The sequence below is a fragment of the Staphylococcus schweitzeri genome, from assembly GCF_002902405.1.
Lineage (GTDB): Bacteria > Bacillota > Bacilli > Staphylococcales > Staphylococcaceae > Staphylococcus > Staphylococcus schweitzeri.
On the sequence record NZ_PPQS01000004.1, the window covers coordinates 1 to 57671 of the forward strand.

Sequence of the window (57671 nt, forward strand, 5' to 3'; positions counted from 1 at the left end):
TCAACTACTGCCAATATAACTTTTTAGAGCATAGAACATTGATTTATGTCTCAGCCTCTTGCATAATTAAAAAAATTTTTTGCTACAACGTATGATTAAATAATAGATTTCACATAAATGTAAGTGTGTATATACACGGGGATTGGGGTGTAGTTATCAATGAAACGCTTAAGTACGACTTTGAAAGTACGATTGATTAGTAATTTTTTACAGCTGATTATTACGACGGCATTCATACCATTCATAGCATTGTATTTAACAGATATGTTAAGTCAATCAATTGTCGGCATATACCTTGTTGGTTTAGTAGTTCTAAAATTTCCGTTGTCCATTATATCTGGTTACCTTATTGAGATATTTCCGAAAAAGTTGCTAGTGCTCATTTATCAGGCGACGATGGTTATTATGCTTGTGTTAATGGGCATATTTGAATCTCATCAGTTGTGGCAAATCATTGGCTTTTGTGTTTCATATGCCATATTTACTATCGTTTGGGGATTACAATTTCCAGTTATGGACACATTAATTATGGATGCAATTACCGAAGACGTGGAACATTTCATTTACAAGATTAGCTACTGGATTACGAACTTATCGGTGGCTATTGGGGCGTTGCTAGGTGGTTTGATGTATGGCCATAGTATGTTACTGCTTTTCTTAATAGCAGCTTGTATATTTTTATTTGTACTGATTATTCTATATATTTGGTTACCTCAAGACCAAAATCAAGTAAGGCAAAGTGATGACAATAGATATGCAAGTAGTTATCGAAAATTACAAATTATGAATATATTTCGTAGTTATAAATTAGTTTTAAAAGACTGTAATTACATGTTATTGATTTCGGGGTTCAGTATCATCATGATGGGTGAATTTTCAATATCTTCATACATTGCTATTAGACTAAAGGATCAGTTTGAAACAATAAGCATAGGTTCATATGATATTACAGGAGCTAAGATGTTAGCAATCTTGCTAATGATTAATACGGTCTGCGTCATTTTACTCACGTATTTTATCTCGAAAGTTGTATTGAAAATGGATTTTAAAATAGCTTTAATAATTGGTCTGCTAATTTATATTGTCGGCTATAGTAGTCTAACTTATCTTAATCAGTTTGGCTTATTAGTAGTCTTTATGATCGTTGCAACTGTTGGTGAAATTATTTATTCACCTATAGTTTCAGAACAACGTTTTAAAATTATTCCTAGAGCTAAAAGAGGAACATATAGTGCTGTTAACGCATTAGGTATTCATATTTCTGAAACACTAGCAAGATTAGGGATTGTGTTGGGTACTTTCTTAACATCATTACAAATGGGATTGTATATGTTCATTGTGTTAACAATTGGTGCTAGCATGCTTGTTGCTGGTGTATTCGGGGGACAAAAACAATCGAATACAGATTGAATTTACTTTAATATTTATTTTATGTATTTGTTTATACTGAAAACCTATTAATTAGGTCGTTATTAAAATAGAGATAAATTTATTAAGAATTTGTTAAAATTTAGCGATAACAATTGTTTTATGCGAGTTGTTTGTTTAATATAAACTTGCTTCATGGATATTTTGTAACAATAGTACTGACATTAACGAATGATATGAACAAATGGTAGTTATTGAGTAAATAAAGCAAGGTGCTATTTATCGTAATGTATGTAATTTACATTTAAAACGTTTGGTGATTGATATTGATATGAGCGATGTATTTTAAGGGTAAAGATATATCGCTACTGATATCTGATGTCACAAATGATGTTTCGTAATCATCATCTTCTAACGAGATAAGTAATACTACCATTCGTTAATATAGCATCGTTCAATTTCAGTATGGATTGGGTATTATGATATGAAAGAAGGACTTTATATGATTATGGGTAACATGAAATTTCAACAAGAATATTTTAGAATATACAGCAACCATACAGAATCAACGACACACCGTAATACGTATTGGGTTAAACTCGCAACAAATGTTGATACTCAGCAAATGATGTGTGCACTATCGAAAGTTGTGCAACAACATCCATCTTTAAGACAATGTATTAATACTAACGTGAATAATGACTATACAATGACGCTTCATGAATTTCTACCTTTTATTGAAATACAACAAGTTCCGTTTTCTTCTACAAATTATGATTTAGATTCTTATTTCAAGAAAAAATTAAATAGATTCCATTATAATGGCATGCCGTTATTTAAATTTAAATTGTTTCAGTTTACCGATGCAACTTTTATATTATTAGATTTTCATGTGACAATCTTTGATGATAGTCAGCTTGATATTTTTCTGGATAATATGAGTAACGTATATCGTGACCTCAATACTTTAAATAATACGAAACATATATCACATTTAAATGATAAGCAAACAGACAAGTGCACACCCAATCAAGATGAATCTTATATACAATCAGACTGCTTTCGGCTAGAGAATAATAGTGATACTTATAAAGATAGTTATTTTCCAATTAAGTTTACCTATGAGAAACCAATGTACAAGCAATATGTCATCGATGATATGTCATCAGTAGATCTTAAATCATTGGCTGTGAGTGTATATTTAGCAAATCATATTATAAGTCAGCAATATGAAGTGACCATGGGTATGCACCTACCATCGAGATTTCCTAGCGAATATTTATTAACGTTACATGGTAGTATAGTGCCCTTAACTTTAAAAATTGATAATCAAGAAACATGCCATCATCTTATATCTGAATTTGATAATATTGTTTTTAAAAATGCCAACACATTACAATCCGCAAAGACATCACTTTTGTTAGAGACTATTTTTCACTGTTATTATCAAACAGTGACGTATCGTAATGATGTCGTTGTGGATATTCATCAAATTCACGACACACATACAAGTTTAGCTGATATTGAAATTTTCCCTAATGAGTATGGTTATAAAATTATTTATAACAGTGAGGCGTATGATTTGTTATCAATAGAAACGCTTAGTAACTTAGTTCAAAATATTTATGTTCAAATAAGTAGAAATAAGGAAATGGTAATTGGTGACCTCAATTTGATGACTAAGAATGACATGAAAATATATGATTCAATCAATTTAGACATACCAGTTATAGACGATAATCAAACAGTTGTTGATTTATTTGAACGTCAAGTTGAAGCAACACCGGATCATATTGCTGTTAAATTTGAAGGAGAAGTAATTACTTATCAAAATTTAAACGCACGTACCAATGATTTAGCGAGACGCTTAAGGTTGCATTATAATGTTAAACCTAATGATAGAATAGCTATCATTGCTAATCGGAGCATTGAAATGATTGTCGCGATGTTAGGAGTTTTAAAAGCGGGTGGGGCATATGTGCCCATAGATCCTAATTATCCAAATAAACGCCAAACGTATATTTTAAATGATGCAATGCCAAAAGTTGTTATAACGTATCAAGTATCACATAAAAATAGTAAACAAAACATTCCTCACATAGAATTAGAACAGGTCAATTGGCAAGATGCTGATAATCTTCCGAGATGTAATACGATTGAGAATCATGCTTATGTCATTTACACTTCTGGCACTACAGGTAAGCCTAAGGGGACATTGATTCCGCATCGTGGTATTGTTCGTTTAGTTCATCAAAATCATTATGTACCATTAAATGAAGAAACGACGGTGCTTCTGTCAGGTACGGTTGCCTTTGATGCTGCAACGTTTGAAATATATGGTGCATTGTTAAATGGTGGTACTATCATCATTACTTCTAAAGAGCAATTGTTGAATCCATCGGTATTGGGTCGGCTGATTAAAGAAAATGATGTTAATACAATGTGGTTAACATCTTCGTTATATAACCAAATTGTTAGTGAACATATAGAAATCTTGGAACCGTTAAGTTACTTATTAATCGGTGGCGAAGTTTTAAATGCTAAGTGGGTAAATTTGTTAAATCAAAGGTTGAAACATCCCCAAATTATTAATGGGTATGGTCCTACAGAAAATACGACATTTACGACAACTTATGCTATACCGAGTGAAGTTCCAAGACGTATACCAATAGGTAAACCTATTCTCGGGACGCATGTCTACGTTATGCAAGGTCAGAGATGTTGTGGGGTAGGTGTTCCTGGAGAACTATGTATAGAAGGTCTTGGTTTAGCAACAGGGTATTTAAATCAGCCGAAAATGACTGCAGATAAATTTATCGTGAATGCCAAGAATCATCAATTGATGTATAAAAGTGGTGACATTGTACGTTTATTACCAGATGGGAATATCGATTATTTATACCGAATGGATAAGCAAGTTAAGATTCGTGGATTTAGAATTGAGTTATCTGAAATCGAACGCGCACTCGAGCATATACAAGGTATAAATAAAGCGGTGGTTATTGTTCAAACATATGACCAAGAAGACTATATTGTGGCCTATTATGAGGGTATGCATATATTATCTAATAATAAAATTAAGGCACAATTACGTAGAACGCTGCCAGAGTATATGATACCTGTTAATTTCCTGCGTATTGAACAAATTCCAATTACGATTAATGGAAAGATAGATAAAAAATCTTTACCTAGTATGGACTTCGTTGATATGGGTACTTATGTACCTCCAAGTACTGATATCGAGCATATACTGTGCCAAATTTTCGAAGATATTTTAAATGTGCAACAAGTTGGAATACATGATAACTTTTTTGAATTAGGTGGACATTCACTAAAAGCAACATTAGTAGTAAATCGTATAGAGGAATATACTGGTAAACGGTTGAAAATTAGTGATTTATTACAAAAACCAACTGTATTTGAATTAGCACAAGCTATTTCGACAATTCAAGAACAAAGATATGAATCGATTCCTATAGCGATGAATAAAGAGGATTACGTGTTGAGTTCTACGCAACAACGCATGTATTTATTATGGCAAGCAAATCCAAAAGATACTGTGTATAACGTACCGTTTTTATGGCGTTTGTCATCGGATCTTAATGTGGCACAATTACGGCATGCAATCCATCAATTAATAGCACGACATGAGGTTTTACGAACGCAATATATAGTTGTAGATGATGAAGTTAGACAGCGAATTAAAACAGATGTTGAAGTTGACTTTGAAGAAGTTAATACCTACTTTAAAGATGAACAGCAAATCATGCGTCAGTATATAGAACCTTTTAATTTAGAAAAGCCAAGTCAAATTCGAGTTAGATATATTCGAAGTCCGTTGCATTCATATTTATTTATTGATACACATCACATTATCAATGATGGGATGAGTAATATTCAGCTAGTAAATGATCTTAATGCGTTTTACCAGAATAAAGGTTTGTCACCACTTACATTGCAGTATAAAGACTATAGTGAGTGGATGGCTCGACGTGATATGGGGCGACATAGACAATATTGGATATCGCAATTTGAAGACGGTGTACCTATTTTAAGTATGCCGACTGATTATGTAAGACCTAATGTTAAAACAACAAACGGTGCGATGACATCATTTTCATTGAGTAATACTACAAGACGTCAGTTGCAACAATACGTAGAAGAGCATCAAGTTACTGATTTTATGTTCTTTATGAGTGTAGTAATGGTACTGTTAGGTAAATACGCGCGAAAAGAAGACATTACAGTTGGTAGTGTGATGAGTGCACGTATGCATAGTGATACAGAGCGTATGTTAGGCATGTTTGCTAACACTTTAGTGTATCGAGGCCAACCAGTGAAAGAGAAAATGTGGGCACAGTTTTTACAAGAAATTAAAGAGCTTAGTTTAGCAGCGTATGAACATCAAGAATATCCATTTGACTGTCTTGTTGCTGATTTAGATCAAGCACATGATGCTTCACGAAATCCATTATTTGATGTGATGTTAGTTTTACAAAATAATGAAACGAATCATTCACATTTTGGGCATAGTAAGTTAACGTATATACCGCCGAAATCAGTGACATCGAAATTCGATTTAGCCTTTATTCTTGAAGAAGATTGTGATAATTATACTATCAATATTGAGTACAACAGCGATTTATATCGTTCGCAAACGATACAGAATATGGGCCAACAGTTTATCGCTATGATTGAATATATTTTAGCGCATAATGAGCCATTACAAATTAAAGATATACCAAATGATAATACAGATTTATTAAATTGGGTTAATACGCATGTTAACAATAGAACACTTGATGTCCCAGGAAATAAATCTATAATAGAATATTTTGATGAAATTGTAGCACAACGTAGCAATCATGCAGCACTAGTAATGAATGATTTGACGATGTCATATGAAACTTTGCAGCATTATGTTAATAAAATTGCACGAATACTTACTTCAAAAGGTATTGTTAGAGGACAACGCATAGCATTGTTAGCTGAACGTAGCTTTGAAATGATTGCAGCCATGCTAGCAACAGTGAAGTTGGGTGTGACATATGTACCGATTGATATTGATTGTCCGAAAAAGCGGCGTGAGATAATTTTAGAGGATGCTCAAATTGTAGCAATCATGATCTATGATGTGGATATTGAGACGACATTACCAGTCATTGATTTAGAAAATGTTAAATGTCATTATAAACCGAGTGAAAATGATTATGGTGATAGAGTGAGTTGTGGTCAAGATTATGAGACTTATACCAAAGGAAACGATAACCATGGCCGTGTAGAATGGGCTAATCAATATGGTTGTATATCCGACGAAGCACTTCATAATCAATATGATCATGAGTCTGATGAAATACTAGACAATCAATGCGAAAAAATGTCTGATATTCAAGGTTGTGAAATAGCAGATAATCTTCGTTGTGGCGAAATGATGTTGGATAACGAGATGTACGCAATCTATACATCTGGAACGACGGGTGTTCCTAAAGGTGTTGTTGTAAATCAACGTAATTTATTGAATTTAGTATATGCATGGTCACATGAATTGCAATTACAAGATACAGAAGTATTCTTGCAACATGCAAATATAGTATTTGATGCATCGGTCATGGAAATTTACAGTTGTCTGCTAAATGGCCACACACTTGTAATACCTAATAAAGCACAACGTGTTGATCCAGAACAATTACAGCAACTTATTACTAAGCATCACATTACGGTTGCATCGATTCCTTTACAAATGTGTAGTATGATGAAAGACTTTTATATTGAAAAATTAATTACTGGTGGTGCAACGAGTACACCATCATTTGTAAACTATATTGAGCATCATTGTGGCACTTATTACAATGCATATGGACCGTCTGAATCAACAGTCATTACGTCGTATTGGTCACATCAATGTGCTGATAAAGTGCCTAAAACGATTCCAATTGGTAAACCATTATCAAATATTCAAGTTTATATAATGTCAGATGGGTTGCTATGTGGTGTTGGTATGCCTGGTGAATTGTGTATCGCAGGAGACAGTTTGGCGCTAGGGTATATTAATTGCCCAGAGTTAACTGATGATAAATGGCAAGATAATCCATTTGGTAAAGGAAAGCTATATCATAGTGGTGATTTAGCAAGATATACACCAGACGGACAGATTGAATTTTTAGGAAGAATAGATAAACAAGTGAAAGTAAATGGTTATCGTATTGAATTAGATGAAATTGAAAATGCGATGCTTGCTATTCATGGTGTATCTGATTGTGTTGTAACAGTAAAGCACTTTGATACACATGATATATTAAATGCATATTATGTGGGCCAACCACATATTGAGCAACATGTGAAGTATCATTTATTGGAACATTTACCTAAGTATATGGTTCCAAAAACTGTCACTCATATTAATCATATGCCTTTAACAGCGAATGATAAAGTAGATAAGTCACAATTGCCTGAACCATACGTTTTACAACAGAATGGCAAGAGGGAAAGTGAAGCTGCTAATGAAATTGAACAAACGTTTATAAATGTTTTTGAAACAGTGTTAAAGCAGACTCATATTGGTGTAGATGATGACTTTTTTGAACTAGGTGGTAATTCATTGGAAGCCATGCTCGTTGTTTCTCGTTTGAAAGCATTAGGATATCATATATCAATGCAAACTTTGTATCAGTATAAAACAGTAAAACGTATTGTTAAATATATGTACCAATGTCAACAATTAGAAGTAACGTTACCAAAGAATTATCCGGAATTACAACAAATGGTTGAATCCCATTATAGTATGGGTGTTTTTGAATATGGTATAGAGCGAGGTACACTTGGAAATGTGTTGTTGACAGGTGCTACAGGATTTTTAGGTGCTTACATAATTGAAGCGCTTCAAGGATATAATAATCGTATTTATTGTTTTATACGTGCTTATAATAATGATGATGCATGGAATAAATTGCTGACGAATTTGAACTATTATTTTTCAGAAGAAACAGTTGAGAAATTGTTATCTAATATAGAAGTTATTGTAGGTGACCTTGAACATATGAACGAGGTAGCATTGACGGGAACAATAGATACCATTATTCATGCAGGAGCCCGTACGAATCACTTTGGTGATGATACAGAATTTGAAAAAGTTAATGTTCAAGGTACAATTGACATCATCCGTGTGGCACGGCAACATCAAGCGAAGTTAATTTATATATCAACGATAAGTGTGGGAACTTATTTTGATATGGATACTGAAGAAACAACATTTTCAGAAGCGGATGTTTATAAAGGACAATTACTGACATCGCCTTATACACGAAGTAAATTTTACAGTGAGTTAAAAGTATTAGAGGCTGTAAAAGATGGTCTCAATGGACGAATTATACGTGTTGGTAATTTGACGAGTCCTTATAAGGGGCGATGGCACATGAGAAATATAAAAACAAATCGTTTTTCAATTGTAATGAATGACTTGTTACAACTGGATTGTTTAGGTGACGGATTAGCTGAAACACCTGTTGATTTATCATTTGTGGATATGACGGCAAGGCAAATTGTTGCATTAGCAAAATTAAACATGCCACCAATTATATATCATGTTTTATCACCACATAAAATGACGATGAAATCTCTACTAGAAAATGTTAAGCGCAAAGAGATAAATATCGTCAGTGACAGGTATTTTGATCAAATGTTACACAAACAACAAATGTACGAAACAATCGGTCTAACGAGTGTTGATTATGGACAGCAACTTGCGACGATTGATGCTGAAAAGACATTAAGCATAATGAAAGACATCGGTGAACAGTGGCCAACAATGACTAGCGAATGGCTTTATCATTGGGCACAATATATCCAAACAATATTCAATAAGTAAGTAGGGAAAGTTATGACAGTATTTGTAATGCAATTACAGAGTAACTTGAAAAGTATTGAAGAATTAATATCACAAAGTCGTTGGTCATATAAAAAACCACGAACAGTCAACTATAGATACAATCAAGATAAACTCATGCACAGATTGGGAGATATTTTACTGCAATACGGAATTCAACATGATACAGGTTTGTTACCGCATGAATGGCATTATCACATTTCTTCAAGAGGGAAAGCAGAAATCGTTCAACATCATAGCGATGGTCCATCTATTTATGTGAGCTTGTCATATAGTTATCCTTATATTGTGTGCGTCGTAGATACACAACCGGTTGGAATTGATATCGAAAAAATTTCGGATCGCTTAGACTGGCGTACATTAGTAACGTGTTTTTCTACAAATGAAGCACACCAAATATGTAGTTTAAATGATTTTTACCAAATTTGGACGCAAAAAGAAAGTTTCACTAAGTTAATTGGTGAAGGATTAATCAAAGGATTGGATGTTTATGATATGACCCAGTCACACTTTTACCAAGCACGTGAAGTGAAATTTAAACAATTTATGTTTGATCGTTTTATGTTACAAGTATGCTTTATAGGACAAGCTCCTTGGGGTTATAAAAAATTATCTATTTTTCAATTATTGAGTAGTTAAAAATACGTCTAACAGTATTCCTTAGCAATAAGCTTGAAGCTTAATACGCCGAATGGTTTGCTGTTAGACGTTTTTAGGTATATTTTGAAAAATAAATATTAAAACTACCGAATGGAAGTTGAAATAGGTATAGCGAAGGCATTTAATACGAATTATTGTATAAATAAAGAACAGCAGTAAAATCATTTTCAATGAGAAACTATCTTACTGCTGTTTTGTTAAGGGATATATATTCCAGCATCTAATTACTTACATATTAATTCAATCTATAACGATAAACAAAATGTTGTCGTACTAGTTCAATGGTCATCATCCACACAACATGACCAAATAATTCAGATGCATGTTCTTGGAATGGTTGATCCCATGGAGCTGGTACAGTATGCATAATCGGCATAATGATGATATGGAAAAGAATCCATATAGCAATACCAAAGACAGCACCTTGCCCCATTGCTAAGTAAGCATATTTTTTAACTAAAATACAATAAATAATCGCTATAACGATAGAAAAACTAAAATGAACAATAAAGCTCACCCAAGGTAACTCCATATTTGAAAATGTATATGTTTGATGAGTAAAGTCGCTGCTAAATCCTAACTGTTGCAATAACTCTTGAGGTGGATTAGTTGCATTTCGTTCTGGTGTACGAGGTGGAAACATGACCTCCCAGCCTAACTTTACAATTCCAGATAACAAACCACCAATAATTCCGGCATAAATAAACAAGCCAATGTGTCGTTTCGTCAACTTAAGGACCCCTCTCTTTTTATCTATTTTCATTATAGTACTTTGTGAAAAAACTCACAATGAAATTTTGAAATTTAAAATATTTCTATCAACTATTTAGAAAATGACAAATAGAGTAGCAAATTTAACTTTGCAAGGAAGTATTATAAACATAAACATGCTTATAGAAATCAATGATGTAGTTCTCTAATATTGTTGGTATATTGATCAACAATAAAATCACTTAATCAATGAAAAATTTGACATCGATTAAGTGATTGAAGATGAAAATTTAACATATAGTTGTACCAACAAAGTTGTCATGATAAATTTTTTCAATAATATTTGGTTTTCTACCAGATGCAATAATAACTTTAGGACATCCATTTTCAATAGCATTTTTAGCATCAAGTACTTTGGGAATCATGCCACCGTATATATCACCGCAATGAATATATTGTTCAATGTTACTAATTGGCAATTTAGATAGTATAGAATCTTGAATAATCACGCCTGCAATATTACTGAGGACATAAATCGGCACTTCTAACGACGATGCGATGAAATAGGCAAGTGTATCTGCATTGATGTTATAAAATGCATTATTATGGTAGCTGTAGCCAATTGAGTTAATAATAGGGACGTATTGAGTGCTCAAGTAATTTATGGTTTCTTTATTTAAGGTTGTAGGAATGCCCACATATCCATATTGTTGGTTATATGATGTTATTTCAAATAATTGTGCGTCGAGCCCACTTAAACCAATTGCTGAACAACCGTGTCGGTTAAATGTTGCAACTAATGCGGTGTTAACTTCTGCAATTAAAGTTCGCTTTGTAATATCCATTGTTAATTTATCGGTTACTCTTAAACCATTAATAAAATGTGGTTCAATATTATGACTTGATAATGCTTCATTAATAAACGGACCACCGCCATGCACGATAATTGGGTGAATGTTTTGCGATTTTAAGTGTTTAATATTGTTAATAATTGATGGATGCATGTCACTAAGTGTACTGCCACCAATTTTAATGACAATAAAATTCATCATATGATTACACCACCCTACGTACGGTATGACGCATTGATGCGTACATAATCATAGGATAAGTCACATCCGTAAGCTGTGGCTGATGCATCACCTAAACCGAGCTGGACATCTATGATGACATTTTCTTTAGTTAATGTATTTGACATGGCTTGTTCATCAAATGATACAGCCATACCTTTATCAACTACTGGAATATGGTTAAGTTGGACGTAAGTTTGATGTGGTTCAATATTACATCCGCTATAACCAATAGCTGTAATGATTCGTCCGAAATTAGCATCTTCGCCAAAAATAGCTGATTTGACAAGGCTTGAGCTTACGATTGTTTTACCAATTCTTCTAGCGTCTGATATAGATATTGCGCCTGAGACATTCACTGTTATTAACTTTGTTGCACCTTCGCCATCTCTGGCAATAGCTTTAGCTAAAAATGTGCAGACAAAGTGGAATGCATCAACAAAAGTTTGCCATTGTGGATGATTAGAATTTAATGTTTGATGTTTAACTTGGTGATTTGCCATGACTAACACCATATCATTTGTACTAGTATCTCCATCTACTGTAATCATATTAAATGAATGATCTGTCGTTGATTTTAATAATTGGCGAAGTGTATCTGTTTCAATCGTGGCATCTGTAGTAATAAATGCGAGCATGGTAGCCATGTTTGGATGAATCATGCCAGAGCCTTTAGCGGTTCCGCCAATTGTTATCGTTTGATTATCAATTTTAAGTGACACAGCGATGTGCTTTGTACATGTATCCGTAGTTAAAATTGCCTCATTAAAAGCTTCAGACTTAGCATAGGCGGTATCTTTAATATGTTCTGTCCCATACTTAATTTTATCCATAGGTAAATATTCACCAATAACACCCGTTGAAGCAACAGCAACATACTCAGACGGTATGTGAAGTTGTTGTGCAGCCCATTTTTGTGTTTGTCTTGCATCATCTATGCCTTGTTTACCTGTACAAGAATTTGCATTAGCTGAGTTAACAATAAGGGCTTGAATTTTGCCATTGGACTTCTGAAGTGTTGATTCGGTAATAACAAGGGGTGCAGCTTTGAATTGATTTAAAGTAAAAACAGCAGCTGCACTAGCCAATGAAGTGGAATAAATCCAACCGAAATCTTTTTTATTAGCACGTAAACCGATATGCATACCACCAGCAGTGAATCCTTTGGGTGTACTGATATCCCCATGCTTAATTATTGAAAAATTATGTTCTTGTAATGTCGTTTCTTGTTGTTTCATCGTAACACCCCTTATGGATATACTGGTGATTGTTTTAGACCAGTAGTAATATCAAGACCATATAATTGATTTAAGTTTTGAATGGCTTGTCCACTTGCCCCTTTAACAAGGTTATCAATCACTGAAATTAATATTGCTGTTTGTGTCGATTCGTCTACATAAATACCGATATCACAGTAATTACTACCGAGTACCTCTTTGGTTGTTGGGAAACTACCGATATCTCTAATTCTGACAAATGGTTGATCAGTATAATAAGAAGTCATTAATTTATGTAATGATTCAGTCGTATATTTAGAAGTTAATTTGACATAAATCGTTGATAAAATGCCACGTGTCATAGGTACAAGATGTGGTGTGAATATAACTGAGACATCTTGACCAGCAATTGTCGATAAATATTGTTCAATTTCAGGTTTGTGCTTATGGTTTCCGATTGAATAAGCGCTTAGATTTTCGTTCATTTCTGAAAAATGAACACGTTGAGATAATGAACGACCAGCACCAGATACACCAGTTTTAGCATCGATAATAATAGATGACAGATCTACAATTTTTTCACTAATCAGTGGATGTAATGCCAGTAAGGTTGCTGTAGGGAAGCAACCTGGATTAGAAATCAGTTTTGTTCCATTATTATCAAATGATTGCCATTCTGAAATGCTATAGATAGCATGATCTAAGTCATCTTGAGATGCAGCTGATTCTTTGTAATATGTTTCATATACTTCACGATTTTTAATTCTAAACGCACCGGATAAATCGATAACATGAATACCTTTTTTGATTAAAGGGGGGATACATGTTTTACTCACAGGTGCGGGTGTAGCAAAGAAAATCACATCACAACTATTGTCTTCAACTGTAAGTGCTTCGAAATGTTGCATGATATGTTGTAAATGTGGAAACGTTAATTTTAACGGTTCATCTACTTTTGAATGTGAATAGATATGTGCAATGTATACTTGGGGGTGTGTCTGCAATAATCGAATTAATTCAATTGCTCCATAGCCGCTACCTCCAACAATACCTACTTTAATCATCATGAATCCCTCCTAAATCATATATGTATATGCTTATTTTTAATTTAAAAAAACATCTTGAAAGACTGAAATGATATGATTGATTTCATCTTCATTTATTACTAGAGGTGGTGATAAACGTATGATGGTACGATGCGTTTCCTTGCATAAAATGCCACGATTTATTAGTTTTTGAACAAATGGTGCAGCATCTGTGTTGAGTTCAATGCCTATAAATAAACCACGACCTCTAATTTCTTTAATATTTGGGTTATCAAGTTGCTGTAGTTGAGCTAATAATAACAATCCTAAGCGTTCTGAGCGCTCAATCAGTGCTTCGTTTTTAAGTACATCAAGTGCAGCTGTTGATACTGCAATGGCCAATGGATTTCCACCGAATGTCGAACCATGTGTCCCAGGTGTTAATACACGCATAACATCATTATTTGCGAGCACAGCAGATACAGGGTATATTCCTCCACCGAGAGCTTTTCCTAAAATATAAATATCTGGAATAACTTGTTCCCATTCCATAGCAAACCATTTGCCAGTTCTACCAAGACCAACTTGTATCTCATCTGCAATAAGTAATATTTGCTGTTTGTCACATAATTGTCGTACAGCTTGAATATAACCTCTAGGCGGAATATTAACGCCACCTTCACCTTGAATGGGCTCTAAAATAATTGCGGCAGTATTCGATGTTATGGCTTGTTCTAATTGTTCAATGTTTCCAAAATCTACTGTAGTTATACCTTGAAGTAGGGGGTGAAATCCTACTTTGTATGAGTCATGGTTTGATAGTGATAATGATCCCAATGTACGACCATGGAAATTATTGTTCATAGCTATGATTTCAACTTGACCATCAGGAATTTTTTTAACATCAGAACCCCATTTTCTAGCGATTTTAATAGCTGCCTCTACAGCTTCTGTACCAGAATTAAGGGGAAGCACTTTGTCTTTCTTAGCAAGGTTACAAATTTTTTCTTCCCATTTACCGAGATTGTCACTATAAAGAACTCGTGAAATAATAGACAATTTTGAAGCCTGTTCAGTCATAGCTTTAACAATTTGTGGATGACAATGTCCTTGGTTTGCCACTGAAAATCCGGAGATACAATCTATATATTGTTTACCATTTGTATCCCAAACTTTAGTGCCTTTTCCTCTAGTAATAACAATTTTAAGAGGTGCATAATTATTAGAACTATATTGATCAGTTAATTTGATGATAGAATTCATGACTCTCCCCTCCCTTATATTTATACATTTTAAAGAATTAATATTAATATATTACAGTTGTTCAATATAAGTGTCAAATGTAAATTTAATAATATATGCATAATATTTTGGGAATTTGGAAACAGGGTATAGGTAGTGCTATTTATTTTGTGGTTCTGGAAAATATTTAAATGTAAGCATGATAGCAATTTGCAAGCTTTGTGGTGTGAGGAACGTGAGGAACGTTAATAACAACCGAAATGGTTTACGAAATAGTTCGATGAAAAAGTAAAGTGTTAGATGAATGACTAGTTTCAACAGCACTATACTTATATTTATATGAGAAGTAATATAGCTAGACTTAATTTATTGTTGGAATCTTAGGAATAATTTTAAGGCATTGTGATATTTAATATTTTCAATCGAATCGTCACAAGTGTTAAAGAAGATTTCTGACGATTATGTAAAAGATAGTCATTTGATGAAATCTGGATTGAAGAATGAATCAGATAGTAAAAATGCATTTACACGTTTTTTTGAATACATCTATATGAATTATAGTCCGAAATATATGGCTGAACTTTTATATAAACTCACTTTAGAAGGTGTATTCTCAGTAGCAAAAATCGAATTTTAAAAAATGGTTAAATCGTTATGGAGAATGAAGTAAGGGGATAAAATGAAACACACTATATATAGGTTTGAATGAAAAAAGCCACAAGCACAGATTTAAAATATGCTTGTGGCATTATATTATGTTTGCGGTAAATTACGGTGTCTAATTTTATAAATTATATAACCGATAATGAATCCAATTACACTAAGAACAACCCAGCCCATGCCAATATCTGATAATGGCAAATATTTTTGTCCGAAGTTAATCAAAGCTTGAGCAAAAGATGTGCTTGAAATGAATTCTGGACTAGCTTTTAGTCCATCAATTAATGCGGCGATTGCTGTAAAAATAATCGTCCATTGGTAAATAATCTTTGAATGATGGAATTTGCTACTAAATAATGTTAAGAAGATTAAGGCGATTGCCAATGGATATAAGAACATTAATACAGGAACTGAGTACATAATAATTTTAGTTAATCCAACGTTTGCAAACAAGAATGAGATAAAGCTTACAACTGTTGCAATCGCTAAATAATTCAGTTTCGGGAATAAATGCTCAAATGTTTCTGAAAATGCTGTAATTAAACCGATGGCTGTTTTTAAGCACGCGACCATAACGATTAAAGACAACAAGACAATGCCATAGTTACCTAAGTAATATTGTGTAATTTGCGCTAAAGCGATACCGCCATTTTCACTTAGTTTAAAGTGACCAATACTTAATGTACCCATAATTGCTAATAGAGTATAAATGATACCCATCATAATGACACTGATAGTACCAGATTTTATTGTTTCTTTAGCGATATCGGTTGGATTTTCGATGCCTAATTTTTTAATTGTAGCGACAATAATAATCCCAAATGCTAACGATGCTAATGCATCTAATGTGTTATATCCATCTAAAAAGCCATTAAATAAAGCATTAGATTGGTATTGCTTACTAATAGGTGCATCCGAAATGCCACCTAATGGATGGATAAATGCAAATAATAAAATGATTGCTAATAATACTAAGAATACTGGATTTAAAAATTTACCTATATACTCTAAAATTCTTGAAGGTTTTCTCGCAAAAAACCATGCAATCACAAAGAAGATAAAGCTAAAAATAAATAAATATAAAGTAATCTGCTTTGGTGATAAAAATGGCGAAAATGCTATTTCAAAAGATGTTGTAGCTAATCTAGGCAGGGCAAAAAACGGACCGATAACTAGATATAATGCAATCGTGAAAATGTAAGCATATGTTTTATTAACACGTGAGGCAATTTCAAACAAACCAGCTGTTTTTGAAATACCAATTGCAATGATACCTAGAAATGGTAATCCGATTGCTGTAATTAAGAATCCTAAGTTAGCGATAAAAACGTTAGAACCAGCAGCTTGTCCCAAGTGAATCGGGAATATAAGGTTGCCAGCACCAAAGAATAAACCGAATAACATAGAACCTATAAACATGTTTTCTTTAAATGTTAGTTTCTTTTTCATATATGTATTTGTTCTCCTTTATAGAACTTATAAAAATCTACTTAATTAAGATAATATCAAAAACTAAACATAAAATGATACATAATTTTGCAATAAATACTAAATTTTTTGAAAATTCCGGAATAATTGCAGTTTTCGAAGCAGTATGAGTGATGTGCAGGGGATAAATTGACGAAAATAGGGTGTATTTACATCTCTGAGGTTAGACACCCCGATGTTTAAATATTTTATAATCTATACTATTTTAAATAAAAACCCCCTTCATTATCATTGAAATTGAAGGGGAGGTTAAGAATACGCTTATTTTAATGTGTGCAGTAATTCGTTTGTAGTTATCGTTTGTCCCATTAATGGGAAAACATTGTCGATAGGGAATTGATGTAAAGTTTCGTTTTGTGCGCTCATCATATCTGTTACAAAGAACTGATTGTAGTTTAATTGATAAGCATCTCGTGCAGTCGTATCTACACCGACATGTGTTGCTACACCGCCAAGAACAATAGTATCAATGCCTCGGCGTCGTAACTGTAAGTCTAAATCTGTACCTACAAATGCACTGAATTGTCGTTTGTCTATAACAAAATCACCATCTCTCTTATTCAACAAGTGATGAAATTTGCTGTAGTCATCGCCTTCTTTAGGTGGTAATGATATCATCGAATTTGGTTTCAATGCATCTTTACCATCATAGAATTTAACACGAACGAATACGATAAAACCATTGTTTTTTCTGAAAACATCTATTAATTTATTAGCGTTTTGAACGACATTGTCAGCAGTATATGGGGCATAATCCATTTTAAGAATACTTTCTTGCAGGTCGATTAACACTAAAGCGGTTTTATTAAAATTAATCATCTTATATCATAGTCCTTTGTATATTTAAGTATTTGAAACTATAGATATATTTATAAACCGAAATCGCTGACATTATTTATTTTGTTGAGAAAAAGCTTTAGCGATATCGATCAGTTTCTTTGGTGCATCTTCAACAGACATTTTGACTTCTACAAAATGCATTTCATCTGAATTGTTGTTAATTGCGTTAAATGTATCTTGTAAATCTTTTGCTGATGCAACATCATGAACTGTTACATTTTTACCACCAAATACAGCAGGCAGGGCTTTATAATCCCACATATGAATGTCGTTATAAGGTTCATACATTCCATGAATGAGTCGTTCAACTGTATAGCCATCATTATTAATCACGAATAATACCGGTTTAATATGCTGTCTAATCATAGTTGAAATGGCTTGAACAGTTAGTTGCAATGATCCATCACCAATTAATAATAAGTTACGACGATCTTTGTCTGCTAATTGTGAACCTAATGTTGCAGGTAATGTATAGCCGATAGAACCCCATAACGGTTGCCCTATAAAAGTATTGTTTTTGTATAGTGCTAAATCGTAAGCACCAAAGAATGATGTACCTTGATCAGCAATAATGACATCATTTGGTTTTAAGAAATTTTGCATCATTTTAAAATAAGTTTGTTGTGTTAATGGTTCTGTATCAACGGTATAGTCTGGTGATGTTGGACGTTGATAAACAGGGAATGATGCACTATTCGTATATGAAATATTGGATAACTGTTTTAACAATGATGGTAGAGATACCGTATCATTTGTAACATCTTCAATTTTGATATTACGATGATTTAACATAACGACATCATTGATGTTGAATTGATATGAAAATCCTGCTGTAGCTGAATCTGTTAATTTGGCTCCAATATTTAAAATTAAATCGCTGTTATCCACATAATCTCGTATTTTTTCTTCGGCAATTTTCCCATCGTAAATACCCATATAATATGGATTTTCCTCATTAAAAGCACCTTTTCCTAATGAAAGTTGTGCCACAGGTATATGTGTTTGATTTACAAAATCTTCTAATTCTTGATGGAGATGAAAACTGTTAATTTCATGTCCAGCAATGATGATAGGTTGCTTCGCTTGCTGCAATTTAGAAGTTAATAACTTTATATATGTTGATGCATCAGTGTGTTGTGCTGGTGTTACTTCAAATGATGACGGTATTTCAATTTCAGAGATTGCAACATCGATTGGTAAATGTAAATGAACTGGGCGTCTTTCGGCGATTGCTGTATTAATTAAACGTGGTATTTCGGTTGTTGCATTTTCAGGTGTGATGTAACCTTGAGCAACAGTAATATGAGCAAACATTTTACGATAGTCATCAAATGTGCCTTCACCAAGTGAATGATGTACATATTTGCCAGCTTGTTCTACAGCTCGGGTTGGTGCACCTGTAATAGCAATGACAGGTATACGTTCGGCATAAGAACCTGCGATGCCATTGACAGCGCTAAGTTCACCAACGCCAAATGTAGTAACTAATGCAGCGAGTCCATTAAGACGGGCATAACCGTCCGCTGCGTAACTTGCGTTTAATTCGTTTGTATTTCCAACCCAATCTACATTAGGATTGTTGATAATATCGTCTAGAAAAGCGAGATTAAAATCACCAGGAACACCAAAAATTTTATCGACGCCTGCTCGATGAATAGCGTCAATTAAGTAAGCTCCAATGCGTTGTTTCATAAAAAAAACCACCTTTTCTTTGTATTTACACTTAAAATGATAGCCTTGAATGGGTGATAAGGTCAAGGAAGTTGACTTTATTGTGAAAACGCTAACAATTGTGAGCGATTAATGTTTTTTAAGGGGATTATATTGAGCAATTCAAAGAGGGGGATACTAATATTAAAAAGTATAGAGAAGTGAATGTGTTGGATGAGATGACGACAAAATTTAAAGTTATTAAAGCGAAAATAAACAGGAGCGTATCCATAAAAAGGTATACACTCCTGTCGTTACATTAATTATTTAGCTTCAAACAATTGATCTCCAAATGCAATGTTGCTGTGTTCACCTTGTTTGAAATCAAGATTTGTAATATTGCCTTGAGTAACAATGATTGGTGTAATGTCGCTCTTCGCATTATTGCGAATATAGTCTAAATCAAAGCTGATTAATAAATCACCTTGTTTAACTTCTTGACCTTCTTCAACATGTAAAGTAAAGCCTTCACCGTTTAGTTTAACAGTGTCTAAACCAATATGGATTAATAGCTCTAAACCACTATCTGATACAAGACCAATTGCATGCTTTGTTGGGAAAATCATTTGTACTTTACCATTGAATGGTGCACGAACTTCACCTTGTGAAGGTTTAATAGCGATGCCGTCACCCATCATTTTTTCACTGAACACTTGATCAGGAACTTCTGATAATGGTGTCACTTCACCAGTTAATGGCGCATGAACGATATGGCTCAATTCGCTTGTTGCAGATTTATCTTCTGCAACAACGACGGTTTCGTCTTTATCGTCTTCCATAGTAGTAGGGTTTTCAACTACTTGACCATTCATTATCTGTTGCATTTCATGTTTGATTTGGTCAGATTTTGGACCGAATATTGCTTGCATATTATTGCCGACTTCTAGTACACCTGATGCACCTAAATCTTTCAGACCAGGAACATCAACTTTAGATTTATCGTTGACTTCAACACGTAGACGTGTGATACAAGCGTCTAAATGTTTAATGTTTGCTTTTCCACCCATAGCTTCTAATACTGCATATGGTAACTCAGTTGCTGAAGCTGTTGTCGCTTGCGATTGTTTATCTTCACGACCTGGTGTTTTGTATTTTAATTTTACAATTAGGAATCGGAATACGAAGTAGTAAATGACTGCGTATACTAGACCCACAGGAATGACTAACCACCATTGTGTCTTATTAGGTAGCACACCGAGTAAGAAGTAATCGATGAAACCACCTGAGAATGTATAACCTAGGTGAACATTCAATAAGTACAATGTTAAGAATGATAAACCATCAAGTACTGCATGAATAAAGAATAATAGTGGTGCTACGAATAAGAATGAGAATTCTAAAGGTTCTGTAATACCAGTTAAGAATGATGTTAAAGCAGCAGAACCCATTAAACCAGCTACTACTTTTTTATTTTCAGGTTTAGCTGTGTGATAAATTGCTAAAGCTGCTGCAGGTAAACCGAACATCATAACAGGGAATTCACCTTGCATGAATTTACCAGCTGTTAAATGTGCACCTTCACGAATTTGTTCGATAAAGATACGTTGGTCACCGTGAATAATTTCACCAGCTGCATTTTTCCATGAACCAAACTCGAACCAGAAAGGTGCGTGGAAAATATGATGCAGACCAAATGGAATTAATAAACGCTTAATGAAACCAAATAAGAATACGGCAACGCCTGTATTTGAGTCTAACAATCCTGTACTGAATGCATTTAAGCCTGATTGAATCGTTGGCCAAATTAATGCCATTGGGAATGCTAATATAAATGATGTTGTAGCCATCATAATAGGTACGAAACGCTTACCAGCGAAGAAACCTAAATAAGATGGTAAGTTAATGTTATAGAACTTGTTATAACACCAAGCTGCCAGAGCCCCGATAATAATACCGCCAAACACACCTGTTTGTAATGTTGGGATACCTAAAATGCTAGCGTAACCACTCGCTGGATCACCAACGTTTTTAGGTGTTACTTGTAAAAAGTCACCCATTGTTTTGTTCATGATTATGTAACCGACGAATGCTGCAATAGCTGCTACACCATCACCACCAGCTAATCCGATTGCGACACCTAATGCGAAAATCATAGGCAAGTTTTCAAAAATGATACCGCCGGCAGCTGTCATTAATTTAGCGACAGTTTGAACGCCACCATTTTGTACAAAAGGCAAGTAGTGTTGTAATGCTTCGCCTTGCATAGCTGTACCAATAGCTAATAACAGACCCGCTGCTGGTAAAATCGCAACAGGTAACATTAATGCTTTACCGATACGTTGCAATTGACCGAAAAGTTTCTTCCTCACTTGTCCAACCTCCAAAGTTGTATTTGATATTTAAGATTCAATAAAAAAAGACACAAGTAAATAGACTGTGTTGGTAACCATCACAGCTTAATTTAACTCATGCCTAATCTTACTTAGTAACACGTTGGTGTATGTAATTAATGTAAAAGAAGCAATTGACTATGTCGTATATAAAACTGATACGTTAGTTTATCTAGCTTACCATCACATCTTATTGAATCTTATTTGTTTGCGACTCCTATTTTAGCATGGTGAAGTATGCGTTTTCAATACTATTATTAAATTCAATTTCAATTATCTTAATTGTTCACAGATTAATATGAAAAAATGATATAAGATGACCGTGAATAAAATGTATAAAAGTTGTTGCAACAATTCAGTAATAACAACCGATTTCGAGCGTTAAATGATAGGGAATTTATGCCGTTTCAAAAAACTAACTTGTGACAGAAATATGTAATATTATTACAATGAACGGGCTTTAACTGATTAATATTGTAATGTGTTTTCTCTTATAGTAAAATGTAAGCGATTACACAACTCAACTATATTTTCTTAATAATTTTTTGTTAAGGAGGGCTATTTTGGCAGGCTTTTCAGTGTATTTAGGACAACCGTTAGATGAAGCGTATATTAAACGCATGATCAAACAAGGTTACCAAATGATTTTTACATCTATACAAATACCAGAAGAAGATGACGACACAAAATATCATTATTTCACACAACTACTCAACTTATTACAACATGAACAAGTGACTTACCTCATAGATGCTAATCCATCTATTTTAACACCATCTTTTTATGAGCATCTTCGACAATATGATGCACAATTTATGATTCGTATCGATCATAGTACATCAATTGAGGCAATCGAAGCGATAATGGCACAGGGTTTAAAGTGCTGTTTGAATGCAAGTATTATTTCCCGGGAATTGTTAACAAGCTTACATCAAAAATTGAATGATGTTACATTACTTTCATTTTGCCATAATTATTATCCAAGACCAGATACGGGACTATCTGTTGACTTGGTCAATAAGAAAAATGATCTCATTTATCAATTTAATCAAGAAGCTAAGATTTATGGATTCATCGCAGGGACAGGTTTACGAGGTCCTTTGCATAAAGGCTTGCCGACAATTGAAGCAACGAGACACAGTCATCCTGTCGTTGCAGCTAAGTTATTACAAGAAGCTGGTGTGTCTGACGTGTTAGTTGGCGACCCATTGATTGAAGTGAGACAGGCAAAACAACTGATAGACTTTTGCAAGCATAGGCATTTCACGTTATGTATTGAAGAAGTGTTTGATACGACAGTAAATTACCTTTTTGATATGCGTCATAAACTACGTCCAGATAATCCGGAAAAAGTCATTCGATCGGAAACATCAAGACAATTATGTCCACATTCGATTCAACCACATCATACTATACAGCGACACATTGGTTCAGTGACCGTGGATAATTTGAAAAATGGACGCTATCAAGGTGAGCTCCAAATTGTGAGACACCCTCTTAGCGCGCATGACAATGTTAACGTTGTTGCACAAATTATCAAAGAAGACTTGCCGTTGTTAAGTTGTATCGAGCCGAATGATACATTTGATTTTCAAAAACTAGGGAGTGTAAGAAGTGATGGAAAATAGTACGACCGAAGCGCGTAATGAAGCGACGATGCATCTTGATGAAATGACTGTGGAAGAGGCTTTAATTACGATGAATAAAGAAGATCAGCAAGTCCCGTTAGCAGTTCAAAAGGCAATACCACAATTGACAAAAGTAATTAAAAAAACAATTGCACAGTATAAAAAGGGTGGACGATTGATCTATATCGGTGCAGGTACAAGTGGAAGATTGGGTGTCTTAGATGCAGCGGAGTGTGTACCTACATTCAATACTGACCCCCATGAAATTATAGGAATTATTGCTGGTGGACAACATGCTATGACGATGGCAGTAGAAGGTGCAGAAGATCATAAAAAACTTGCAGAAAATGATTTGGAAAAGATAAATTTAACAGAAAAAGATATCGTAATTGGTATTGCTGCGAGTGGCAAAACACCATATGTTATTGGTGGTTTAACATTTGCTAACACAATCGGTGCAACAACGGTTTCAATTTCATGTAATGAACATGCAATTATAAGTGGAATTGCACAGTATCCAGTTGAAGTAAAAGTTGGTCCTGAAGTATTAACTGGATCTACACGATTAAAGTCAGGCACAGCACAAAAATTAATTTTAAATATGATTTCAACTATTACCATGGTAGGTGTCGGGAAAGTATACGATAACCTCATGATTGATGTGAAAGCAACAAACCAAAAACTTATCGACCGTTCAGTGCGTATTATTCAAGATATATGTGCTATTACATATGATGAAGCAATGCATTTATATCAAGTTTCGGAGCATGATGTAAAAGTTGCGACAGTCATGGGTATGTGTGGCATTTCTAAGGAAGAGGCAACAAGACGGTTATTAAACAATGACAATATTGTTAAACGAGCAATCAGAGATAAACAACCTTAGGAGGGATTTAAATGACCAAAGAGCAACAGCTTGCAGAACGAATTATCGCTGCAGTAGGTGGCATGGATAATATAGATAGCGTTATGAATTGTATGACGCGTGTTCGTATTAAAGTATTAGATGAAAATAAAGTAGACGAAGAAGGATTAAAACAAATTGATGGTGTCATGGGAGTTATACATGATGAACGTATTCAAGTTGTAGTTGGTCCGGGTACAGTGAATAAAGTGGCCAACCATATGGCAGAATTGAGTGGTGTAAAACTAGGAGATCAAATATCACATCATAACAAAGATACTCAAAAAATGGACTATAAATCATATGCGGCAGATAAAGCAAAAGAGAATAAAGACGCACACAAAGCAAAACAAAAGAATAGGAAGTTGAACAAAGTATTAAAATCAATTGCCAATATATTTATACCATTGATTCCAGCATTTATTGGAGCAGGATTAATCGGTGGAATTGCTGCTGTACTTAGCAACTTAATGGTCGCTGGCTATATTTCAGGTGCTTGGATTACACAACTTATAACCGTCTTTAATGTAATTAAAGATGGTATGCTAGCATATTTGGCTATTTTTACTGGCATTAATGCTGCTAAAGAATTTGGTGCGACACCAGGATTGGGTGGTGTCATTGGTGGTACAACTTTATTAACTGGTATCGCGGGTAAAAACATTTTAATGAATGTTTTTACTGGGGAACCATTACAACCTGGACAAGGCGGCATTATTGGCGTTATCTTTGCAGTTTGGATTTTAAGTATTGTTGAAAAAAGACTACATAAAATTGTGCCAAATGCTATTGATATTATTGTTACACCGACAATTGCATTATTGATAGTAGGACTATTAACTATCTTTATCTTTATGCCGTTAGCAGGATTTGTTTCAGATAGTTTAGTTTCAGTTGTTAACGGTATTATTAATATTGGTGGTGTATTCAGTGGATTTATAATTGGTGCCAGCTTCCTACCGTTAGTTATGCTGGGACTTCATCATATTTTTACACCAATTCATATAGAAATGATAAATCAATCAGGTGCTACTTACTTATTACCAATTGCGGCAATGGCTGGAGCAGGACAAGTAGGCGCAGCATTGGCACTTTGGGTAAGATGTAAACGCAACACGACATTACGCAATACACTGAAAGGTGCATTGCCAGTTGGTTTCCTAGGTATTGGAGAACCTTTGATTTACGGTGTGACATTACCATTAGGACGACCTTTCTTGACTGCTTGTATAGGTGGTGGCATAGGTGGTGCTGTGATTGGTGGTATTGGACATATCGGTGCAAAAGCAATTGGACCAAGCGGTGTGTCATTATTGCCATTAATTTCAGATAATATGTATTTAGGGTATATTGCAGGATTACTTTCTGCGTATGCGGGTGGATTCATTTGTACTTATTTATTTGGAACGACAAAGGCAATGCGACAGACAGATTTGTTGGGTGATTAATGATGACAAATATTTTGTATAGGATTGACAAACAATTGAGTGATTTTACAAAGACCGAAAAGAAAATCGCCAATTATATTTTAAAGAATCCACATAAAATCATTGATATGACAGTAAACGATTTGGCAGATGTTGCAAAAGTAAGTACGGCATCTATCGTTCGATTTAGTCGGAAGATGACACATCAAGGTTTCCAAGAGTTAAAGATTGCGATATCTAGATATTTACCTGAAGATATTGCGACTAATCCGCATTTGGAATTGATTGAAAATGAATCTGTAGAAACTTTAAAGAATAAAATGATTGCAAGAACGACGAATACAATGAGATTTGTAGCTACAAATATAATGGATGCACAAATTGATGCTATATGCGATGTATTAAAAAATGCCAGAACAATATTTTTATTCGGATTTGGTGCATCAAGTTTAACAATCGGCGATCTTTTTCAAAAGTTATCTCGTATAGGGTTAAACGTGAGGTTATTACATGAAACGCATTTACTTGTGTCTACGTTTGCGACGCATGATAAAAGAGATTGTATGATTTTTGTGACGAATCAAGGTAGTCATAGTGAATTGCAGTCAATTGCACAGGTGGCCACACATTACAGTATTCCCATCATAACTATATCTAGTACAGCTAATAATCCAGTGGCTCAAATTGCAGACTATGCATTGATTTATGGCAGAACTGATGAAAATGAAATGCGTATGGCGGCTACAACGTCACTATTTGCACAGTTATTCACGGTAGATATATTGTACTATCGTTTCGTAGCTTTAAATTATCATGCGATACTTGATTGTATAACCCAATCAAAATTGGCACTTGATAATTACAGGAAACACCTTGCGACAATAGATTTTAAACATTAAGTAAATGAGGAATGTCGGCATTTCATTGTATTGAGAAATGCAGTGTAGGCAAAGTATCTTACGAACATTTTTTGATAGAAACTATTTTAATATATAGAAAGAGTAGTTTATGGAAATTTATAATGTCGACATCAAAGCACGACTTAGAAGACATACCCGAATGAATTAAAGCAAAGTTCAAATAAGATGCTCCTTATAAAGTAGACACTTAAAAAGTGGGATTTTTATAGGGAGCTTTGCTTTTTCATGATTAAAAATCCAAGAATAATTTTAATGATAAGTGAACTAATATGAAGATTATTAAGATAATCATAATCCAATTTCTAATATGAATGATGCGTATAAATCGTTTACCTTGTTTGTATTCGAGACTTTTATAGAGTGGGTAATAGCATGTAAACAGAATGGCTGCGAACATGCCGAATATTGAAGTGAAGTTACCTACAGTGACTGCCATGAAATGATTTGAAGTTAAATAATAACTTAGACTGATAATTAAAAATAAAATGATTTCATAGATAAATAAGACCACACATGCCAACCTCTATTACTTTTTAGTCGAAGTAATGAGAAATTACTTGATGTAGTGCTTTCAAATATTAATATACATCTTATATAAAATATAAGCATTAAATTAAAGGTCAATAAAATTAGAATATATTTACGTTTAAAGATAAAAAATAAACATTTTTCATTAAAGTTTATGATATATTTAGAGCAATAGAAAGTGTACGGAAGGGGATATGGATGGCACATCAAAGTGAATATGCATTAGAAAATGAAATGATGAACCAACTTGAGCAACTAGGCTATGAAAGGGTAACGATACGAAATGATAAGCAATTACTTGATAATTTCAGAGCCATTTTAAATGAACGTCATGCGGATAAATTAGATGGAAAACCGCTCACCGATAAAGAATTCCAACGTCTTTTAACGATGATTGATGGGAAAAGTATTTTCGAGAGTGCACGTATTTTACGTGACAAATTACCACTTCGACGTGATGACGAGTCTGAGGTTTATTTGTCGTTTTTAGATACTAAAAGTTGGTGTAAAAATAAGTTTCAAGTGACAAATCAAATAGCAGTTGAAGATGCGTATAAAGCACGTTATGACGTTACAATTTTAATCAACGGATTACCCCTTGTTCAAGTAGAATTGAAACGTCGTGGCATTGATATTAATGAGGCGTTTAACCAAGTAAAACGTTACCGCAAACAAAATTACACAGGTTTATTCCGTTACATACAAATGTTTATTATTAGCAATGGCATTGAGACAAGATATTTTTCTAATAATGACAGTGAATTATTAAAAAGTCATATGTTTTATTGGAGTGATAAACAAAATAAGCGTATAAATATATTGCAATCATTTACTGAGACATTTATGAGACCTTGTCAATTAGCCAAGATGATATCACGCTATATGATTATTAATGAAACAGATAGAATTCTAATGGCAATGCGTCCATATCAAGTGTATGCAGCTGAAGCACTGGTACAACAAGCAACTGAAACAGGTAATAATGGATACATTTGGCATACTACAGGAAGCGGTAAGACGTTGACATCATTTAAAGCGAGTCAGATTTTGTCACAACAAGAAAGTATTACGAAAGTTATTTTCTTGGTTGACCGTAAAGACTTAGATAGTCAAACAGAAGAAGAATTTAATAAATTTGCAAAGGGCGCTGTCGATAAGACATTTAATACTTCGCAGCTCGTACGTCAATTAAATGATAAAAGTTTACCGCTTATTGTTACGACAATTCAAAAGATGGCAAAAGCGATTCAAGGGAATGCCCATTTATTAGAGCAGTATAAGACGAATAAAGTCGTATTTATTATTGATGAGTGTCATCGCAGTCAATTTGGTGATATGCATCGTTTAGTTAAACAGCATTTCAAAAACGCCCAATATTTTGGATTCACTGGGACACCACGTTTCCCAGAAAATAGTAGTCAAGATGGTCGTACAACTGCAGATATTTTTGGTAGATGTCTGCATACGTATTTAATTAGAGATGCCATTCACGATGGTAACGTACTTGGTTTCTCAGTTGACTATATTAATACTTTTAAAAATAAAGCTTTAAAAGCAGAAGATAACAGCATGGTGGAAGCAATTAATACAGAAGAGGTATGGTTAGCTGATAAACGTGTGGAGTTAGTAGCACGACATATCATTAATAATCATGATAAATATACACGTAATCGTCAATATTCAAGTATATTTACAGTACAAAATATTCACGCACTTATTAAATATTATGAGACATTTAAGCGACTTAATAAAAAGCTAGAACAACCATTAACGGTAGCGGGTATATTTACGTTTAAACCTAATGAAGATGATCGTGACGGTGAAGTACCATATCATTCACGTGAAAAATTAGAAGAAATGATTAGTGATTATAATAAAAAGTTTGAGACGAATTTTTCAACAGACACTCATAATGAGTATTTTAATCATATTTCAAAAAACGTTAAAAAAGGCGTTAAAAATAGTAAGATTGACATCTTAATCGTTGTTAATATGTTCTTAACTGGTTTCGATAGTAAAGTACTGAACACTTTATATGTTGATAGGAATTTAATGTATCATGATTTAATTCAAGCATATTCACGTACCAATAGGGTTGAAAAAGAATCAAAGCCATTCGGTAAAATTGTAAACTATCGTGACTTGAAAAAAGAGACGGACGATGCACTTAGAGTGTTTTCACAAACAAATGATGTCGATACTATTTTAATGCGTAGTTATGAAGAATATAAAAAAGAATTTATAGATGCATATCATGAGCTTAAAATGATTGTGCCGACACCACACATGGTTGATGATATTCAAGATGAAGAAGAACTAAAACGCTTTGTAGAAGCTTATCGCTTATTAGCTAAAATTTTATTACGTTTAAAAGCATTTGATGAGTTTGAGTTTACAGTTGATGAAATTGGTATGGATGAACAGGAAAACGAAGATTATAAAAGTAAATATCTTACTGTGTACGATCAAGTGAAAAAAGCCACGGCTGAGAAAAATAAAGTATCCATATTAAATGATATTGATTTCGAAATAGAAATGATGCGTAACGATACGATTAATGTGAATTACATTATGAATATATTGAGGCAAATCGATTTAGAAGATAAAGCAGAACAACGACGTAATCAAGAACAAATTAGACGTATTTTAGACCATGCAGATGATCCGACTTTACGATTGAAGCGGGATTTGATTAAAGAATTTATCGACAATGTTGTGCCTTCGTTAAATAAGGATGACGATATTGACGAAGCATATGTTAATTTCGAAAGTATTAAAAAAGAAGCGGAATTCAAAGGCTTTGCAGGAGAGAAATCTATCGATGAACAAGCTCTAAAAACAATTTCAAATGACTATCAATATAGTGGTGTCGTGAACCCACATCATCTTAAAATAATGATTGGTGATTTGCCATTGAAAGAAAAACGCAAAGCAAGAAAAGCCATTGAATCTTTTGTTGCAGAAACAACTGAAAAATATGATGTTTAATGATTGAGCCCCCTCGCTATATTATTGTAGGGGGTATTATTATTATTATTATTATTATTATTTTCTATCTTTTGTTAGTTACCATGTATTTGGCAATCATCACTTGATTTCAATAAAATTTTATCATCGTATGTGTATAGAAATAATATCTATAGGCATTTAAAATAGTTTATAATATTAACAGGATAAGTATTAAATGTATGTTGAAGGAGGTGCGTAGCTTTGGATAATAGAAATATGATTAATCGTGTTTTTAGTCAAAAGATATTACATCAAATTGCAATCAAAAATAAAAGTGATGTTGTTGATGAGGCATATGATTTTTATATTCAGGGACCTAAAAATATCAATGTAATACAGAAGATGAAATCTTTATATAATTATCTTAAAAAGTCTTATCGTAACGAATATTTTTACAAAAACACAATGCTTAATAAACTCCTTTTAGGACGACATTCTGTTAATACAACTACTGCACTTTCTGAGATGCCCATAGGGAAAAGTATTGCTGATTTTATATTGTTAAACGGCAAAGGCGTTGTCTATGAGATTAAAACAGAATTAGATAAGCTGGATAGATTAGATAATCAAATTAATGATTATTATGAAGTATTTAATTATGTAGTAGTCATTACAAATGACAAACATTTGAATAAAGTTATGGCTAGATACAAAGATACAACAGTCGGAATTTTAGTATTAACATCTAGAAATACACTGAGTGAAGTTCAAAAACCAAAAGAAAACAATAGCCTCTTAAACTCAAAAGCGATGTATAACTTTTTACGAAAAGAAGAAAGAAAAAGAGTTATTGCACAGAATCACATGGATGTGCCAAGTTATAACGATTTCACAGAGTATGATGTGTTTTATGACGTGTTTAAAGAAATACCAATGACGGAATTGCATAACGATATGATATCTGAGTTGAAAAAAAGAGACAACATGAAAGAATACAAAGATGCATTTTTAGCAGCGCCGGCTGAAATTAAGTTCTTGTTATATTTCGCAAAAATGACAAAGAAAGATAAAAATAAACTATATCATTTTCTTAAGGAGGATTAATATGTATTATCCTTATTTGCGTGGGAAACAAAATGAACTATTTGCAATTAAAGAATTGCTAGAAAAAGGTTTGATTGGTAATTGTATTCAACCTATAATTGAACCAATTAAATATACAACCACGTTTAAAAATGTTTTGAAATATTGTGGTGAAAAAGAATTTCGTATAAATTTAGTAGTAAATTCGAAGTTAACTGAAGAAGAGATTAGTAACGAAACTGTTGAAGACTTAAGCGAAATAATAACAGAAAACAAAAGTATTATTCAAAAAGCTTATTTAGGTCCCTCTGATGAAGGTAATGAAAAGTTGAAGCAACAATTTTCAAATAGTAGTTTAGCTATTTTAAAGAGTGTAGATGACTGGGAAATGTTTGAAGATAAAAATGAACTTGAAATGGTTTTTGTTCCAGATGATAGACACATTAAACGTAAATTACGTAATATTCGAAACAAAGGGCTCATTACGGACCCTTTTAATAAACTGAGTCGAAATGTTGATTATTTGGATAATGATGACGAGTTTTATAGTGATGATCACCTTTATTATGAAGAAGATGGATACAAGGCATTTTCAGACTATTCTGTTATAGGCGGAGAATATATAGACGGTGGCTTTTCACCATTAGCTATTGCGATACATATCGTCTATTTTGATGAGGCTAATGAGTTAAGAGTTAAACATTTTGTCTCTGATTCTAATAACGATAGATTAAATCCAGCTAAAAAGTTTTTTGAGGCTGTAGATAAATTAGTAACTTGGTCTAAAAACTTAGATAATAAAAATAGATCTTATGCGATCGGACAATTTGAAGAACTAAATAAAAATAATAAGTATCCAGGCTTAGGGTTAATTAAAAGGTTATCAATCATGCATCATCTAGAAATTATGAATAGATACTTGGAGCCTTAAAATGAAAATATGTGAAAAATGTTTTAATAATACTGAAATCGTAGAAATCATTGTAAATGATAATAGCAAATTTGACAATTGTGATATTGATAACGATCATCTTGGTGTTAAAATATTTGATACGACTCGAGACATAGATAAATTAGAGCAGATTAGAGATTATTTAAGACCAGCGTTAGAATTATATGATATTAGTATAAATTTACCAGATACTTTTAGCCAAAAAGAAGGTAAAAAAATTGAAACAGCATTAAAAGATGATTGGAGTATATTTAATGTTGAAGAAGATAAAATAAGTTGTATTTTAAATGAACTTTTTAAAGATGATGAAAATATAGATAGACGGGTATTGGAAGGTTTAGTAGGCGCTAAAATCATTAAAGATAAAAAATATACAAATGAAAATCTAATTGTAGCAAATAATGACTGGGATGGATTTTGTGAGAGCTTGAAGTATAAAAATAGATTTCATAATAATATGATCAATTTAGAGAATTTAGCGTTCTTTCTTGATATCACTACTAATTACTATAGTATTGAGGAATTTAGAGAAAGATTTGAACCATTATATAGATCTAGGGTAGTTAAGTTCATTACAGAGAAAAGTGAATTGATGGCACCACCAAAGGAACTAGCAACGGCAGGAAGATTGAATTCTAAATGGATAAGCGTGTTATACCTTAGTACAAAAGAACAGGTCAGTATAGAAGAAGTTAAGCCTAAGCATAATGATATTGTTTATATAAGTAAGATTAAGTTACAAAAAAACATTACAAAAGAGAAGTTGAAAATAGCGAATTTAACTAATTTAACTAGTAATGCAATAAAAGCTGGTGATGATGGTTTTAGAAAGTATTTTGTAAATTACCAAACATTAAAAAAGATTCATGAAGGAATTACAAATCCAAGCGATGAACAAGGAATAGATTATTTACCATTTCAATATTTAGCTGATTATATTCGAAGTCTTAAATATGATGGGATAATGTACGAGAGTATATTGCAAGATGGTACTTTTAACTTTGTGTTTTTTAATCAAAATTTATTTGAATGTGATAAATATGAAAGAAAAAGAGTAAGTGACGTTATATACAAACTGGCTAAATTAAGATGATATACTTAAAAATCTAAATATTATAACAAATTACAAATATCCCCCCGTACTTCACATAGTGGGGGGATTTATTATGCGTTAAAATGCCCAAAGTATGGGTGTGACTCTTAAATCATGGCAAAGCACCTAAAATTTGATATGGTGCCGAGCCCTAACTTAGCACAATATAGTTAGTATGACAAAGTCATCTAACATAACACATCAGAAGTTGCCCGATTTATTCCAGACCATACAGTGATAAAGTTACACAACGCATGACTTTTATTTAGCAATAACTGCTACTTCTGAAATAAGTTGCTTCGCATAGTTTGATTGCGGATGTTTGATAATATCTTCTGTGTTATTTAGTTCAACGATTTCGCCATTTTTCATAACTGCAACTCGATCACATATTTCATTGATAACACCCATGTCATGTGTGATGAATAAATAAGTGATGCCGAAGTCTAACTGTAATTGTTTTAATAACTCGATGATATCTTTTTGAATTGAAACGTCTAAAGCTGACACTGCCTCGTCGCAAACAATCACTTTAGGTTCTACAGCAAGCGCTCTTGCAATACTTACACGCTGGCGTTGCCCACCAGATAATTCGTGTGGATAGCGATATAAGAAACTTTGATCTAGGCCAACTTTTTCTAACAACGATACGACAGTTTTAATAATGTCATCATTATCTTTGACCTTCCCATGAATGATTAGTGGTCGTTTAATCACATCAATCACTTTAAATCTTGGATTAATAGATGCGAATGGATCTTGGAAAATCATTTGTATCTCTTCTCGTAAAGATTTCAATTCATCATCTTTAAATAAACTTAATGGTAATTCGTTATACCAAATGAAGCCTTTTGACACTTCTTTTAGACCGACGACCGTCTTAGCTAATGTCGATTTCCCTGACCCTGATTCACCGACAATGCCTAATGTTTCGCCTTTTCTAATAGCCAAGTTAATATCATTAACTGCTCGGTATAGGCTGCCACTTAGTGACTTGTAATCCACGCTCACGCGATCGAATTTTAATAAAATATCATTGTTTAACGGTCTTGGCGGACGCGTTTGATGAATATCAGGAATCGCATCTATTAAGCGTTTCGTATAGGTATGTTGTGGCGATTTAAAAATACTTTCAACCGTGCCACTTTCAACGACACTTCCATCTTTCATTACAATCACATCGTCGCAAAATTGATACACAGCACCTAAATCGTGTGTGATAAAAATAATAGATGTTTCTGTATACTCATAAAGTGATTTCATCAACTGAAGTAATTGATTTTGTGTACTGGCATCTAATGCCGTTGTTGGTTCATCTGCGATTAAAATTTGTGGCTTTAAAATCAATGCCATTGCTATCATGACACGTTGACGCATACCACCAGAAAGTTCATGTGGATAAGCATCAAATTGTCGTGTTGCATGTTTTATACCTACTTTTTCTAAAATATCAATGGTCATCGACTTTGCTTCAGATTTAGATACACGTTTATGTTGAAATAGTACTTCTGTAATTTGTTTGCCAATCGTTAATCTTGGATTCAACGAAGAGAGTGGATCTTGAAAAATCATTGAAATATCCTTACCTCGAATTTGTTGTAACGCTGAAGTTGATAAATTAGTTAACGATTGCCCATTAAAAATAATTTCTCCTGTTAACGTGTGATCTGGATAATCTGGTAGTAGCCCTAAAATAGATTTAGCGGTAATACTTTTACCTGATCCTGATTCACCAACAATACCTAGGATATGTTTTTTTCGTAATTCGAAAGAGACGTTTTTTACCGCTTGAACTGTAGTTTCATCATAATTGAATTGTACATTCAGACTGTTGACTTCTAATAAATTTGACATGATGTTGTGCCTCCCTATTCACAAATGTGTAAATTTATTCTATACTTTTGTATATCATAGTAATCTACTCAAGATTATTTTACAAGGAGTGATTATCATAATTACTTATTTAGAATCTTTTAAGTCGTTGTATCACAAGGCATTTTACAAGTTTGTATTATCGGTATTAAGCTTGCCAATATTTTTATATGCAGTGATAAAGTTTTTCTTTTCTGCTAAGAGAAAAAATTTTTACGCCAATAATTCTGAAATTTCAGAAATTGAACAGGCGTTACATCAAAAATATAAATATTTATCGCAGCAAAAGTCATCCACACAAATACATAAAGAAGCATTAAAAATATTCAAGGCACAAAGTTCTAATACGAATTCAAAGAATATTGAACATGCACATTTTTCAACATACTTTGAAAATGTATTATTTCATAAGTTCATTATTATCAAAGTGATATTGGCCTTGCCGATGTTCATCTTATTGACTATTTATATACAGCCATTAGTTAGATATATTTTTGAGCGAATTGTCATGGCTGTGATTGTCATCATTGGTGTTATTGTCAGTGTGTTTACCATTCTGTATTTTTCACCGCTTGATGCGGCTTATAGCATACTGGGACAAAATGCAACAAGGGCACAAATACATCAATTCAATGTATTACATCATCTTAACGAACCTTATTTTATTCAATTGTGGGATACCATCAAGGGTGTTTTTACCTTTGACTTAGGTACGACTTACAAAGGGAATGAGGTTGTGACTAAGGCAGTTGGCGAAAGAATTCCAATTACAATAATTATCGCAGTATTAGCGCTAATTGTGGCATTAATTATTGCAATACCAATTGGTATTATCAGTGCGATGAAGCGAAATAGTTGGCTTGATATCACGTTAATGATAATTGCATTAATTGGTTTATCTATTCCAAGTTTCTGGCAAGGGTTATTATTCATTTTAGCTTTCTCATTGAAATTGGATATTTTGCCACCATCTTATATGCCAGAACATCCAATATCGTTGATTTTACCTGTACTTGTCATTGGAACAAGTATTGCTGCTTCTATCACGCGTATGACAAGGTCTTCTGTACTTGAAGTAATGCGCAGCGATTATGTTTTAACTGCTTATGCAAAAGGATTATCGACGACACAAGTAGTTATTAAACATATTTTGAAAAATGCCATTATTCCAATTGTAACGCTAGTTGGTCTTCTAGTGGCAGAGTTACTAGGCGGTTCAGCAGTGACGGAACAAGTATTTAACATTAATGGTATCGGTCGTTATATCGTCCAAAAACAACTTATACCTGATATCCCAGCAGTCATGGGTGGGGTCGTATATATATCAATTGTAATATCTTTAGCAAACTTAATTATTGATATATTTTATGCTTTAATCGATCCAAAATTACGTAGTGAAATTAACGAAAGGAAGTGAGGCATATGGTAAAACTTACAACAAAGATAGCTTCCTTAAAACTATTCGCAAGTTATGCTATTGCAACTTATATTTTAGTTATATTAACGAGTGCATTAAATCTTTTTAAAGGTTATGTGGCCGATACGTTCTATATTGCTGAAACATTGCTAATCGTTTTAACCATCATTTTAATTATCATCTTAACAACGGAACAAACATGGAAGCATCATGACCTATGGCGACGTATCGTCGAAGTGTTGTTATTGTTGATGACATTAACAGGCAACGTATTTACATTATTAATGTTTGTAAGTATTAGACGTTACCAACGCACATCGGAAATACATAGTTATAACGGTTGGGAATCGTTTATACGAAAAACTACTAGACATCGTATTGCGATTATCGGGTTACTTATTTTAGTCTACATGTTGACATTATCAATTGTGTCACAATTTACATTTGATACGACATTGGCTACTAAAAATCAGTTCAATGCACTGTTACATGGACCGAGTCTAGCATATCCGTTTGGCACTGATGATTTCGGTAGAGACTTATTTACACGCGTTGTTGTCGGAACGAAGCTGACATTTTCAATTTCAATTGTTTCGGTAGTTATTGCAGTTATTTTTGGTGTGTTACTAGGTACAGTAGCGGGTTACTTTAACCATATTGATAATTTAGTTATGCGAATTTTAGATGTAGTGTTTGCAATTCCATCATTATTGTTGGCAGTAGCAATTATCGCATCATTTGGAGCAAGTATTCCAAATTTAATTATTGCTTTAAGTATCGGTAATATACCATCATTTGCACGAACGATGCGGGCAAGTGTTTTAGAAATTAAGCGCATGGAATATGTAGATGCAGCACGTATTACAGGAGAAAATACTTGGAATATTATATGGCGTTATATTTTGCCGAATGCGATTGCGCCTATGATTGTACGTTTTTCATTAAATATAGGTGTGGTTGTATTAACAACAAGTAGTTTAAGTTTCTTAGGACTTGGTGTTGCACCTGATGTAGCTGAGTGGGGTAACATTTTGCGTACCGGTAGTAATTACTTGGAAACGCACAGTAATTTAGCTATTGTACCTGGTGTTTGTATTATGTTCGTCGTTTTAGCATTTAATTTTATAGGTGATGCAGTGCGTGATGCACTAGATCCAAGAATTCAATAAAAAGGTAGGGATAGATGTGAAGAAAATCATTAGTATCGCAATTATAGTGTTAGCGTTGGTATTAAGTGGTTGTGGTGTCCCTACGAAATCAGAAGTGGCTCAAAAGTCATCGAAAGTTGAAGTGAAAGGCGAGCGACCAACAATACATTTCCTAGGACAAGCAAGCTATGAAAATGATATGAATATCGTTAAAGATCAATTGGAAAATGCAGGATTTAACGTGAAGATGAATATCCAACCAGATTATGGTAGCTATCGTACACAACGTCAAGCCGGCAATTATGATCTCCAAATCGATGACTGGATGACAGTATTTGGTGACCCAAACTATGCTATGACGGCATTATTTAGTTCTACAGGATCAAATAGTTTATTGAAAGATAAACATGTAGACCAGTTGTTAAATAAAGCTTCTACGCAAAATGAAGCAGATGTTAAACAAACATATAAGCAAATTGAAGATGAAGTTGTCTTTGATAAAGGGTATATGGCGCCTTTATATGGCTCAAAAAAGAATTTAGTATATGACAATAAAGTGTTAGATAAAAATAGCGTTGGATTGCCAAATTCACGTGCATTAATATGGCAACAATTTGATTACAACAATAGTAGAGAACGAGATACGCGTCCACTTGTGATGACACAACAAGATGGTGAAATTCCTACATTGGATCCAATACGTTCAATTGCACCGTCAGTATATTCAATTAATATGAATATGTACACAAGGTTATTATTATTAGATGAAAACGACCACTTAACAACGAAAGGTTCGTTAAGTCGTGATTATGCTGTGAATAAGGACAATAAAGCATTTTATTTCTTGTTAAGAGATGATGATTATTTTGCGAAAGTGGTCAATGGACAAGCACGTAATACTGGAGAGCGTGTATCGGCTGAAGATGTTAAGTTTTCTTTAGATAGAGCACGTGATAAAAAGTCTGTGCCTAACAATAATACGTACAATATGCACAAACATATAAATGACATCAAGATATTAAAAGATGAGGACATCGATCAGTTGCGTAAAGAGAAAGATAAAGATGATAAATCTATTTATGATAAGTTGATAAAAGCTTATAACGTCAAATCATTAACGACAGATGGTCAAAAAGTAAATAACAAAAATGGTATTTATCAAATTGTTAAAATTACGACCGACCAATCGATGCCTCGAGAAGTGAATTATTTAACACATTCTTCGGCAGGTATTTTATCTAAAAAATTTGTTAATCAAGTAAATCAAGAATATCCAAAAGGATATGGGGACAGCAGTACAATTCCTGCTACTTCAGATGGAAAAAATGCGCTTTATGCAAGTGGCGCATACATTATGACACAGAAAAATGCATATCAAGCAGCGTTTCAACGTAATCCAGGATTCAACGAAACAGAAAAAGGTAGTTATGGACCAGCTAGAATTAAAAATATTACATTGAAGTTTAATGGTGACTCGAATAATGCATTGTCAGAACTAAGAAATCATTCAATTGATATGTTGGCAGATGTGAATCAAAAACATTTTGATTTAATTAAGTCAGATAAAAATTTAAGCATTATACGTAAAAATGGACGCAAGTCAGTCTTTTTAATGCTAAATATTAAAAAAGGTATATTTAAGACACATCCAAACTTGAGACAAGCAGTAGTTAATGCGATAGATCAGGATCAATTTATTAAGTTTTATCGTGGTGACAAATTTAAAATTGCATCACCGATTACACCGCTTGTCGATACTGGTAACGAGCAACGTCAAGATTTAGAAAAAGTAGAGAAAGCCATCAATCAATAATGTTTTAAATATTTAACAGAAAGTAGGAGGATATAGTATGGTCATTAACTTAAATGACAAACAGAAAACAACGTCTAAAGAAGGGTTGATTTCTGTATCACATCCTCTTGCGGCTAAAATTGGTAAGGATGTATTAGACAAAGGTGGCAACGCCATGGATGCAGTGATTGCAATTCAACTGGCATTGAATGTGGTAGAACCATTTGCATCAGGTATTGGTGGTGGCGGGTACTTGCTATATTATGAGCAAAGTACTGGCAATATAACTGCGTTTGATGCGCGTGAGACAGCCCCAGCACATGTAGACAAACAATTTTATTTGGATGATTCGGGCGAGTATAAATCATTTTTTGATATGACTACACATGGTAAAACTGTTGCTGTGCCAGCAATTCCAAAGCTGTTTGATTATATTCACAAGCGTTATGCTAAATTGTCATTGGAAGATTTAATTAATCCTGCAATTGAACTAGCTGTGGATGGCCATTCTGCCAATTGGGCTACTGAAAAATATTCACGCCAGCAACACGCACGGTTGATAAAGTATCATGAAACGGCGAAAGTATTTACGAATGAAAATCAATATTGGCGTGAAGATGATTGGATTGTACAACCCGAAATAGGTAAGACACTTCAAATATTAAAAGAGCATGGATTTAATGCATTTTATAAAGGTGACATCGCGGAAAAGTTAGTAAACGTTGTCAAAAAATATGGTGGCACAATCACTTTAGAAGACTTAGCAAATTATGACATTCAGATTAAAGCGCCGATTAGTGCGACATTTAAAGACTATGATATTCATTCAATGGGGCCATCTAGTTCGGGTGGTATCACAGTAATTCAAATATTGAAGTTATTAGAACATGTCGACTTACCTTCAATGGGGCCGAGGTCTGTTGATTATTTGCACCATTTGATACAAGCTATGCATTTAGCGTATAGTGATCGTGCACAGTATTTGGCAGATGATAATTTTCATGATGTACCTGTAGAGCCATTAATTGATGACGACTATTTAAATACACGTAGCAAGCTTATTGATAGTAGAAAAGCAAATATCGATATAGAGCATGGTGTTGTATCTGATTGCATTAGTTATACAGATGTTGAAGAAAATCATACCGAAACAACGCATTTTTGTGTGATTGATAAAGAAGGTAATATCGCTTCATTCACGACGTCAATCGGTATGATTTATGGTTCAGGTATCACGATTCCAGGCTATGGTGTGTTATTGAATACGACAATGGATGGCTTTGATGTAGTAGATGGTGGTATTAACGAAATTGCACCATATAAACGACCTCTAAGTAATATGGCTCCAACGATTGTGACGCATCATGGTAATCCGATATTGACAGTAGGTGCACCTGGTGCCATAAGTATCATTGCTAGTGTTGCTCAAACATTAATCAATGTATTAGTGTTTGGTATGGATATTCAGCAGGCAATAGATGAACCTAGGATTTATAGTAGCCATCCTAATCGAATTGAATGGGAGCCTCAATTTTCACAATCCACAATATTAGCATTGATTGCACGTGGACATGTGATGGAAAATAAACCAGATGACTATATTGGAGATGTACATGGGCTACAGGTTGACTTGAATACACGTGAAGCTTCGGGAGGTGCTGATGATACGAGGGAAGGCACAGTGATGGGTGGCGATGTATTATCAATTAGAAAACAACCATTACCTAGTCCCGAAATATACGATAATGACACCCATCGTGTATATTTCAATGATGTGCAGTTACCATTATTAGCAGAACAAGTACGGTGGATGCACGACAAATTTTGGATTGAAGAAAGTGTTATAAGAATTATTTTCCCTGGAGTTAGTGCACATATTGAAGATTTGAGAAGTTATGATATCGACGGAGAAAGTTATATAGATATTACCTGGTTGGCACGGAAGAAAGGTTATCAAGTAACCTTTAAGGATGACAGTTTATACTTAAATGATGAAACGTATCATTCAGTAAAACGTAAAACAAATGCATACTATAGATACGATCGAGATAGTATCACAAGATAATTTATTTGCTAGATGTGCGATTGGTTTTTTGTTGAACGAAAGGATTCGATTTCGAACTATAGAGTGACGCTTGAGTATAGTAATGTTGAAGATGCTATAAGGAACGCTAGACGCCTTTGTAAAATATAAAACGCCCCACGAATTCGTTTTTGATGTACACCACAATAGTTAGTCTAAAATCTAACTTAATTTGATTTGGTACAATTAAATGAATGATGTGAGGCGTTTTTATAATGTGTGATTTTAGAATGTTAAATGCTAATAAATGATTTGGATATTTTTATAGTTACATCATAAATATTAATGTTCACTTATTTTATTATAAGTAAGGCTTTCTTTATAAATGATTTGGTCTTTTCCAGGACTTGAAAAATAAAAATAAAGTTTCTGATCTTGATGATTATTGCCTTTTAAATCACCCATTCCCTTTAATTCCACCTTTGTTGATGCATTTTTAGGAATATTATATCTACGTTTTAATTGTTTAACGTTTGGATTATCGTTCGACAACTTACCAGATAAATTATAATAATCAGTGGTAGGATCATGTGTGACTTTCAAATCATTGCTATTTAAAATGCTTGTTAAATCACCATTTTGAATCAAAAATTGATTGTTTTCGATTTTTTGTTTCAGCGAGGGATCTTTTACGTCTTTTGTGAAAACGATTTTATTATTAACTACTTTTACCGGATAACTTTTGTATGTCGAGTGAGTAGCATTTTTTCTATCGTTTGTTGTTGTGTCATAATCACCAGTTATTTTATGTGTGTTCTTATCTACCTTTAACAACATACGGTCTTCTTTTAAAAGCTCATCTGATTTAACAACTGAATAAGAGGATTCTATATACCATTTGTCTTGACCATTATTTTCGTAATGGGGATTATCGTGACCATCAATTTCATAAAGCGTTTCTAAGTTTTTAATAGGATATGTACTTAGTATTTTTTTAAGACCATCTTTCAAATGAATTTGTTCCCACTTCATTGCCAAAAACATACCGCCACTGATTACAATTGAAATAATAATAATTGCTGCTAAGTTTACCCAGAAAATTTTATGTGATTTCATATATTCACACCTTCTCTAAAAATACTTCATTAACACTATAATAATATATTCAAAAAATATTTACATCAGTATTAAAGTTAATATAAAATTTTAAATTTGTGAAAATAATAGGTATTTATAAAAAGTAGAAAAGGTTTGTAAGAAAAACAAAAAACACTGTATGACGTTTGATTAGTCACACAGTATAGATAAAAATTAAAATGTTGTTGCTAATTTTTCAGCATTATTAATACTAGTTGCCTTAATTTCTTCAGTTTTATGCGGTTCGGCATTGTGCCCTTCGATAATAATTGTTTCATATGATGGCACACCTAAGAAGGTCATGATTGTTCTCAAATAACGGTCGCCCATTTCAAAATTAGCAGCGGGGCCTTCTGTATAATATCCACCACGTGATTGAATGTGTAATACTTTTTTATCAGTTAACAAACCTTGTGGTCCTTCAGCAGAGTATTTAAAAGTTTTACCTGCAATTGAAATAGCATCAATATATGCTTTAACTACAGGTGGGAAAGAAAGGTTCCACATAGGCGTTACAAATACATATTTATCTGCGCTTAGAAATTCTTCTAAAATGTCACTCAATATTGAAACTTTCATTTGTTCATCATCTGTTAATGTCTCGCCATTGCTCATTTTTCCCCAACCAGTTAATACATCTTTGTCAATAACTGGAATATAAGTTTCGAATAAATCAATATGTTTCACTTCATCATCAGGATGTTGTTGTTGGTAAGTTTCAATAAACGCTTTACCAGCAGCCATAGAATTTGATACTAATTCATTAAAGGGATGTGCAGTAATATATAATACTTTCGCCATATAAAAATTCTCCTCTGATTCTGTTATTTTCTTAAGTATAATTATTATACTCAATATAAAATTTAATATCAATCAAAATATTCAAATTACCATCATCTTCTTCATCTATATTTAGCAGTACTACCAAAGTATGAGTGCAATTAATTATGAAATAATTGATTTAGAATATATACTTAATACCCAAAATATATGAAGGATGGATGCCACTATGACAAAGCGACCAAAACGTATTTTGGCAACAATTATCATTTTTCTTTCACTATTATTTACGATTATTTATATAGAGGACATTCAAAAATGGTTTAATCAATATACTAATAAATTAACGCAAGATAATAAAGGACAAGGATACTCAAAATGGGAAGACTTTTTTAGAGGGAGTCGGGTAACTGAGACTTTTGGTAAATATCAACATTCACCATTTGAAGGTAAGCATTATGGTATTGATTTTGCATTGCCAAAAGGTACACCAATTAAAGCGCCAACGAATGGTAAAGTGACACGTATTTTCAACAATGAACTAGGTGGCAAGGTATTACAGATTGCTGAAGACAATGGAGAATATCACCAGTGGTATCTACACTTAGACAAATATAATGTCAAAGTAGGTGATCGAGTCAAAGCAGGTGATATTATTGCATATTCAGGCAATACTGGTAAACAAACGACTGGTGCACATTTACATTTTCAAAGAATGAAAGGTGGCGTAGGTAATGAATATGCAGAAGATCCTCAACCGTTTATTGATCAGTTACCTGATGGGAAACGTAGCCTATATGATTTGTAGTTATAGAAGAGTGCCCGCAGTTTAAAAAATTAAGCAATCATTGTGTGAGTATGATACTTACATAATGGTTGCTTTTTTCAATGAAAATCGAAATGCCAAGTCATACTTGTTTGATTTAGATATTACTTAAAATGTAAGACAAGGTTGTTAGCATTGGCAGTGAAATATCGCACGTAAAAAATCATTATTGTCACACTAAAAATAGTTGTGCCCTATATCAATTTTCTGTATAAAAGTTTAATTCTGACAGTAATGTAAACGTTTACAATTTATGATTGACATTAATAATGAGTGACTATATGATTTATGTAAGTATTTGTGCAAACGTTTTCACGAAGTGTATTGCACAATCAAACTGTAAACAAAGTATGGGAGGCATAACATGGCAGAACTAAAGTTAGAGCATATTAAAAAGACGTATGACAACAACAATACTGTAGTGAAAGATTTTAATTTACATATTACTGACAAAGAATTCATTGTATTTGTTGGACCATCGGGATGTGGTAAATCAACAACATTACGAATGGTTGCTGGACTAGAGTCTATCACATCTGGAGATTTTTATATTGATGGGGAACGCATGAACGATGTTGAACCAAAGAATAGAGATATTGCGATGGTATTTCAAAACTATGCATTATATCCACATATGACTGTTTTTGAAAATATGGCATTTGGGCTAAAGCTACGTAAAGTAAATAAAAAAGAGATTGAACAAAAAGTTAATGAAGCAGCTGAAATATTAGGATTAACTGAGTATCTTGGGCGTAAACCAAAAGCGTTATCTGGTGGACAGCGTCAACGTGTTGCTTTAGGTAGAGCTATTGTAAGAGATGCGAAAGTATTTCTAATGGATGAACCTTTATCAAATTTAGATGCGAAGTTACGAGTACAGATGCGTACAGAAATTTTGAAATTACATAAGCGACTTAATACTACAACGATTTATGTTACACATGACCAGACTGAAGCGTTGACAATGGCTAGTCGAATTGTTGTTTTAAAAGATGGCGACATTATGCAAGTTGGCACACCTAGAGAAATATATGATGCCCCTAATTGCATATTTGTGGCGCAATTTATCGGCTCACCAGCAATGAATATGTTGAATGCTACAGTTGAAATGGACGGATTGAAGGTAGGAACACACCATTTTAAATTACATAATAAAAAATTTGAAAAGTTAAAAGCTGCTGGCTACTTAGATAAGGAAATCATTTTAGGGGTTAGAGCTGAAGACATTCATGAAGAACCAATATTTATTCAAACTTCTCCAGAGACACAATTTGAATCTGAAGTAGTTGTATCCGAACTGTTAGGTTCAGAAATTATGGTACATAGCACATTCCAAGGAATGGAATTGATTTCTAAATTAGATTCAAGAACACAAGTGATGGCGAACGACAAGATTACACTAGCATTTGATATGAATAAGTGTCACTTTTTTGATGAAAAAACAGGAAATCGAATTGTCTAAGGGGGAGTATTCATGTCTAAATTTTTAAAATGCATCACGTTAGTCGTTGCAATGTTATTAATCGTAACTGGATGTGGCCCTAATCGTTCGAAGGAAGATATAGATAAAGCCTTAAATAAAGATAATTCTAAAGACAAGCCGAATCAACTTACGATGTGGGTGGATGGCGACAAGCAGATGGCTTTTTATAAAAAAATTACTGATCAATACACTAAAAAAACTGGTATAAAAGTAAAACTTGTAAATGTTGGTCAGAATGATCAACTAGAGAATATTTCGCTAGATGCGCCTGCTGGGAAAGGACCAGATATCTTTTTCTTAGCACATGATAATACTGGAAGTGCCTATCTACAAGGCTTAGCTGCTGAAATCAAATTATCGAAAGATGAGTTGAAAGGTTTCAATAAGCAAGCACTAAAAGCGATGAATTATGACAATAAGCAACTAGCATTGCCAGCTATCGTTGAAACAACCGCACTTTTTTATAATAAAAAATTAGTGAAAAATGCACCGCAAACGTTAGAAGAAGTTGAAGCTAATGCTGCCAAACTAACTGATAGTAAAAAGAAACAATACGGTATGTTATTTGATGCTAAAAATTTCTATTTTAATTATCCGTTTTTATTCGGCAATGATGATTATATTTTCAAGAAAAATGGCAGTGAATATGATATTCATCGATTAGGACTGAATTCTAAACATGTAGTAAAGAATGCTGAACGATTACAAAAATGGTACGACAAAGGGTATCTTCCTAAGGCAGCAACTCATGATGTGATGATTGGTCTTTTTAAAGAAGGTAAAGTTGGACAATTTGTAACAGGACCATGGAACATTAATGAGTATCAAGAGACATTTGGTAAAGATCTTGGTGTGACAACATTGCCTACTGATGGTGGCAAACAGATGAAGCCGTTTCTTGGTGTACGTGGTTGGTATTTATCTGAATACAGTAAACATAAGTATTGGGCAAAAGACTTAATGTTGTATATCACTAGTAAAGATACATTACAAAAATATACAGATGAAATGAGCGAAATTACTGGGCGTGTTGACGTGAAATCATCTAATCCGAATTTGAAAGTGTTTGAAAAACAAGCACGTCATGCTGAACCGATGCCTAATATTCCAGAAATGAGACAAGTTTGGGAACCGATGGGCAATGCCAGTACATTTATCTCGAATGGTAAGAATCCTAAAGAAGCTTTAGACGAAGCGACGAATGATATTACGCAAAATATTAAGATTCTACATCCATCACAAAATGATAAGAAAGGAGATTAGTTATAGTGAAACGTAACCCTAAATTAGCTGCATTATTATCTGTCATACCTGGATTGGGCCAGTTTTATAACAAAAGACCTATTAAAGGCATGATATTCTTTATCTTTTTCATCAGTTTTATTTCTGTATTTTATAGCTTTTTAAATATTGGTTTTTGGGGATTATTCACATTAGGAACTGTACCTAAGTTAGACGATTCTCGTGTATTACTAGCTCAAGGTATCATTTCTTTATTGCTTGTTGCTTTCGCCATAATGTTATATATCATTAACATATTAGATGCATATCGCAATGCTCAACGCTTTAATCGTAATGAAGAAATAAAAGATCCTAAAGCACGTATGGTTGCAACTTGGGACAAGACTTTCCCATACTTACTCATCTCACCGGGTACATTCTTATTGATATTTGTAGTTGTATTTCCGCTGATATTTATGTTTGGTGTGGCATTTACGAACTACAATTTATACAATGCACCTCCTAGGCACACATTAGAGTGGGTTGGTTTAGATAATTTCAAAACATTATTCACAATTGGTGTTTGGCGCAAAACATTTTTTAGTGTTATTACTTGGACATTAGTTTGGACACTTGTTGCAACAACACTTCAAATTGCATTAGGCCTATTTTTGGCAATTATTGTCAATCATCCTGTTGTTAAAGGAAAGAAATTTATTCGTACGGTGCTAATTTTACCTTGGGCTGTACCATCATTTGTAACAATATTAATTTTTGTAGCATTATTTAACGATGAATTCGGTGCTATAAATAATAATATTTTACAACCATTATTAGGCGTGGCACCAGCGTGGCTAAGTGATCCATTTTGGACAAAAATTGCTTTAATTGGTATCCAAGTATGGCTAGGTTTTCCATTTGTCTTTGCACTATTCACAGGTGTATTACAAAGTATTTCATCAGATTGGTACGAAGCAGCAGATATGGATGGTGCGTCTAGTTGGCAAAAGTTTAGAAACATCACATTCCCGCATGTCATTTATGCCACAGCGCCATTGTTAATTATGCAATATGCAGGTAATTTCAATAATTTTAATCTTATTTATCTATTTAATAAAGGTGGTCCACCAGTGTCAGGGCAGAATGCGGGTAGTACGGACATCTTAATATCTTGGGTATACAATCTGACATTTGAGTTTAATAACTTTAATATGGGCGCAGTTGTGTCATTAATTATTGGTTTTATTGTGGCTATTGTGGCATTTATTCAATTCAGACGTACTAGTACTTTTAAAGATGAGGGAGGATTATAAGATGGCAAAGAAGAAGCGTATTATAAAAGCAATCGGGATTTATAGTTTTATAGCTATGATGTTTGTCATCATATTGTATCCATTATTGTGGACGTTCGGTATTTCCCTTAATCCAGGTACGAATTTATATGGTGCTAAGATGATACCGAATGATGCGACATTTAAAAATTATGCATTTTTATTATTTGATGAAAGTAGTCAATATTTAACTTGGTATAAAAATACACTTATCGTAGCATCAGCAAATGCATTATTTAGTGTGATATTTGTTACGTTAACAGCATATGCCTTTTCAAGATATCGCTTTGTAGGGCGCAAATATGGATTAATTACATTTTTGATTTTACAAATGTTCCCTGTATTGATGGCAATGGTCGCAATCTACATTTTATTAAATACAATCGGATTATTAGATTCATTATTTGGATTAACACTTGTATATATTGGTGGTTCGATACCGATGAATGCATTTTTAGTGAAGGGTTACTTCGATACCATTCCTAAAGAACTTGATGAATCTGCCAAAATTGATGGAGCAGGACATATGCGTATTTTCTTACAAATCATGTTGCCATTAGCTAAACCGATTCTAGCAGTTGTTGCTTTATTCAATTTTATGGGACCATTTATGGATTTTATATTACCTAAAATTTTATTGAGAAGCCCTGAAAAATTCACTTTAGCAGTTGGACTTTTCAACTTTATTAATGATAAATATGCAAATAATTTCACAGTGTTTGCGGCAGGGGCTATTATGATTGCAGTTCCTATAGCAATTGTATTCTTGTTCTTGCAACGCTATTTAGTATCAGGTTTAACAACAGGTGCGACAAAAGGTTAGTTTGAAAATGGGAGTAGGACAGAAATGATAAAGAAGCACTAATGATTTATTGTGTAGTGGTTCTTACACATTAGTCACAGCTAATATGTACCTAAAAATAGGAATACATGAGTAAAACTCATGTATAAGAAATACTAATTTCTAAAGAAAAAGTATTTCTTTATGTTGGGGCCCCGCCCCCTCGGCAAGGTTGACTAGAATTGAAAAAAGCTTGTTACAAGCGCATTTTCGTTCAGTCAACTACTGCCAATATAACATTGTATAGCCTAGAACGTTGATTTATGTCTGAGACTCGACATAATCACTAATGATGATAATGATTTAAAGGAGGACGAAATGATGACGATTAAAGTTGGAATTATTGGATGTGGTGGTATTGCAAATGGCAAACACATGCCTAGTTTGCGAAAAGTTGAAAATGTTGAAATGGTCGCATTTTGTGATGTAGATATTTCGAAAGCGGAGTGTGCGGCAGAAGTATATGGCACGAAAGATGCACAAGTTTATGATGACTATCAAGAGTTGTTAAAAGATAAAGCGATTGATGTTATCCACGTATGTACACCGAATGATTCACATTGTGATATTACTGTAGCGGGATTATATGCTGGTAAACATGTGATGTGTGAAAAACCAATGGCTAAAACGACAGCAGAAGCACAAAAAATGATAGATGCAGCTCAAGAAACAGGTAAGAAGTTAACAATAGGTTATCAAAATCGCTTCAGACCAGATAGTCAATTTTTATATAAATCAGCGCAACGTGGCGACTTAGGTGACATTTATTTCGGAAAGGCACATGCCATTCGTCGACGTGCTGTGCCAACATGGGGTGTATTCTTAAATGAGGAAGCACAAGGTGGTGGCCCTTTAATTGACATCGGGACGCATGCATTAGATTTAACATTATGGATGATGAATAATTATGAACCAGAATCAGTGATGGGGTCAATATTTCATAAATTAAATCAACAACATAATGCTGCAAATGCATGGGGATCATGGAATCCAGATGAATTTACTGTTGAAGATTCTGCATTTGGTTTCATTAAAATGAAAAATGGTGCAACCATTATTTTAGAATCTGCATGGGCAATTAATTCTTTGGAAGTTGATGAAGCAAAATGTTCGTTATCTGGAACAAAAGCGGGAGCTGATATGAAAGACGGTTTGCGTATTCATGGAGAAGATATGGGGACACTTTATACTAAACATGTTGAATTAGAAAACAAAGGTGTCGACTTTTATGAAGGTAATGAAGTGGACGAAGCTGAAGAAGAAGCGAAAGCATGGATAAATGCAATTGTGAATGATACAGAACCAGTTGTGAAAGCTGAACAAGCAATGATAGTAACTAAAATACTTGAAGCAATTTATCAATCTGCAAAATCAGGCAAAGCCGTTTACTTTGATTAACATCTTTTATTAAGGAGGAACATCATGACTAAACTAAACGTTGGTGTGATAGGTGTTGGCGGCATTGCACAAGACCGTCATATTCCAGCATTACTGAAACTAAAAGATAAAGTTTCACTAGTAGCAGTGCAAGATATTAACACCGTGCAAATGATTGAAGTTGCCAAACGTTTTAATATTCCGCATGCAGTTGAAACGCCAAGAGAATTGTTTAAACTCGTTGATGCGGTTATCATATGCACACCTAACAAATTCCATGCTGATCTTTCAATAGAAGCATTGAATCATGGTGTCCATGTAATGTGTGAAAAACCAATGGCAATGACGACGGAAGAGTGTGATCGTATGATTGAAGCTGCTAACAGAAACCAAAAATTATTAACTGTTGCGTATCATTACCGACATACTGATGTCGCTATTACTGCTAAAAAAGCAATAAAATCAGGTGTTGTTGGCAAGCCCTTAGTTGCGCGTGTACAAGCGATGCGCAGACGTAAAGTTCCTGGATGGGGTGTTTTTACAAATAAAGCATTGCAAGGTGGCGGTAGCTTAATCGACTATGGATGTCATTTATTAGATTTATCCATATGGTTATTAGGCAAAGATATGTTGCCACAAAATGTTTTAGGCAAGACATATAATCAGTTAAGTAGACAACCGAATCAAATTAATGATTGGGGAACATTTGACCATGAAACATTTGATGTGGATGATCATGTCACAAGTTATATAACATTTTCAAATAGAGCGAGTATGCAGTTTGAGTGTTCTTGGTCTGCGAATATTAAAGAAGATAAGATGCACGTAAGTTTATCGGGTGAAAATGGTGGTATTAATTTATTTCCTTTTGAAATTTATGAACCTCGTTTTGGAACTATTGTTGAAAGTAGTGCTGATGTTGAACATAACGAAGAGATCGCTGGGGATAGACAGGCTCGAAACTTTGTTAATGCGTGTTTAGGATTAGAAGAAATCGTCGTGAAAGCGGAAGAGGCGCGAAATGTAAATGCCCTTATAGAAGCGATTTATCGTAGTGATTTAGATAATAAGAGCATACAACTTTAATGGTTGATATAAATGATGAAAAATTTTCAATATATAAATGAAGGAGTGCTTTTCAATGAAAATAGGTGTATTTTCAGTATTATTTTACGATAAAAACTTTGAAGAAATGTTGGACTATGTTGCAGAATCTGGATTAGATATGATTGAAGTCGGAACAGGTGGTAATCCAGGAGATAAATTCTGTAAGCTAGATGAATTATTAGAAGACGAAGGCAAGAGACAAGCATTTATGAAGTCAATCACAGACAGAGGGTTACAAATAAGTGGTTTCAGTTGTCATAACAACCCAATTTCGCCAGACCCTGAAGAAGCAAAAGAAGCGGATGAAACATTACGTAAAACAATTCGTTTAGCGAATCTTTTAAATGTACCTGTTGTTAATACGTTCTCTGGAATTGCTGGTTCAGATGATACAGCTAAAAAACCTAACTGGCCTGTGACACCTTGGCCTACTGCATACTCTGAAATATATGATTATCAGTGGAATGAAAAGTTGATACCATATTGGAAAGATTTAGCTGAATTTGCAAAAGAACAAGATGTTAAAATTGCCATAGAGTTACATGCAGGATTTTTAGTGCATACGCCATATACAATGTTGAAATTACGTGAAGCTACGAATGAATACATTGGTGCTAATTTAGATCCAAGTCATTTATGGTGGCAAGGAATTGATCCGATTGCAGCGATTCGTATATTAGGCCAAGCGAATGCAATTCATCACTTCCACGCTAAAGATACGTATATTAATCAAGAAAATGTAAATATGTATGGTCTAACGGATATGCAACCGTATGGCAATGTTGCGACAAGAGCATGGACATTCCGTACAGTTGGTTATGGACACAGTCCATATATATGGGCAGATATCATTAGCCAACTTATTATAAATGGATATGATTACGTATTAAGCATTGAACATGAAGATCCTATTATGTCAGTAGAAGAAGGTTTCCAAAAAGCTTGTCAAACTTTGAAATCTGTTAATATTTACGACAAGCCAGCAGATATGTGGTGGGCATAATCCAATACATTGGTAAGTGTGAGGGTTGTCTGAAGGAAGACTGATGCAGGGCTTAGGCAAATGCCAAAGATTTTCATACCTTACATCATTTCAGCATTAGATGGTCATGTTACCATTTCTTATACGCTATAGCGATGGTCATGTTCATTCACAATGAAAAATTCAAACCACTGCAAAGTAACGCAAGTCTTTTTGTGGTTTGATATATGATAAGAAATATAAAAAAGCCTGTTGTCACAATGGTCATAGATACGAATTATTTCAAAGGTTTCTGAATGTTTCAGTACATCCTTTAAAACTTGTATCGATGTCGGCTAACGTGATGACAGGCTTTTATTTTTTAAATATTCATTAGTTTCTCTTCTTGTTTAATACGTACATATAAGAAATACGCATATGGTACTAATAAAATAGTTGTATATGTTGCGTGTGTTAATAATAATACACCAATTAATTCAGGTATGATGTTTAAGAAGTAATTTGGGTGCTTCGTAATTTTGTATAATCCTGATTTAATAATAGGATGATTTGGTAAAATGAATAATTTTAATGTCCAGATACCGCCAAGTGTTTTAATTACCATAAATAACATGATATAAGCAAAAATTAAAACGACTAATCCGATGGCGTTTGCTAAGCTAAAAGTATCTTTATTAATAAGAGCTTCTATACCTGCACAAACATAAATTAATACGTGTGTAATAGCTAATAGCTTTGAGTTTTTAACGCCGTATTCAATAGCACCATCTGCTTTTAATTGTTTTGAATGATTAATTGAAATCTTTAAGCTGATCAATCGGATACAGAAAAAGATAAGTAATATAGATAAGATCATGATGTCCTCCGTCATTATGTTTATATGTATACGCGTTGGTTTTGACAACATAAAGTATTTTATAGATAAAGTTTGTCAAATACTATTAACTATTTATTAATTTTAATACATAAATATGTTCCTAAATAAGTGTTTATGTTCAGTATTTTGGATGATTTAATAATTTTAAGGATATTAAGCGCTTACACCAACGTGATATATTTGGCTTAACGAAAATGATTGAGGTGACAGAGATGAACTTTTTTGATATCCATAAGGTTCCAAACAAAGGCATTCCATTATCAGTACAACGTAAATTATGGCTTAGAAACTTTATGCAAGCTTTCTTCGTAGTGTTCTTTGTGTATATGGCTATGTACTTAATTCGAAACAACTTTAAAGCGGCACAACCGTTTTTAAAAGAAGAAATCGGATTATCTACATTAGAACTTGGTTATATCGGATTAGCATTTAGTATCACGTACGGTTTAGGGAAAACGTTGCTTGGTTATTTTGTCGATGGACGTAACACAAAACGTATTATTTCATTCTTACTTGTATTATCTGCGATTACAGTTTTAATTATGGGATTTGTGTTAAGTTACTTTGGTTCTGTAATGGGACTATTAATTGTTCTTTGGGGGCTTAACGGTGTGTTCCAATCGGTTGGCGGACCTGCTAGTTATTCAACAATTTCAAGATGGGCGCCACGTACGAAACGCGGTCGTTATTTAGGTTTCTGGAATACATCTCATAATATTGGTGGTGCCATTGCAGGTGGTGTCGCACTTTGGGGGGCTAATGTATTCTTCCATGGTAATGTTATAGGTATGTTCATTTTCCCGTCAGTAATCGCATTACTTATTGGTATCGCGACGTTATTTATCGGAAAAGACGATCCAGAAGAATTAGGTTGGAATCGTGCCGAAGAAATTTGGGAAGAGCCGGTAGATAAGGAAAATATTGATTCTCAAGGTATGACGAAATGGGAAATCTTTAAAAAATATATCCTGGGAAATCCAGTTATATGGATTCTATGTATCTCGAACGTATTTGTATATATAGTACGTATCGGTATTGATAACTGGGCGCCATTGTATGTGTCAGAGCATTTACACTTTAATAAAGGTGACGCAGTTAACACAATTTTCTACTTTGAAATTGGTGCTTTAGTTGCAAGTTTATTATGGGGTTATGTATCAGACTTGTTAAAAGGACGACGTGCAATTGTAGCTATTGGATGTATGTTCATGATTACATTCGTTGTATTGTTCTATACAAATGCGACAAGTGTAACGATGGTAAATATTTCATTATTTGCATTAGGTGCTTTAATATTCGGCCCACAATTATTAATCGGTGTATCATTGACTGGTTTTGTTCCTAAAAATGCCATTAGTGTGGCTAACGGTATGACAGGTTCATTCGCTTATTTATTCGGTGACTCAATGGCTAAAGTTGGATTAGCTGCTATTGCGGACCCAACACGTAACGGTTTGAATGTATTTGGCTATACACTAAGTGGTTGGACAGATGTGTTTATCGTCTTCTATGTAGCGCTATTCCTAGGTATGATTTTGTTAGGTGTCGTTGCATATTATGAAGAAAAGAAAATTAGAAGTTTAAAAATTTAATTTAAATAATTCAGAGGTTTGCCAATTGATTACTATTATTTTGGCAATACCTGCCCCGAAGGCATGTGCGTGAAGAGATGAAAGATACTGCTTCTACCCTTGCAAATATATCATCTCTATGTCTCGGGGCAGATCATAATTCCCTGTTATGAAGTATCCTTATTTGCCCGACTTAGGGTGACTCAATGAATTTACTCCCTACAATATAGGCATATAGCGGTGTCGATATAGTAGGGAGTATTTGTTTTACAGATAATTATTAGCAAGGCTATTTTGTTTGTTTACTATAATCACTTGGCGACATTTGTAGATATTTTTTAAAATGATAGCTAAACATTTTATATTCTGAAAATCCTACTTTGTCTGCAATTTCATAGTGCTTATAATGTCGATCTAACAATTGTAGAGATTGTAAGATACGATAACGATTTAAATAATCGACAATTGTAATACCAACATGATCTTTAAATGTTCGCATCGCATATGATTCACTAACATCGATATGTTGAATTAAATCTGAAACAGTCACTTTCGTTTGATAAGATTGCTTAATTTGATCAACAATCTGATTTACATAATAATCATTGTATTCGATTTTTAATAATGGTTGGAAAGCATCATGACAAGGTGCTAAGCTACGTCCGTAATGTGACTGTTGCTCTAATAACATTCGAACAAGTCTCTCTAAAATACCTTCTAATTGAGCGTGATCTACGGGCTTTAATAAATAATCTAGAACATGATGTTGAATACCAGCTTTCATATATTCGAAATCATCATAACTAGATAAAATGATGACATTGCAATTTAAATGTGCAATATCATTGAGCAAATCGACGCCATTTTTTCGAGGCATACGAATATCAGTGATAACTAATTCAGGTTGATGTTGACGAATGAGTGATAGTGCTTCTACACCATCTTTAGCAGTGTATATCGTGTTAAAATAGTATTCTCCCCAAGGAATCATTTGTTTTAAACCTTCTCGTATAATACGTTCATCATCACAAATCACAACTTTAAACATCTACATTCCCCCTTGAAATAGGTATTTTATAACAAATTAATGTGCCTTGATTTGGTTTTGAAAAAATATGAAGCCGAGCAATTGAACCATATTGAATCATCGCCTTATTATGTAAATGATTTAAACCTAGATGTTCAGTATCAAATACATCATCATTTAGTGACTGACGCACATGTTTTAATCGAGAAGCTGACATACCGATACCATTATCGCAAACTAAAATATGTAAAGCATGAGGTCTTAATGATAGTCTAATCTTGATATTTAATGTTTCTATATCTCTGCCATGTTTAATAGCATTTTCCACGAGAGGTTGAATCATCATTTTCCCAATAGATTGGTGTCGTGCATCTTCGGAACTTTCAATATGAAGTTTTATCATGTCATCAAAACGAATATTTTGTATCGCGACATACTGTTCAATGTATTTTAATTCTTCGTCTAATTTAACAGTATGTGAGTTTGTACGTAGTGAATAACGCAACATTTGCGATAATTGTTGTACGACCGATTGTGCTAGTTTAGGTGACAGTGTAATTAAATATTGTATTGTTTGCATCGTATTGAATAAAAAATGAGGTTGAAATTGACGTTCAATCTCTTTTAATTGTATATCCCTTAATCGACGTTCGGTGTGTTCAATCGAGTGAATCAATTGTTCATTTGATTCAAATAGATCGTAAATATAATTATTTATTTCTTCTAGTTCGCTATTATTATTTAATGGTGTATAAGCACCTAGATGTCGATTTTTAGCGTAGTAAATCTTTTGAATAATCGTTTCGATATCTTTCGTTTGTCGTTTAGCCATATTATCTGCACTCATAAATCCAAAAATGACAAGTAAAAAAAGAACAATCATCATGACAATCAATAATGTAATGCCATCTTCAATCGTTTCATGTATATCTTTGTAAATAATGAGTCGATGATCAGTGATATTTAGTTTTACAGACTCATTCATAAAGCCGAATTGTGATGGTTTGTATTTTTCACCAATAGTAAAACGGTCATCATTGGCGTATAAAATATTGTCATATTGATCAACAATAAGTGCAAATTGGCGGCTATCTTTTTTAATTTCACTTAATCTTGGCGTATTGGCCATATAAATTTTAATCGTATATGTACTGTTTTTGAACTTAAGTTGG

40 protein-coding genes and 1 pseudogene (1 of these 41 running past the window's edge) are annotated in these 57671 nt (G+C 33.6%); 25 read left to right on the plus strand and 16 right to left on the minus strand.

Annotation, left to right across the window (positions count from 1 at the left end; all coding sequences use genetic code 11):
* The first annotated feature begins 159 nt into the window (after nucleotides 1-159).
* The 3 genes from CD116_RS01000 to ausB all read left to right on the plus strand — a co-directional run bounded on the left by CD116_RS01000 (nucleotide 160) and on the right by ausB (nucleotide 9889).
* Complete coding sequence (locus tag CD116_RS01000; protein ID WP_047529131.1) at nucleotides 160-1410, plus strand: MDR family MFS transporter; 1251 nt, start codon at nucleotides 160-162, stop codon at nucleotides 1408-1410.
* Between the two features lie 460 nt (nucleotides 1411-1870).
* Nucleotides 1871-9232, plus strand: a complete 7362-nt coding sequence (gene ausA, locus CD116_RS01005) for an aureusimine non-ribosomal peptide synthetase AusA (protein ID WP_047548921.1) — start codon at nucleotides 1871-1873, stop codon at nucleotides 9230-9232.
* A 12-nt stretch (nucleotides 9233-9244) separates the two neighbouring features.
* Nucleotides 9245-9889 (plus strand): aureusimine biosynthesis 4'-phosphopantetheinyl transferase AusB, encoded by a 645-nt coding sequence (ausB, locus tag CD116_RS01010; protein ID WP_047548919.1) that lies wholly within the window; start codon nucleotides 9245-9247, stop codon nucleotides 9887-9889.
* 256 nt (nucleotides 9890-10145) lie between these two features.
* Here ausB and CD116_RS01015 read toward each other — a convergent pair whose 3' ends face one another.
* From CD116_RS01015 to rocD, 5 genes are all read right to left on the minus strand, one after another.
* Nucleotides 10146-10625: a YagU family protein gene (locus CD116_RS01015; RefSeq protein WP_072324249.1), complete on the minus strand. Its 480-nt coding sequence runs from the start codon at nucleotides 10623-10625 to the stop codon at nucleotides 10146-10148.
* Between the two features lie 286 nt (nucleotides 10626-10911).
* Nucleotides 10912-11670: an acetylglutamate kinase gene (gene argB / locus CD116_RS01020; protein WP_047529364.1), complete on the minus strand. Its 759-nt coding sequence runs from the start codon at nucleotides 11668-11670 to the stop codon at nucleotides 10912-10914.
* Nucleotides 11671-11687: 17 nt separating this feature from the next.
* The gene (argJ, locus tag CD116_RS01025) at nucleotides 11688-12929 is read right to left on the minus strand and encodes a bifunctional glutamate N-acetyltransferase/amino-acid acetyltransferase ArgJ (protein WP_047448711.1); all 1242 of its coding nucleotides are present in this window, start codon (nucleotides 12927-12929) and stop codon (nucleotides 11688-11690) included.
* An 11-nt stretch (nucleotides 12930-12940) separates the two neighbouring features.
* On the minus strand, nucleotides 12941-13972 hold the full coding sequence (gene argC / locus CD116_RS01030) for an N-acetyl-gamma-glutamyl-phosphate reductase (RefSeq protein WP_047548916.1): 1032 nt from the start codon (nucleotides 13970-13972) through the stop codon (nucleotides 12941-12943).
* Between the two features lie 39 nt (nucleotides 13973-14011).
* Complete coding sequence (gene rocD / locus CD116_RS01035) at nucleotides 14012-15196, minus strand: ornithine--oxo-acid transaminase (RefSeq protein WP_047548913.1); 1185 nt, start codon at nucleotides 15194-15196, stop codon at nucleotides 14012-14014.
* A 415-nt stretch (nucleotides 15197-15611) separates the two neighbouring features.
* Between rocD and CD116_RS01040 the strand changes: the two genes are divergently transcribed.
* Entirely contained in the window at nucleotides 15612-15812 is a 201-nt protein-coding gene (locus tag CD116_RS01040) for a hypothetical protein (protein WP_224757348.1), read from the plus strand.
* 116 nt (nucleotides 15813-15928) lie between these two features.
* Here CD116_RS01040 and brnQ1 read toward each other — a convergent pair whose 3' ends face one another.
* The 4 genes from brnQ1 to ptsG all read right to left on the minus strand — a co-directional run bounded on the left by brnQ1 (nucleotide 15929) and on the right by ptsG (nucleotide 22182).
* On the minus strand, nucleotides 15929-17284 hold the full coding sequence (gene brnQ1 / locus CD116_RS01045; RefSeq protein ID WP_047424229.1) for a branched-chain amino acid transport system II carrier protein BrnQ1: 1356 nt from the start codon (nucleotides 17282-17284) through the stop codon (nucleotides 15929-15931).
* A 300-nt stretch (nucleotides 17285-17584) separates the two neighbouring features.
* Nucleotides 17585-18142 (minus strand): isochorismatase family protein, encoded by a 558-nt coding sequence (locus tag CD116_RS01050; RefSeq protein ID WP_047548910.1) that lies wholly within the window; start codon nucleotides 18140-18142, stop codon nucleotides 17585-17587.
* 72 nt (nucleotides 18143-18214) lie between these two features.
* On the minus strand, nucleotides 18215-19855 hold the full coding sequence (locus CD116_RS01055; RefSeq protein WP_047548907.1) for an alpha-keto acid decarboxylase family protein: 1641 nt from the start codon (nucleotides 19853-19855) through the stop codon (nucleotides 18215-18217).
* Between the two features lie 281 nt (nucleotides 19856-20136).
* On the minus strand, nucleotides 20137-22182 hold the full coding sequence (gene ptsG, locus CD116_RS01060) for a glucose-specific PTS transporter subunit IIBC (protein WP_047548904.1): 2046 nt from the start codon (nucleotides 22180-22182) through the stop codon (nucleotides 20137-20139).
* 584 nt (nucleotides 22183-22766) lie between these two features.
* Here ptsG and mupG point away from each other — a divergent pair.
* The 4 genes and pseudogenes from mupG to rpiRb all read left to right on the plus strand — a co-directional run bounded on the left by mupG (nucleotide 22767) and on the right by rpiRb (nucleotide 27061).
* Nucleotides 22767-23821: pseudogene (gene mupG / locus CD116_RS01065) on the plus strand (6-phospho-N-acetylmuramidase).
* Complete coding sequence (gene murQ / locus CD116_RS01070; RefSeq protein ID WP_047424221.1) at nucleotides 23821-24717, plus strand: N-acetylmuramic acid 6-phosphate etherase; 897 nt, start codon at nucleotides 23821-23823, stop codon at nucleotides 24715-24717. Before mupG ends, murQ begins: the two are co-directional and overlap by 1 nt.
* Nucleotides 24718-24728: 11 nt before the next feature.
* On the plus strand, nucleotides 24729-26183 hold the full coding sequence (locus tag CD116_RS01075) for a PTS transporter subunit EIIC (RefSeq protein ID WP_047548901.1): 1455 nt from the start codon (nucleotides 24729-24731) through the stop codon (nucleotides 26181-26183).
* A gap of 2 nt (nucleotides 26184-26185) precedes the next feature.
* Complete coding sequence (gene rpiRb, locus CD116_RS01080) at nucleotides 26186-27061, plus strand: pentose phosphate pathway transcriptional regulator RpiRB (protein ID WP_047448734.1); 876 nt, start codon at nucleotides 26186-26188, stop codon at nucleotides 27059-27061.
* A 250-nt stretch (nucleotides 27062-27311) separates the two neighbouring features.
* Here the strand turns inward: rpiRb and CD116_RS13795 are convergent, their stop codons facing one another.
* Nucleotides 27312-27593 (minus strand): hypothetical protein, encoded by a 282-nt coding sequence (locus CD116_RS13795; RefSeq protein WP_047548897.1) that lies wholly within the window; start codon nucleotides 27591-27593, stop codon nucleotides 27312-27314.
* A 215-nt stretch (nucleotides 27594-27808) separates the two neighbouring features.
* Here CD116_RS13795 and CD116_RS01090 point away from each other — a divergent pair, with 215 nt between their 5' ends.
* The 4 genes from CD116_RS01090 (at nucleotide 27809) to CD116_RS01105 (ending at nucleotide 33687) form a co-directional block, all read left to right on the plus strand.
* On the plus strand, nucleotides 27809-30598 hold the full coding sequence (locus CD116_RS01090) for a type I restriction endonuclease subunit R (protein ID WP_047548894.1): 2790 nt from the start codon (nucleotides 27809-27811) through the stop codon (nucleotides 30596-30598).
* A 222-nt stretch (nucleotides 30599-30820) separates the two neighbouring features.
* On the plus strand, nucleotides 30821-31663 hold the full coding sequence (locus CD116_RS01095; protein WP_047548892.1) for a sce7726 family protein: 843 nt from the start codon (nucleotides 30821-30823) through the stop codon (nucleotides 31661-31663).
* A gap of 1 nt (nucleotide 31664) precedes the next feature.
* A complete protein-coding gene (locus CD116_RS01100) occupies nucleotides 31665-32573 on the plus strand; it encodes a sce7725 family protein (protein ID WP_047529145.1) in 909 nt (302 codons plus the stop codon).
* Between the two features lies 1 nt (nucleotide 32574).
* Entirely contained in the window at nucleotides 32575-33687 is a 1113-nt protein-coding gene (locus CD116_RS01105) for an RES family NAD+ phosphorylase (RefSeq protein ID WP_047529146.1), read from the plus strand.
* A 261-nt stretch (nucleotides 33688-33948) separates the two neighbouring features.
* On the opposite strand, the gene CD116_RS01110 is transcribed toward CD116_RS01105, so the two are convergent.
* A complete protein-coding gene (locus CD116_RS01110) occupies nucleotides 33949-35541 on the minus strand; it encodes an ABC transporter ATP-binding protein (RefSeq protein WP_047548888.1) in 1593 nt (530 codons plus the stop codon).
* Here CD116_RS01110 and CD116_RS01115 point away from each other — a divergent pair.
* The 4 genes from CD116_RS01115 to ggt are packed head-to-tail and all read left to right on the plus strand — an operon-like array spanning nucleotide 35498 to nucleotide 41981.
* A complete protein-coding gene (locus CD116_RS01115) occupies nucleotides 35498-36976 on the plus strand; it encodes an ABC transporter permease (RefSeq protein ID WP_078101676.1) in 1479 nt (492 codons plus the stop codon). The genes CD116_RS01110 and CD116_RS01115 overlap by 44 nt on opposite strands.
* A 5-nt stretch (nucleotides 36977-36981) precedes the next feature.
* A complete protein-coding gene (locus CD116_RS01120; protein ID WP_047548885.1) occupies nucleotides 36982-38145 on the plus strand; it encodes an ABC transporter permease in 1164 nt (387 codons plus the stop codon).
* A 16-nt stretch (nucleotides 38146-38161) separates the two neighbouring features.
* Nucleotides 38162-39937, plus strand: a complete 1776-nt coding sequence (locus CD116_RS01125; protein WP_047548882.1) for an ABC transporter substrate-binding protein — start codon at nucleotides 38162-38164, stop codon at nucleotides 39935-39937.
* Nucleotides 39938-39974: 37 nt separating this feature from the next.
* Entirely contained in the window at nucleotides 39975-41981 is a 2007-nt protein-coding gene (ggt, locus tag CD116_RS01130; RefSeq protein WP_047548879.1) for a gamma-glutamyltransferase, read from the plus strand.
* Between the two features lie 300 nt (nucleotides 41982-42281).
* On the opposite strand, the gene CD116_RS01135 is transcribed toward ggt, so the two are convergent.
* The gene (locus tag CD116_RS01135; RefSeq protein ID WP_047548875.1) at nucleotides 42282-43055 is read right to left on the minus strand and encodes a tandem-type lipoprotein; all 774 of its coding nucleotides are present in this window, start codon (nucleotides 43053-43055) and stop codon (nucleotides 42282-42284) included.
* 195 nt (nucleotides 43056-43250) lie between these two features.
* Nucleotides 43251-43877: an FMN-dependent NADH-azoreductase gene (locus CD116_RS01140; RefSeq protein WP_047548872.1), complete on the minus strand. Its 627-nt coding sequence runs from the start codon at nucleotides 43875-43877 to the stop codon at nucleotides 43251-43253.
* Between the two features lie 208 nt (nucleotides 43878-44085).
* On the opposite strand from CD116_RS01140, the gene CD116_RS01145 reads away from it, so the two are divergent.
* From CD116_RS01145 to CD116_RS01180, 8 genes are all read left to right on the plus strand, one after another.
* Nucleotides 44086-44664, plus strand: coding sequence for a M23 family metallopeptidase (locus CD116_RS01145; RefSeq protein WP_047548869.1), 579 nt, complete (start codon nucleotides 44086-44088; stop codon nucleotides 44662-44664).
* Between the two features lie 382 nt (nucleotides 44665-45046).
* Nucleotides 45047-46144, plus strand: coding sequence for an ABC transporter ATP-binding protein (locus CD116_RS01150; RefSeq protein ID WP_047548866.1), 1098 nt, complete (start codon nucleotides 45047-45049; stop codon nucleotides 46142-46144).
* Nucleotides 46145-46156: 12 nt separating this feature from the next.
* On the plus strand, nucleotides 46157-47428 hold the full coding sequence (locus CD116_RS01155; protein ID WP_047529155.1) for a maltodextrin ABC transporter substrate-binding protein: 1272 nt from the start codon (nucleotides 46157-46159) through the stop codon (nucleotides 47426-47428).
* Nucleotides 47429-47430: 2 nt separating this feature from the next.
* Nucleotides 47431-48699, plus strand: coding sequence for a sugar ABC transporter permease (locus CD116_RS01160; protein WP_047424175.1), 1269 nt, complete (start codon nucleotides 47431-47433; stop codon nucleotides 48697-48699).
* Between the two features lies 1 nt (nucleotide 48700).
* Nucleotides 48701-49540, plus strand: a complete 840-nt coding sequence (locus CD116_RS01165) for a sugar ABC transporter permease (RefSeq protein WP_047548863.1) — start codon at nucleotides 48701-48703, stop codon at nucleotides 49538-49540.
* A 339-nt stretch (nucleotides 49541-49879) separates the two neighbouring features.
* Nucleotides 49880-50956 carry a Gfo/Idh/MocA family protein gene (locus CD116_RS01170; RefSeq protein ID WP_047548860.1) on the plus strand — a complete coding sequence of 359 codons (1077 nt, stop codon included), beginning with the start codon at nucleotides 49880-49882 and terminating at the stop codon, nucleotides 50954-50956.
* Nucleotides 50957-50980: 24 nt separating this feature from the next.
* Complete coding sequence (locus tag CD116_RS01175) at nucleotides 50981-52021, plus strand: Gfo/Idh/MocA family protein (RefSeq protein WP_047548857.1); 1041 nt, start codon at nucleotides 50981-50983, stop codon at nucleotides 52019-52021.
* A 55-nt stretch (nucleotides 52022-52076) separates the two neighbouring features.
* Nucleotides 52077-53045, plus strand: coding sequence for a sugar phosphate isomerase/epimerase family protein (locus CD116_RS01180; protein ID WP_047529164.1), 969 nt, complete (start codon nucleotides 52077-52079; stop codon nucleotides 53043-53045).
* Between the two features lie 340 nt (nucleotides 53046-53385).
* On the opposite strand, the gene CD116_RS01185 is transcribed toward CD116_RS01180, so the two are convergent.
* On the minus strand, nucleotides 53386-53880 hold the full coding sequence (locus CD116_RS01185) for an isoprenylcysteine carboxyl methyltransferase family protein (protein ID WP_047548854.1): 495 nt from the start codon (nucleotides 53878-53880) through the stop codon (nucleotides 53386-53388).
* A gap of 233 nt (nucleotides 53881-54113) precedes the next feature.
* On the opposite strand from CD116_RS01185, the gene uhpT reads away from it, so the two are divergent.
* Nucleotides 54114-55493, plus strand: a complete 1380-nt coding sequence (gene uhpT / locus CD116_RS01190; protein WP_047424162.1) for a hexose-6-phosphate:phosphate antiporter — start codon at nucleotides 54114-54116, stop codon at nucleotides 55491-55493.
* A gap of 268 nt (nucleotides 55494-55761) precedes the next feature.
* On the opposite strand, the gene CD116_RS01195 is transcribed toward uhpT, so the two are convergent.
* Nucleotides 55762-56520 (minus strand): response regulator transcription factor, encoded by a 759-nt coding sequence (locus CD116_RS01195; protein ID WP_047548851.1) that lies wholly within the window; start codon nucleotides 56518-56520, stop codon nucleotides 55762-55764.
* A protein-coding gene (locus CD116_RS01200) for a sensor histidine kinase (protein ID WP_047548848.1) crosses the window boundary here: on the minus strand, nucleotides 56513-57671 show its 3' portion. It continues 398 nt past the right edge of the window; 1159 of the gene's 1557 nt are visible here — the last part of the coding sequence; the start codon falls outside the window, past its right edge; its stop codon occupies nucleotides 56513-56515. The genes CD116_RS01195 and CD116_RS01200 overlap by 8 nt, the downstream gene beginning before the upstream one ends.

What these genes read in the sequence shown, in the direction of transcription:
- argJ (WP_047448711.1), bottom strand. Translation starts at nt 12,929, where the DNA reads ATGAAACAACAAGAAACGACATTACAAGAACATAATTTTTCAATAATT.
- CD116_RS01075 (WP_047548901.1), top strand. Translation starts at nt 24,729, where the DNA reads ATGACCAAAGAGCAACAGCTTGCAGAACGAATTATCGCTGCAGTAGGT.
- CD116_RS01050 (WP_047548910.1), bottom strand. Translation starts at nt 18,142, where the DNA reads ATGATTAATTTTAATAAAACCGCTTTAGTGTTAATCGACCTGCAAGAA.
- ggt (WP_047548879.1), top strand. Translation starts at nt 39,975, where the DNA reads ATGGTCATTAACTTAAATGACAAACAGAAAACAACGTCTAAAGAAGGG.
- ausB (WP_047548919.1), top strand. Translation starts at nt 9,245, where the DNA reads ATGACAGTATTTGTAATGCAATTACAGAGTAACTTGAAAAGTATTGAA.
- CD116_RS01090 (WP_047548894.1), top strand. Translation starts at nt 27,809, where the DNA reads ATGGCACATCAAAGTGAATATGCATTAGAAAATGAAATGATGAACCAA.
- CD116_RS01135 (WP_047548875.1), bottom strand. Translation starts at nt 43,055, where the DNA reads ATGAAATCACATAAAATTTTCTGGGTAAACTTAGCAGCAATTATTATT.
- ausA (WP_047548921.1), top strand. Translation starts at nt 1,871, where the DNA reads ATGATTATGGGTAACATGAAATTTCAACAAGAATATTTTAGAATATAC.
- CD116_RS01140 (WP_047548872.1), bottom strand. Translation starts at nt 43,877, where the DNA reads ATGGCGAAAGTATTATATATTACTGCACATCCCTTTAATGAATTAGTA.
- rpiRb (WP_047448734.1), top strand. Translation starts at nt 26,186, where the DNA reads ATGACAAATATTTTGTATAGGATTGACAAACAATTGAGTGATTTTACA.
- CD116_RS01110 (WP_047548888.1), bottom strand. Translation starts at nt 35,541, where the DNA reads ATGTCAAATTTATTAGAAGTCAACAGTCTGAATGTACAATTCAATTAT.
- CD116_RS01175 (WP_047548857.1), top strand. Translation starts at nt 50,981, where the DNA reads ATGACTAAACTAAACGTTGGTGTGATAGGTGTTGGCGGCATTGCACAA.
- CD116_RS01055 (WP_047548907.1), bottom strand. Translation starts at nt 19,855, where the DNA reads ATGAAACAACGCATTGGAGCTTACTTAATTGACGCTATTCATCGAGCA.
- CD116_RS01145 (WP_047548869.1), top strand. Translation starts at nt 44,086, where the DNA reads ATGACAAAGCGACCAAAACGTATTTTGGCAACAATTATCATTTTTCTT.
- CD116_RS01170 (WP_047548860.1), top strand. Translation starts at nt 49,880, where the DNA reads ATGACGATTAAAGTTGGAATTATTGGATGTGGTGGTATTGCAAATGGC.
- CD116_RS01185 (WP_047548854.1), bottom strand. Translation starts at nt 53,880, where the DNA reads ATGATCTTATCTATATTACTTATCTTTTTCTGTATCCGATTGATCAGC.
- brnQ1 (WP_047424229.1), bottom strand. Translation starts at nt 17,284, where the DNA reads ATGAAAAAGAAACTAACATTTAAAGAAAACATGTTTATAGGTTCTATG.
- argB (WP_047529364.1), bottom strand. Translation starts at nt 11,670, where the DNA reads ATGAATTTTATTGTCATTAAAATTGGTGGCAGTACACTTAGTGACATG.
- CD116_RS01165 (WP_047548863.1), top strand. Translation starts at nt 48,701, where the DNA reads ATGGCAAAGAAGAAGCGTATTATAAAAGCAATCGGGATTTATAGTTTT.
- CD116_RS01195 (WP_047548851.1), bottom strand. Translation starts at nt 56,520, where the DNA reads ATGTTTAAAGTTGTGATTTGTGATGATGAACGTATTATACGAGAAGGT.
- CD116_RS01180 (WP_047529164.1), top strand. Translation starts at nt 52,077, where the DNA reads ATGAAAATAGGTGTATTTTCAGTATTATTTTACGATAAAAACTTTGAA.
- CD116_RS01100 (WP_047529145.1), top strand. Translation starts at nt 31,665, where the DNA reads ATGTATTATCCTTATTTGCGTGGGAAACAAAATGAACTATTTGCAATT.
- murQ (WP_047424221.1), top strand. Translation starts at nt 23,821, where the DNA reads ATGGAAAATAGTACGACCGAAGCGCGTAATGAAGCGACGATGCATCTT.
- CD116_RS01155 (WP_047529155.1), top strand. Translation starts at nt 46,157, where the DNA reads ATGTCTAAATTTTTAAAATGCATCACGTTAGTCGTTGCAATGTTATTA.
- CD116_RS01150 (WP_047548866.1), top strand. Translation starts at nt 45,047, where the DNA reads ATGGCAGAACTAAAGTTAGAGCATATTAAAAAGACGTATGACAACAAC.
- CD116_RS01120 (WP_047548885.1), top strand. Translation starts at nt 36,982, where the DNA reads ATGGTAAAACTTACAACAAAGATAGCTTCCTTAAAACTATTCGCAAGT.
- argC (WP_047548916.1), bottom strand. Translation starts at nt 13,972, where the DNA reads ATGATTAAAGTAGGTATTGTTGGAGGTAGCGGCTATGGAGCAATTGAA.
- CD116_RS01105 (WP_047529146.1), top strand. Translation starts at nt 32,575, where the DNA reads ATGAAAATATGTGAAAAATGTTTTAATAATACTGAAATCGTAGAAATC.
- CD116_RS01000 (WP_047529131.1), top strand. Translation starts at nt 160, where the DNA reads ATGAAACGCTTAAGTACGACTTTGAAAGTACGATTGATTAGTAATTTT.
- rocD (WP_047548913.1), bottom strand. Translation starts at nt 15,196, where the DNA reads ATGAATTCTATCATCAAATTAACTGATCAATATAGTTCTAATAATTAT.
- uhpT (WP_047424162.1), top strand. Translation starts at nt 54,114, where the DNA reads ATGAACTTTTTTGATATCCATAAGGTTCCAAACAAAGGCATTCCATTA.